Origin of the sequence: Octadecabacter sp. B2R22, from assembly GCF_018861045.1 — a bacterium.
GTDB lineage: Bacteria > Pseudomonadota > Alphaproteobacteria > Rhodobacterales > Rhodobacteraceae > Octadecabacter.
Genome location: NZ_JAHKQJ010000002.1, coordinates 111,960 through 169,630, shown reverse-complemented (window position 1 = coordinate 169,630; position 57,671 = coordinate 111,960). Strand labels below are relative to the sequence as shown.

The 57,671-nt window shown below is 55.9% G+C and carries 54 protein-coding genes (2 of these 54 cut by a window edge); 22 read left to right on the top strand and 32 right to left on the bottom strand.

Features of this window, described 5'->3' with window-relative positions; translation table 11 throughout:
- The 8 genes from KO486_RS00880 to KO486_RS00845 all read right to left on the bottom strand — a co-directional run.
- Nucleotides 1-142 carry the 5' portion of a K+/H+ antiporter subunit F gene (locus KO486_RS00880; protein ID WP_216035340.1) on the bottom strand. The gene continues 146 nt to the left of window position 1, outside the view, so the window shows 142 of its 288 coding nt (coding positions 1-142); the start codon lies at nucleotides 140-142; its stop codon lies off the left edge, out of view.
- On the bottom strand, nucleotides 139-642 hold the full coding sequence (locus KO486_RS00875; RefSeq protein WP_216035339.1) for a Na+/H+ antiporter subunit E: 504 nt from the start codon (nucleotides 640-642) through the stop codon (nucleotides 139-141). The genes KO486_RS00880 and KO486_RS00875 overlap by 4 nt, the downstream gene beginning before the upstream one ends.
- Nucleotide 643: 1 nt before the next feature.
- Nucleotides 644-2,191: a monovalent cation/H+ antiporter subunit D gene (locus KO486_RS00870; protein WP_216035338.1), complete on the bottom strand. Its 1,548-nt coding sequence runs from the start codon at nucleotides 2,189-2,191 to the stop codon at nucleotides 644-646.
- The gene (locus KO486_RS00865) at nucleotides 2,188-2,535 is read right to left on the bottom strand and encodes a Na+/H+ antiporter subunit C (protein WP_216035337.1); all 348 of its coding nucleotides are present in this window, start codon (nucleotides 2,533-2,535) and stop codon (nucleotides 2,188-2,190) included. The genes KO486_RS00870 and KO486_RS00865 overlap by 4 nt, the downstream gene beginning before the upstream one ends.
- Nucleotide 2,536: 1 nt before the next feature.
- On the bottom strand, nucleotides 2,537-5,419 hold the full coding sequence (locus tag KO486_RS00860; RefSeq protein WP_216035336.1) for a monovalent cation/H+ antiporter subunit A: 2,883 nt from the start codon (nucleotides 5,417-5,419) through the stop codon (nucleotides 2,537-2,539).
- Nucleotides 5,420-5,558: 139 nt separating this feature from the next.
- Nucleotides 5,559-6,200 carry a class II aldolase/adducin family protein gene (locus KO486_RS00855; protein ID WP_216035335.1) on the bottom strand — a complete coding sequence of 214 codons (642 nt, stop codon included), beginning with the start codon at nucleotides 6,198-6,200 and terminating at the stop codon, nucleotides 5,559-5,561.
- A gap of 3 nt (nucleotides 6,201-6,203) precedes the next feature.
- Entirely contained in the window at nucleotides 6,204-7,298 is a 1,095-nt protein-coding gene (mtnA, locus tag KO486_RS00850) for an S-methyl-5-thioribose-1-phosphate isomerase (protein WP_216035334.1), read from the bottom strand.
- Complete coding sequence (locus KO486_RS00845) at nucleotides 7,298-7,582, bottom strand: DUF1330 domain-containing protein (protein ID WP_216035333.1); 285 nt, start codon at nucleotides 7,580-7,582, stop codon at nucleotides 7,298-7,300. The genes mtnA and KO486_RS00845 overlap by 1 nt, the downstream gene beginning before the upstream one ends.
- A gap of 165 nt (nucleotides 7,583-7,747) precedes the next feature.
- On the opposite strand from KO486_RS00845, the gene KO486_RS00840 reads away from it, so the two are divergent.
- The gene (locus tag KO486_RS00840; protein WP_216035332.1) at nucleotides 7,748-9,088 is read left to right on the top strand and encodes an NAD(P)-dependent oxidoreductase; all 1,341 of its coding nucleotides are present in this window, start codon (nucleotides 7,748-7,750) and stop codon (nucleotides 9,086-9,088) included.
- Nucleotide 9,089: 1 nt separating this feature from the next.
- On the top strand, nucleotides 9,090-10,394 hold the full coding sequence (preA, locus tag KO486_RS00835; protein WP_216035331.1) for an NAD-dependent dihydropyrimidine dehydrogenase subunit PreA: 1,305 nt from the start codon (nucleotides 9,090-9,092) through the stop codon (nucleotides 10,392-10,394).
- Nucleotides 10,395-10,468: 74 nt separating this feature from the next.
- Here the strand turns inward: preA and KO486_RS00830 are convergent, their stop codons facing one another.
- Nucleotides 10,469-11,071, bottom strand: a complete 603-nt coding sequence (locus KO486_RS00830) for a TetR family transcriptional regulator C-terminal domain-containing protein (protein ID WP_216035330.1) — start codon at nucleotides 11,069-11,071, stop codon at nucleotides 10,469-10,471.
- Between the two features lie 166 nt (nucleotides 11,072-11,237).
- On the opposite strand from KO486_RS00830, the gene KO486_RS00825 reads away from it, so the two are divergent.
- From KO486_RS00825 to KO486_RS00795, 7 genes are all read left to right on the top strand, one after another.
- Entirely contained in the window at nucleotides 11,238-12,488 is a 1,251-nt protein-coding gene (locus KO486_RS00825; protein ID WP_216035329.1) for a Zn-dependent hydrolase, read from the top strand.
- Between the two features lie 235 nt (nucleotides 12,489-12,723).
- A complete protein-coding gene (hydA, locus tag KO486_RS00820; protein WP_216035328.1) occupies nucleotides 12,724-14,178 on the top strand; it encodes a dihydropyrimidinase in 1,455 nt (484 codons plus the stop codon).
- A gap of 9 nt (nucleotides 14,179-14,187) precedes the next feature.
- The gene (locus tag KO486_RS00815) at nucleotides 14,188-14,682 is read left to right on the top strand and encodes a DUF4760 domain-containing protein (RefSeq protein WP_216035327.1); all 495 of its coding nucleotides are present in this window, start codon (nucleotides 14,188-14,190) and stop codon (nucleotides 14,680-14,682) included.
- Nucleotides 14,679-15,455, top strand: a complete 777-nt coding sequence (locus KO486_RS00810; RefSeq protein ID WP_216035326.1) for an ABC transporter ATP-binding protein — start codon at nucleotides 14,679-14,681, stop codon at nucleotides 15,453-15,455. The genes KO486_RS00815 and KO486_RS00810 overlap by 4 nt, the downstream gene beginning before the upstream one ends.
- 3 nt (nucleotides 15,456-15,458) lie before the next feature.
- Nucleotides 15,459-16,388, top strand: a complete 930-nt coding sequence (locus tag KO486_RS00805) for an ABC transporter permease (protein ID WP_216035325.1) — start codon at nucleotides 15,459-15,461, stop codon at nucleotides 16,386-16,388.
- Nucleotides 16,388-17,227, top strand: coding sequence for an ABC transporter permease (locus tag KO486_RS00800; RefSeq protein ID WP_216035632.1), 840 nt, complete (start codon nucleotides 16,388-16,390; stop codon nucleotides 17,225-17,227). The genes KO486_RS00805 and KO486_RS00800 overlap by 1 nt, the downstream gene beginning before the upstream one ends.
- A gap of 45 nt (nucleotides 17,228-17,272) precedes the next feature.
- A complete protein-coding gene (locus KO486_RS00795) occupies nucleotides 17,273-18,256 on the top strand; it encodes an ABC transporter substrate-binding protein (protein WP_216035324.1) in 984 nt (327 codons plus the stop codon).
- A gap of 84 nt (nucleotides 18,257-18,340) precedes the next feature.
- On the opposite strand, the gene KO486_RS00790 is transcribed toward KO486_RS00795, so the two are convergent.
- The gene (locus tag KO486_RS00790; RefSeq protein ID WP_216035323.1) at nucleotides 18,341-19,075 is read right to left on the bottom strand and encodes a WYL domain-containing protein; all 735 of its coding nucleotides are present in this window, start codon (nucleotides 19,073-19,075) and stop codon (nucleotides 18,341-18,343) included.
- Nucleotides 19,076-19,159: 84 nt separating this feature from the next.
- Between KO486_RS00790 and KO486_RS00785 the strand changes: the two genes are divergently transcribed.
- Entirely contained in the window at nucleotides 19,160-19,510 is a 351-nt protein-coding gene (locus tag KO486_RS00785; protein ID WP_252734432.1) for a VOC family protein, read from the top strand.
- Between the two features lie 73 nt (nucleotides 19,511-19,583).
- Here KO486_RS00785 and KO486_RS00780 read toward each other — a convergent pair whose 3' ends face one another.
- The 4 genes from KO486_RS00780 to KO486_RS00765 form a co-directional block, all read right to left on the bottom strand.
- Nucleotides 19,584-20,864: an ABC transporter permease subunit gene (locus KO486_RS00780; protein ID WP_216035631.1), complete on the bottom strand. Its 1,281-nt coding sequence runs from the start codon at nucleotides 20,862-20,864 to the stop codon at nucleotides 19,584-19,586.
- A 266-nt stretch (nucleotides 20,865-21,130) separates the two neighbouring features.
- Nucleotides 21,131-21,937 carry an ABC transporter ATP-binding protein gene (locus tag KO486_RS00775; protein ID WP_216035321.1) on the bottom strand — a complete coding sequence of 269 codons (807 nt, stop codon included), beginning with the start codon at nucleotides 21,935-21,937 and terminating at the stop codon, nucleotides 21,131-21,133.
- A gap of 90 nt (nucleotides 21,938-22,027) precedes the next feature.
- Nucleotides 22,028-23,029 carry an ABC transporter substrate-binding protein gene (locus tag KO486_RS00770; protein ID WP_216035320.1) on the bottom strand — a complete coding sequence of 334 codons (1,002 nt, stop codon included), beginning with the start codon at nucleotides 23,027-23,029 and terminating at the stop codon, nucleotides 22,028-22,030.
- 291 nt (nucleotides 23,030-23,320) lie between these two features.
- Nucleotides 23,321-25,468, bottom strand: a complete 2,148-nt coding sequence (locus tag KO486_RS00765; protein ID WP_216035319.1) for a DEAD/DEAH box helicase — start codon at nucleotides 25,466-25,468, stop codon at nucleotides 23,321-23,323.
- 215 nt (nucleotides 25,469-25,683) lie between these two features.
- On the opposite strand from KO486_RS00765, the gene KO486_RS00760 reads away from it, so the two are divergent.
- From KO486_RS00760 to KO486_RS00750, 3 genes are read left to right on the top strand one after another with little or no spacing between them, the layout of a single operon-like run.
- A complete protein-coding gene (locus tag KO486_RS00760; RefSeq protein ID WP_216035318.1) occupies nucleotides 25,684-26,373 on the top strand; it encodes a hypothetical protein in 690 nt (229 codons plus the stop codon).
- Nucleotides 26,342-27,808 (top strand): DUF6504 family protein, encoded by a 1,467-nt coding sequence (locus KO486_RS00755; RefSeq protein ID WP_216035630.1) that lies wholly within the window; start codon nucleotides 26,342-26,344, stop codon nucleotides 27,806-27,808. The genes KO486_RS00760 and KO486_RS00755 overlap by 32 nt, the downstream gene beginning before the upstream one ends.
- 9 nt (nucleotides 27,809-27,817) lie before the next feature.
- Nucleotides 27,818-31,120 carry an error-prone DNA polymerase gene (locus tag KO486_RS00750; RefSeq protein ID WP_216035317.1) on the top strand — a complete coding sequence of 1,101 codons (3,303 nt, stop codon included), beginning with the start codon at nucleotides 27,818-27,820 and terminating at the stop codon, nucleotides 31,118-31,120.
- On the opposite strand, the gene KO486_RS00745 is transcribed toward KO486_RS00750, so the two are convergent.
- From KO486_RS00745 to KO486_RS00730, 4 genes are all read right to left on the bottom strand, one after another.
- The gene (locus tag KO486_RS00745; RefSeq protein ID WP_303435596.1) at nucleotides 31,117-32,238 is read right to left on the bottom strand and encodes an aminodeoxychorismate synthase component I; all 1,122 of its coding nucleotides are present in this window, start codon (nucleotides 32,236-32,238) and stop codon (nucleotides 31,117-31,119) included. The two genes, KO486_RS00750 and KO486_RS00745, sit on opposite strands and share 4 nt — an antisense overlap.
- Nucleotides 32,239-32,240: 2 nt before the next feature.
- Nucleotides 32,241-32,534, bottom strand: coding sequence for a Dabb family protein (locus KO486_RS00740; protein WP_216035315.1), 294 nt, complete (start codon nucleotides 32,532-32,534; stop codon nucleotides 32,241-32,243).
- Nucleotides 32,535-32,642: 108 nt separating this feature from the next.
- Nucleotides 32,643-33,410, bottom strand: a complete 768-nt coding sequence (locus KO486_RS00735; protein ID WP_216035314.1) for an SDR family oxidoreductase — start codon at nucleotides 33,408-33,410, stop codon at nucleotides 32,643-32,645.
- A gap of 156 nt (nucleotides 33,411-33,566) precedes the next feature.
- Nucleotides 33,567-34,223: a hypothetical protein gene (locus KO486_RS00730; RefSeq protein WP_216035313.1), complete on the bottom strand. Its 657-nt coding sequence runs from the start codon at nucleotides 34,221-34,223 to the stop codon at nucleotides 33,567-33,569.
- A 426-nt stretch (nucleotides 34,224-34,649) separates the two neighbouring features.
- On the opposite strand from KO486_RS00730, the gene KO486_RS00725 reads away from it, so the two are divergent.
- From KO486_RS00725 to KO486_RS00715, 3 genes are read left to right on the top strand one after another with little or no spacing between them, the layout of a single operon-like run.
- Complete coding sequence (locus KO486_RS00725) at nucleotides 34,650-35,819, top strand: zinc-binding dehydrogenase (RefSeq protein ID WP_216035312.1); 1,170 nt, start codon at nucleotides 34,650-34,652, stop codon at nucleotides 35,817-35,819.
- Between the two features lie 16 nt (nucleotides 35,820-35,835).
- Nucleotides 35,836-36,747, top strand: coding sequence for a dihydrodipicolinate synthase family protein (locus KO486_RS00720; RefSeq protein WP_216035311.1), 912 nt, complete (start codon nucleotides 35,836-35,838; stop codon nucleotides 36,745-36,747).
- Nucleotides 36,748-36,768: 21 nt separating this feature from the next.
- Nucleotides 36,769-37,224 (top strand): cupin domain-containing protein, encoded by a 456-nt coding sequence (locus tag KO486_RS00715; RefSeq protein ID WP_216035310.1) that lies wholly within the window; start codon nucleotides 36,769-36,771, stop codon nucleotides 37,222-37,224.
- Between the two features lie 25 nt (nucleotides 37,225-37,249).
- Here KO486_RS00715 and KO486_RS00710 read toward each other — a convergent pair whose 3' ends face one another.
- The 4 genes from KO486_RS00710 to KO486_RS00695 all read right to left on the bottom strand — a co-directional run bounded on the left by KO486_RS00710 (nucleotide 37,250) and on the right by KO486_RS00695 (nucleotide 40,573).
- On the bottom strand, nucleotides 37,250-38,101 hold the full coding sequence (locus KO486_RS00710) for an NAD(P)-dependent oxidoreductase (RefSeq protein ID WP_216035309.1): 852 nt from the start codon (nucleotides 38,099-38,101) through the stop codon (nucleotides 37,250-37,252).
- Entirely contained in the window at nucleotides 38,098-39,183 is a 1,086-nt protein-coding gene (locus KO486_RS00705; protein ID WP_216035308.1) for a Gfo/Idh/MocA family oxidoreductase, read from the bottom strand. Before KO486_RS00705 ends, KO486_RS00710 begins: the two co-directional genes overlap by 4 nt.
- Nucleotides 39,184-39,288: 105 nt before the next feature.
- Entirely contained in the window at nucleotides 39,289-39,975 is a 687-nt protein-coding gene (locus KO486_RS00700) for an FCD domain-containing protein (protein WP_216035307.1), read from the bottom strand.
- A 160-nt stretch (nucleotides 39,976-40,135) separates the two neighbouring features.
- Nucleotides 40,136-40,573, bottom strand: a complete 438-nt coding sequence (locus KO486_RS00695; RefSeq protein ID WP_216035306.1) for a cupin domain-containing protein — start codon at nucleotides 40,571-40,573, stop codon at nucleotides 40,136-40,138.
- A 32-nt stretch (nucleotides 40,574-40,605) separates the two neighbouring features.
- Between KO486_RS00695 and KO486_RS00690 the strand changes: the two genes are divergently transcribed.
- The gene (locus tag KO486_RS00690) at nucleotides 40,606-41,661 is read left to right on the top strand and encodes an Ldh family oxidoreductase (RefSeq protein WP_216035305.1); all 1,056 of its coding nucleotides are present in this window, start codon (nucleotides 40,606-40,608) and stop codon (nucleotides 41,659-41,661) included.
- A 72-nt stretch (nucleotides 41,662-41,733) separates the two neighbouring features.
- On the opposite strand, the gene KO486_RS00685 is transcribed toward KO486_RS00690, so the two are convergent.
- The 6 genes from KO486_RS00685 to KO486_RS00660 all read right to left on the bottom strand — a co-directional run bounded on the left by KO486_RS00685 (nucleotide 41,734) and on the right by KO486_RS00660 (nucleotide 47,344).
- Nucleotides 41,734-42,705: a tripartite tricarboxylate transporter substrate binding protein gene (locus KO486_RS00685; RefSeq protein WP_216035304.1), complete on the bottom strand. Its 972-nt coding sequence runs from the start codon at nucleotides 42,703-42,705 to the stop codon at nucleotides 41,734-41,736.
- Between the two features lie 61 nt (nucleotides 42,706-42,766).
- Entirely contained in the window at nucleotides 42,767-44,251 is a 1,485-nt protein-coding gene (locus tag KO486_RS00680; RefSeq protein WP_216035303.1) for a tripartite tricarboxylate transporter permease, read from the bottom strand.
- 36 nt (nucleotides 44,252-44,287) lie between these two features.
- Nucleotides 44,288-44,803 carry a tripartite tricarboxylate transporter TctB family protein gene (locus tag KO486_RS00675; RefSeq protein WP_216035302.1) on the bottom strand — a complete coding sequence of 172 codons (516 nt, stop codon included), beginning with the start codon at nucleotides 44,801-44,803 and terminating at the stop codon, nucleotides 44,288-44,290.
- A gap of 79 nt (nucleotides 44,804-44,882) precedes the next feature.
- Nucleotides 44,883-45,836 carry a TRAP transporter substrate-binding protein gene (locus KO486_RS00670; protein WP_252734430.1) on the bottom strand — a complete coding sequence of 318 codons (954 nt, stop codon included), beginning with the start codon at nucleotides 45,834-45,836 and terminating at the stop codon, nucleotides 44,883-44,885.
- Nucleotides 45,820-46,815, bottom strand: a complete 996-nt coding sequence (locus KO486_RS00665) for an AEC family transporter (protein WP_216035300.1) — start codon at nucleotides 46,813-46,815, stop codon at nucleotides 45,820-45,822. Before KO486_RS00665 ends, KO486_RS00670 begins: the two co-directional genes overlap by 17 nt.
- 58 nt (nucleotides 46,816-46,873) lie before the next feature.
- On the bottom strand, nucleotides 46,874-47,344 hold the full coding sequence (locus tag KO486_RS00660; RefSeq protein WP_216035299.1) for an OsmC family protein: 471 nt from the start codon (nucleotides 47,342-47,344) through the stop codon (nucleotides 46,874-46,876).
- Between the two features lie 357 nt (nucleotides 47,345-47,701).
- On the opposite strand from KO486_RS00660, the gene KO486_RS00655 reads away from it, so the two are divergent.
- A complete protein-coding gene (locus KO486_RS00655) occupies nucleotides 47,702-48,715 on the top strand; it encodes a Gfo/Idh/MocA family oxidoreductase (RefSeq protein ID WP_216035298.1) in 1,014 nt (337 codons plus the stop codon).
- Nucleotides 48,716-48,786: 71 nt separating this feature from the next.
- Here the strand turns inward: KO486_RS00655 and KO486_RS00650 are convergent, their stop codons facing one another.
- On the bottom strand, nucleotides 48,787-49,566 hold the full coding sequence (locus KO486_RS00650) for an alpha/beta fold hydrolase (RefSeq protein ID WP_216035297.1): 780 nt from the start codon (nucleotides 49,564-49,566) through the stop codon (nucleotides 48,787-48,789).
- Between the two features lie 241 nt (nucleotides 49,567-49,807).
- Nucleotides 49,808-50,725, bottom strand: a complete 918-nt coding sequence (locus KO486_RS00645) for a LysR family transcriptional regulator (protein ID WP_216035296.1) — start codon at nucleotides 50,723-50,725, stop codon at nucleotides 49,808-49,810.
- A gap of 180 nt (nucleotides 50,726-50,905) precedes the next feature.
- Between KO486_RS00645 and KO486_RS00640 the strand changes: the two genes are divergently transcribed.
- Nucleotides 50,906-51,679, top strand: coding sequence for a 3-keto-5-aminohexanoate cleavage protein (locus KO486_RS00640; protein WP_216035295.1), 774 nt, complete (start codon nucleotides 50,906-50,908; stop codon nucleotides 51,677-51,679).
- A gap of 83 nt (nucleotides 51,680-51,762) precedes the next feature.
- Here the strand turns inward: KO486_RS00640 and KO486_RS00635 are convergent, their stop codons facing one another.
- Entirely contained in the window at nucleotides 51,763-52,704 is a 942-nt protein-coding gene (locus tag KO486_RS00635) for a p-hydroxyphenylacetate 3-hydroxylase reductase component (protein WP_216035294.1), read from the bottom strand.
- 17 nt (nucleotides 52,705-52,721) lie between these two features.
- Nucleotides 52,722-53,828, bottom strand: a complete 1,107-nt coding sequence (locus KO486_RS00630) for an LLM class flavin-dependent oxidoreductase (protein ID WP_216035293.1) — start codon at nucleotides 53,826-53,828, stop codon at nucleotides 52,722-52,724.
- A gap of 335 nt (nucleotides 53,829-54,163) precedes the next feature.
- On the opposite strand from KO486_RS00630, the gene KO486_RS00625 reads away from it, so the two are divergent.
- The 3 genes in view from KO486_RS00625 to KO486_RS00615 are tightly spaced (each overlapping or abutting the next) and all read left to right on the top strand, a layout consistent with a single transcriptional unit that may run on beyond the window.
- A complete protein-coding gene (locus KO486_RS00625) occupies nucleotides 54,164-55,414 on the top strand; it encodes a sarcosine oxidase subunit beta family protein (RefSeq protein ID WP_216035292.1) in 1,251 nt (416 codons plus the stop codon).
- A complete protein-coding gene (locus KO486_RS00620; RefSeq protein ID WP_216035291.1) occupies nucleotides 55,414-55,701 on the top strand; it encodes a sarcosine oxidase subunit delta in 288 nt (95 codons plus the stop codon). Before KO486_RS00625 ends, KO486_RS00620 begins: the two co-directional genes overlap by 1 nt.
- Nucleotides 55,698-57,671, top strand: the 5' portion of a protein-coding gene (locus KO486_RS00615) for a sarcosine oxidase subunit alpha family protein (protein ID WP_216035290.1). Its footprint extends 960 nt past the window's final position; the window shows 1,974 of its 2,934 coding nt (coding positions 1-1,974); it begins with the start codon at nucleotides 55,698-55,700; the stop codon falls past the right edge of the window. Before KO486_RS00620 ends, KO486_RS00615 begins: the two co-directional genes overlap by 4 nt.

The following is a 57,671-nucleotide window of genomic DNA, read 5'->3' as shown; positions in this document are numbered from 1 at the left end:
CCACCATCGTATCAAGGGCAAGAATACGGTCCCCCGTATTTGGCCCAATCACCAAGCGAACAAGCGCAAGCAATTGCGAAAGAGCGACAGCCGCAAAGGCCAATGTCATCGCCCAGCTCAGAAATTCAGCAGCAGGCATCATACAAAAATCTCCTTTAGTCGGGCTTCGTAGCGTGACTTGATGTCATCGCGAACAGCATCAGGATCAGGCGCATCCAGAGCGTGCACCAGCAGATAGTGGCCGGTATTGGAAATGTCGGCAGAGACGGTCCCGGGGGTCAAAGTAATTGTCCCCGCTAAAACCGTAATCGCTTCGGGTTGGCGCAAGTCCAACGGGACAACGATCCAGGCAGGCCGAAGGTTACGGTTGCGCCGCGTCAGAACGATCCAAGCCACTTGGACGTTGGCCACCATGATGTCCCACAACACCAAAAGCACATACGGGATCATCCGCCCCATGTGGAAACGACGCGGTCGATCAGGCCACCAAGCAGCAAACCCCCGAGGGATGATAATGCCAAGGATCAGCCCAAACACAGCCATGCCGTAGCTGAAGTCGTTTTGCAGGATCAGCCAAACCACTGCCAAAAGCAAAGTCATCAGCGGGTGCGGAAACAACCAATTGAATACGGAGCGGATCATGTCAGTGGTCCTCCGACGCGTCAGGCGCGCTGAGCTTGCCCTCGGTCTCAAGTACGATCGAGATGTAGGGTTCGGGTTCGAACAGTTGAGCTGCGGTGGCTGTCATGAAGGACTGCGCATAGCCACCCAGTACTGAATGGGCCACGAGAAGCGCCAGCAATCCGCCAACAGCCGCATAGGCCAATGGGTTTGAAGATGTCGTCGGCTCGGCCTGCTCGTCCACAGCAACGCTTTTGGCTTTCCAGAACACAACACTGCCCGCGCGGGAAAATCCGACAATACCGATCAGACTGGAACAAAGGATAACAGCCCAGATGGTCACGTTCATTGTGTGGTCTCGCGCGGCATCAAGGATCAAGAGCTTACCCAAGAAACCAGACAGCGGCGGCAGACCTGTCATCGCAATCGCCGCCGCAAAGAACAGCGCAGAGGTCAGCGCAGCACCTGCAACAGGTGGGAGCGCGGTTAGGGTCAGGGATGCGCGGTTGGATTTCACGAGGTCGACAATCAGGAACAGGGCCGCGCCCGCCAGTGTCGAATGCACGATGTAATACAAGGCGGCGGCAATGCCTTCGGGAGTCGTCAAGGAGATAGCGACCATCACCATCCCCATGGACCCGATTACGGCAAAGGCAACCAGACGGTCCAGTTTTTTGGCGGCCAGAATGCCGATCATGCCCAACGCAACAGTAATAAGTGCTGCCGGAAGCAACCAAACATCATAAAGCCCTGCGGTCGTTTCTAAGTCCGGTGGGAAGATCAATGTGTAGACGCGGATCATCGCATAAGCGCCGACCTTGGTCATGATCGCGAACAGCGCAGCCACGGGGCCTGGTGCTTCTGCGTAGCTGGACGGCAGCCAGAAGTGCAGCGGCACAAGCGCCGCTTTGACGGCGAAAACCAACAACAGCAACACAGCCGCAACGCGAATACCGACCGTCGCGTCTGCGCCGATCATATCAGCCCGCACCGCAAGGTCCGCCATGTTGAGCGTGCCCGTCTCGGCATAGAGCGACCCGAGCGCGAACAAGAAAAGCGTCGACGCCAACAGGTTATAAAGAACGTATTGAACACCTGCGCGCAGGCGATCATTGCCACCTGCATGGATCATCAGGCCGTAAGACGCGATCAGCATCACCTCAAAGAACACAAACAGGTTAAACAAATCGCCCGTCAAAAAGGCCCCCATGATCCCCATCAGTTGGAACTGGAACAGCGCATGGAAATGCCAGCCGCGATCATCCCAACCGGACCCAATCGCATAAAGCAACACAAAGAGAGCCAAGACAGCCGTGAGCAGGACCATAAGGACCGACAGGCGATCCCCGACCAGCACAATGCCAAAGGGGGCAGCCCAATCACCCAGCTGATACAGCAGGATCGTGCCATCAGACACGGTCACAAACAGAGAGGCCGCGATGGCAATCAGCGCCACGACACCGGCCAGTGAAAACACCCGCTGGATGCCGATATGATAGCGTGCAGCCAGCACGATAAACGGCGCCAACATGGCCGGAAGAACAACAGGGGCAATGATCCAATGGGTCATGCTTCGCCCTCCTGATCTGTCTCGGGGGGGTCATCTACCCCATCATCGTTGGTTCCCAGATAAGCGCCCAAGGAAATCATCACAACAACAGCAGTCATCCCGAATGAAATCACGATGGCCGTCAGCACAAGAGCTTGCGGCACTGGATCGGCGTAGACGTCAACACCATCGCGCAAGATCGGCGCTGATCCGACAGTCAAACGACCAGACGCAAACAAAAAGACGTTCACGGCATAGGTTAGCAGTGAAATACCCATGATGACGGGGAAGGTCCGCAATCGCATGACCAAATACATGCCAGCGGCGGTCAGTATCCCCACAGCTGAGGCAACAAGGACTTCCATGTTACACGCCCTCCTGAGCTGAAGGTTCAAGATCGGTTACGATCGGCTTTGAGGGATCGACATCCATCGGCTCGTCGCTGTCTCTTACATGTGCCCGCCGCGCGAGGCGCGAGAAGCTTTCGAGCGACAACATCACTGCCCCCAGAACAGCAAGGAACACGCCAAGATCAAACAGCGCAGCCGTGGCCAATTCGAATTTTTCAAACGGCGGGATGCGGACGTAGGTGAAATCAGACGTCAAGAATGGCTTACCAAAGAACCATGCGCCGATACCCGTTAGGCCAGCCACTAGCACCCCTGCCCCGATTACACCGTGATACGGCCAGCGCACCCGATCCGAGGCCCAGCCAAACCCGCTTGCCATGTATTGCATTAACACGCCAATCGACACGATCAGACCCGCGATGAACCCACCGCCCGGTTCGTTGTGACCACGCAAGAAGATGTAGAAACCAACCAACAAAACAATTGGGAAGATAACCCGCGTCAGAATAACCATCATCATCGGGTGTTGCGTCCCCGACAACGGTTTGTCGGGTTTGCGGTTCAATAGACGTGCACGCACAGGGCCGTTCAACAACGCCTCTGTCAGGGCATAGATCAACAGCGCCGCAATCCCGAGAACGATAATTTCACCGAAGGTATCAAAGCCACGGAAATCAACCAAGATCACGTTGACCACATTGGTCCCGCCGCCGCCTTTATACGAATTGGCAAGGTGGAATTCGGAAATGGGTGAGGCAACAGCATCGCGCAGCAGATAGTGATAGGTCAGCGCCATCGTCGCGAGGCCAGCCGCCCCTGCAACAACGACATCACGAGCGCGACGCAGGAGCGAAGACTCGACCGGCGTATGGTTGGGCAAAAAGTTGAGCGCCAGCAAAAGCAAAATGATCGTAACCACCTCAACCGTGATCTGTGTCATCGCCAAATCAGGCGCGCTAAGCAGAATGAAAGCGATCGACACCATCAGCCCGACAATCCCGATCAGGATCAAAGCCAGAAGGCGGTTGTGGTGCATCGCAGCCAAGCCGACCGTTGCCGCCACAAGCATGATCCAGCCCGCGATTTCAGCCCAACCCACAGGCTGAACGTTGCGCGTAACATCGCCCAACACACCTGTCGTCCACGCGTGATAACCAGCTGCAACGACGGCGACGCCAAAGATCATCGCGTAGCGGGTAAAGGCGCCGTTGTGCAGCGGATGGATGATTGCCTTGGCGTACATCACGAAGGCCGCGATGATTTCATCAAAGATTGCTTTCGCTTCTGGGCGTGGCGTGGCTTCCCACAGGCGTGAAAGTGGCTTGAACATCGACAACACGATCAAGCCACCGACAACCGCGACGATCGACATATAAAGCGGCGTGACAAAACCGTGCCAGATTTTGATGTGCGCGTCTGGGACTTCTGCCGTGCTGCCCAAAACGGCAGCGGTCACGATTTTCACGAAGTCTTCGACCAAGAAAGGAGCCACACCAATAACCACAACCAGCACCACAAGGATCGCAGGTGGCAACCACAGGCCTGCACCGGGATCATGGGGTTTGGCCGGGTAGCTTTCGGGGTCACGTTTCTTACCGAGGAAAGTGTGGCCGATCAGGCGGAAACAATACGCCGCGGAAAACAGCGATCCAAAAGTTGCCAAAGCAGGCACAAGCCATTCGGGACCGAACAGGTAAGTGTGCTCCATCTCTTCGAGCATCATTTCCTTGGACAAGAAGCCGTTCAGGAACGGGATGCCCGCCATAGACAGGGCCGCAAGTGTCGCTATGATGAACGTGATCGGCATCAAGTGACGCAAGCCGCCAAGGATACGGATGTCACGGGTTTTGGTCTCGTGGTCGATGATGCCAGCGGACATGAACAGCGCGGCCTTAAACGTCGCGTGGTTCAGGATATGGAACATCGCGGCGAACGCACCGAACGCGGTGCCAGTGCCCAGCAACATCGTAATCAGGCCAAGGTGGGACACGGTTGAAAACGCAAGAAGCGCTTTCAGGTCGTGTTTGAACAGCGCAATAACGGCGCCAAGGATCATCGTGATTAGACCCACCGTGGTCACGATATAGAACCATTCGGGCGAACCAGACAGCACCGGCCAAGTCCGCGCCATCAGGAAAATACCCGCTTTGACCATCGTGGCGGAGTGCAGATAGGCCGACACAGGTGTCGGAGCGGCCATCGCGTGGGGCAGCCAAAAATGGAACGGGAATTGTGCCGACTTGGTGAAAGCCCCGATTAGAATCAACAGCAAAGCGGGCACATACATTGGATCCGCTTGGATCAAATCGCGGTTCTGTAGAATAACGCTTAGGTCATAGGACCCGACGATATTGCCCAAGATCAGCATACCACCGATCATTGCAAGGCCACCCATACCCGTCACTGTCAACGCCATGCGCGCGCCTTGGCGGCCTGCCTCTAGGTGTTTCCAATAGCCGATCAGCAAGAAAGACGACAGCGACGTAAGTTCCCAGAAGATCAACAAAAGCAGGATGTTATCGGACAACACAATGCCGACCATCGCGCCTTGGAACAGCAGTAAATAGGTGAAAAACTCACCCATATTGTCTTCACGGGCCAGATAGAACCGGGCGTAGGCGATGATCAAAAGGCCGATGCCGAGGATCAAAAGCGCAAAGAAGAACCCAAGCCCGTCCAACATCAGTGTGACATTCAGCCCGAGTTCGGGGAACCAATTGAACCCTGTCTGCACGAGTTCCCCAGCCAAAACGGCAGGGAGGTTTGTCAATAGTCCGACGAAAGCGGCCAGCGTCACAGTGAACGTCACTCCGCCCACGGCTTGACGGCCGGCTGAGTTCATCACACCCGGTAATAATGCACCAAGGAATGGCAAAGCGACGATTAGGAATAGAGACACGTGAGCTCCTGATCTGGGGACCGTAAAGTCTGACCTTTTTGGGTCAGTTTACGGCGATCCTCAAGCGAAACCGAAGAGTTTATCAACAATTCGGATCAGAAACGGTCAATTTTTTGTCAAACGATCCAACCAACCCGCCCTAGGCCTTCAGACCGTAGCCCGAGAATGCCTTCAGCGTGTCTTCGATTTCCTCTTCGGTAAGCAAGACGGGCGTGCCGTTCTGTTCGGAAAGCAAGAGCACTTGAGCAAGAGTTTCGAGTTCCTGCATCCGCCACAGCGCCTTATCCAACGTGGCACCAAGCGTCAATGCGCCGTGATTTGCCATCAGGCATCCGTCACGGGACTGAACGGCCTTCGCGACCATATTGGACAAATCAGCGGTGCCAAAACGCGCATAGGCTGTGCAAGGGACATCGGCCCCGCCAAAGGCCGCGATCATATAGTGAACGGGCGGAATGGCGCGCCGCTGGATGGCAACCGCCGTGGCGTGGGCTGGATGGGCGTGAACGACGGCGTTGGAATCTGGGCGGGAATTTAGGGCGGCTTGGTGGAATTGCCATTCGGTCGACGGGTTTTGATCCGGAGCTGGATCACCATCCAGAGGCAGCTTGCAGATCATATCTGGCGTCATGTCCGCATAAGGGACGGCGCTCGGGGTGATCAGCATTCCATCACCCACCCGCACAGAGATGTTGCCCGACGTGCCTTGATTCAGGCCGCTGCTTTGCATCCAAAGGCAGCCGTCGATGATAGATTGGCGAAGCGCGGTGCTGTCTTGCATGATCTATCCCGCGAGTTCTGGGAACATGGACGTCAGCCCGTCTTCCGACGCAGGCGCAATGCCGCGTTCGGTGATGAGCCCTGTAACAAGTCGCGCAGGCGTGACATCAAACGCAGGGTTCCCACCGGTGGTTCCATCTGGCGTGACTTGCACCTCACTGATTTCACCGGCGTCGTCGCGCCCCATGATGTGCGTGATCTCTCGCGATCCGCGATCCTCAATGGGGATGTCAGCCACACCATCGGACACAGTCCAGTCAATCGTTGGGGACGGCAAGGCGACGTAGAACGGAACCCCATTGTCATGAGCGGCCAGCGCCTTGAGGTAGGTTCCAATCTTGTTGCACACGTCCCCTGCCCGCGTGGTGCGGTCGGTTCCGGTAATCACAAGGTCCACCTGCCCGTGCTGCATCAAATGCCCACCTGCATTGTCCGTGATGTAGGTATGTGGGATGCCATGGCTGCCCAGTTCCCAAGATGTCAAAGCGCCCTGATTTCGCGGACGGGTTTCATCGACCCAGATATGCAGCGGGATGCCCGCGTCATTAGCGTGATACATTGGGCTTGTCGCAGTTCCCCAATCTACGGTGGCGATCCAGCCCGCATTGCAATGGGTGAGAATACGGACAGGTTCGCCTGCGGGTTTCTTGGCGGCGATGTCTTTGATCAGCTTTAGGCCGTTCAACCCGATGTTGCGGTTAATCTCGACGTCCTCATCCGCGATCTCATGTGCGAGCGACAAGGCAACGGCAGCGCGATCCACCTCTGGTAAAGGGGCAAGTGCGGCGCGGCATCGGTTTAGCGCCCAGCGCAAGTTGATCGCTGTGGGGCGCGTTGCGTGAAGCACGTCCCAAGCGTCGTCCATATGATCATCACTCGAGTCCAGCTTCATCGCCAGCGCCATGCCATAGGCCGCCGTCGCCCCAATCAACGGCGCGCCGCGCACGCGCATCTGCACGATTGCATCAACGAAGTCCTGCATCGTCGTGACCGACTGCACACGAAAGTCGTGGGGCAGCCAGCGTTGGTCGATGATTTGCAACTCACCCTTGTCCCCATCCCACCAAAGCGAGCGATAGGGCGTGCCGTTCACTTTCATCAGACACCCTCGACGATTTTGTAGTCGCGTTCGGATGCGGGCAGCCCGTAGGACAGGGCCTTTTGATATTCGGGACCGTGGTAAAACGTCTTAGCTGTTTCCATGTCGGCAAAACGGATGATGACACAGCGAGCGCGAGTCGTGCCCTCAAGCACCTCTACTTCACCACCGCGGGCCAGAAACTCACCACCGTATTTGGCGACCGCTGGCCCCGCAAGTTCGGCATATTTGGCGTATTGATCTGCATCTTTTACGTCCACTTGGACGATCGCGTAGGCGGGCATTGGCGGCTCCTGATGTTTTAATTGTGATGTCATCTTAGGCACTCGTGCCTTCGCGTCCATCAAAACCTCTGGATAAACAAAAGACTGCGCGTTTCAAAAATTTTACCGTTTGATAAAAAAATAAACTGTGCCATGCTCAACCTGTGATCGACGTACGGAGTTGCTATGAATTCGCCTTACACAACCGGAATTGCGGCATCGCGCCTTGGCGCTGATGAACTGGCCGAAAACTTCGGTGATCTGCACGCGCCCCTTGATGCGCATGAGGCCTCAGTGGCTGCAGATCGCTGTTACTTCTGCCATGATGCCCCCTGCATTACAGCCTGCCCGACGGATATCGATATCCCGATGTTCATTCGCCAGATTGCGACTGGAACACCCGAAGCAGCTGCTAAAACCATCTTTGACCAGAACATTCTGGGCGGCATGTGTGCCCGCGTTTGCCCTACCGAGGATCTGTGCGAGCAAGCCTGCGTTCGCGAATTGGCCGAAGGTAAACCCGTTGAGATTGGCCGTTTGCAACGTTTCGCAACAGACCGCGTGATGGAACAGGGCGTAATGCCGTTCACCCGTGCAGAATCGAGCGGCAAAAAGATCGCTGTTGTTGGCGCGGGTCCTGCTGGACTGTCCTGTGCGCACCGCCTTGCAATGTTGGGGCATGATGTCACCGTCTATGACGCAAACCCCAAAGCGGGCGGACTTAACGAATACGGTATCGCCGCCTATAAATCGACGGATGACTTTGCTGCGCGTGAAGTTGACTGGCTTATGTCCATCGGCGGGATCGAAATTAAGACAAACATGGCCTTGGGCGATGATCTGAAGATTGATGATCTGGTTGGGTGTTTTGCAGCTGTATTCTTGGCGATTGGCCTTGGCGGCGTGAACGCGCTTGGCCTTACGATCCAAAGCGAACAAGGCCACGTGGTAAGCGATGCTGTCGATTTCATCGAAGAGTTGCGCCAGACGAACGACCTGACGGATCTGCATATCGGTCGCAATGTCGTTGTGATCGGGGGCGGTATGACTGCTGTTGATGCTGCGGTGCAGGCCAAACTCCTTGGCGCCGAAAACGTAACGATCGCCTATCGACGCGGTCGCGACGGCATGAGCGCGAGTACGTATGAACAAGACCTCGCCACATCCAAAGGGGTGAAGCTGTTGTTCAACCTCCAGCCCAAAGCGATCCGTGGTGCCAGCGGTTCCACCGAAATTGAACTCGAATACACCAAGGTCGAGGACGGCAAACTAATAGGTACTGGCGAAATGAGGCGCCTTCCCGCTGACCAAGTGTTCCGCGCCATTGGCCAAACATTGGACACGGATGCAGGGCTGAAAGTTGAGGGCCGCAAGATTGCCGTGACAGGTGCAGGTCGAACAAGCCGCGCTGGTATCTGGGCGGGTGGCGACTGTGCTGCGGGGGGCGATGACCTTACGGTGACGGCGGTGGCCGAAGGGCGCGACGCAGCGATGGATATTCACAGCACTTTGATGGGGGATGCATAAAATGGCTGACCTGACGACAGATTTTCTTGGGATCAAATCCCCGAACCCGTTTTGGCTGGCCTCTGCGCCGCCAACGGACAAGGAATACAACGTGCGCCGCGCATTCGAGGCTGGATGGGGCGGAGTTGTATGGAAAACGCTGGGGGGCGAAGGCCCTCCTGTGGTCAACGTCAACGGGCCGCGCTACGGCGTGATTTACGGCGCAGATCGCCGTGTTCTCGGCATCAACAACATCGAATTGATCACCGATCGCGACCTGTACACCAACCTTGAAGAGATCAAGCGCGTGAAGGCGGATTACCCCGATCGCGCCATAATCGTATCGATCATGGTCCCGTGTGAAGAAGAGGCGTGGAAGGCCATTCTACCGCTGGTCGAGGACACAGGCGCCGACGGGATCGAGCTGAACTTTGGCTGCCCGCACGGTATGGCAGAACGCGGCATGGGCAGCGCCGTGGGCCAAGTGCCCGAATACATTGAAATGGTCACGCGCTGGTGCAAACAGTATTATTCCAAGCCCGTGATCGTGAAACTGACCCCCAACATCACAGACATTCGCCAGCCCGCTGCGGCGGCGATGCGCGGCGGCGCGGATGCGGTCAGCCTGATCAACACGATCAACTCGATCACGTCTGTGAACCTCGATACTATGTCACCTGAACCGAGCATTGATGGCAAAGGCACCCACGGCGGCTATTGCGGCCCTGCTGTAAAACCAATCGCGATGTCGATGGTATCCGAGATTGCACGCAATCCTGAAACCGCTGGCCTGCCGATTTCCGGCATTGGCGGTGTCACGACGTGGCGCGATGCGGCGGAATACATCACGCTGGGCTGCGGCAACGTGCAGGTTTGCACGGCGGCGATGACCTACGGCTTCAAGATCGTTCAAGAAATGATTTCTGGTCTGTCCCAATGGATGGATGAAAAGGGCCACACAAGCATTCAGGATTTCATGGGTGCGGCCGTGCCAAACACGACCGATTGGCAGTACCTGAACCTTAACTTTATCGCCAAGGCGCAGATCAATCAGGATGACTGTATTTCCTGTGGTCGCTGTTACGCCGCCTGCGAAGACACGTCCCACCAAGCGATTTCAATGTCCGAGGACCGCACATTTACCGTGATCGATGAGGAATGTGTGGCCTGTAATCTTTGCGTCGATGTTTGCCCTGTCGAGAACTGCATCACGATGGTTGAGTTGGAGCCCGGCACGATCGATCCGCGCACAGGTAAAGTCGTCGAAAAAGACTACGCCAACTGGACAACGCACCCAAACAACCCGTCAGCAACAGCGGCAGAATAAACCCGATTTCTCCCTGAGACTTGGCCGGCACATGAACGTGTCGGCCAGTTTTTTGTCTGGTTTTTTTTCTTGAGTTACGGTGTCAGCAACCCGTGCAACATCGCTTCCAAGTGCTTTTCAGCGCCATCAAACGGGTCCACGTCCCCGAGAATGGCCCGCACCTGAACATCGAAATCAGCGTAATGCTGGGTCAGCGCCCATATCGAAAAGATAAGGTGATAGGGGTCGACCGCTTTGATCCGACCTTCGGCCGCCCAACCGTTGATCACCACGGCGATTTCATCAACCAGTTCGCGCAACTCTCCACGCAACACATCCCCGATGCGCGGCGCGCCTTGGATGATCTCATTTGCAAACAAGCGGCTTTCACGCGGAAAATGCTGGGACATATCCAATTTACGTTTCGCATAAGCCATCAGTTCATCAACGGGATCCCCTTGCGGATCGAGTTCTCGAAGTGGCTCAAGCCAGTTTTCAAGAAGCTTGGCCAGAAGGGACGTGTAGATCGCCTCTTTGGAGCGGAAATAGTACAATAAATTGGGTTTTGAGAGGCCAGCCTCGTCTGCGACCTGATCCAGCGTAGAGCCGCGAAACCCGAACTGAGAAAAGACCAAAAGACCCGCATCTAGAATCGCTGCTTGGTTCTTTTTTTGAATACGCGTGTCAGGTTTGTTCATGGGGGCTGCTTTTCAGACGATAGGGCGCAAAAACTAATCAATACCAACCCTGTTTAGCGACTGTCGGCTTATAAAGTAAGCAAATTCCTTGACTAGGTAGGGCCCTCTGGTAGCCTGCCTTTGACCAGTTGGTCAAATTATTGCCAGCCAGTATTGGGAGATCAATATGCCAGCCGCAGGAGAAAATCTTCGCATTGATGGGGCGCGCCTTTGGGACAGCCTTATGGAGATGGCCAAAATCGGCCCAGGTGTGGCCGGTGGCAACAACCGCCAGACCTTAACGGATGAGGATAGCGAAGGTCGCCATCTTTTTCAAAATTGGTGTGAAGCCGCTGGCATGACAATGGGTGTCGATGAAATCGGCAACATGTTTGCGCGGCGCGAAGGCACAGACCCCGATGCCCTGCCCGTCTACGTCGGTTCGCATTTGGATACGCAACCCACGGGCGGTAAATATGACGGGGTTTTGGGCGTGCTGGGCGGACTCGAAATCATCCGCACGATGAATGACCTCGACATCAAGACAAAGCACCCGATTGTCGTGACAAACTGGACGAACGAAGAAGGCACACGATTTGCCCCTGCGATGCTGGCCTCTGGTGTATTTGCTGGAAAGCACGGCCTTGAATGGGCGCGCGACCGCGAAGACGCGCAGGGTAAGAAGTTTGGTGATGAACTGGAGCGCATTGGCTGGAAAGGCCCCGAAAAAGTCGGGGACCGCAAGATGCACGCGATGTTTGAATTGCACATCGAGCAAGGGCCGATTTTGGAGGCCGAGGGCAAGGACATCGGCGTCGTCACCCACGGCCAAGGGCTGCGGTGGATCGAATGCACCGTGACCGGTAAAGAAAGCCACACCGGTTCCACCCCGATGCATATGCGTAAAAACGCAGGGCGCGGTTTGGCGCTTGTGACGGAACTGGTTCATGAAATTGCGATGGCCAATCAGCCCAACGCTGTCGGCGCGATCGGCCATATCGACGTCTACCCGAACTCGCGCAACGTGATCCCCGGTAAGGTGGTGTTCACGGTCGATATGCGCACGCATCTGCTGGATAAGCTGAACGCGATGGTTGATGAATTCAACGCCCGTGCGCCAAAGCTGTGCGAAGATATCGGCGTGGAATTCTCATGCGAGATCGTCGGGCAATTCGACCCGCCCGCCTTTGATGAAAGCTGTGTTAAGGCCGTGCGCGATGCTGCGGAACGGCTCGGTTATTCCCACATGGATATCATTTCCGGCGCGGGTCACGATGCCTGCTGGATCAATGATTTGTATCCGACATCGATGATCATGTGCCCTTGCGTAGACGGTTTATCGCACCACGAAGCCGAAGAAATTTCACAGGAATGGGCCACTGCGGGCGCTGATGTGTTGATGCATGCGGTGCTGGAGACGGCGGAGATTGTGACATGATCGGACTCTGTCGTGCCAAATAGGCGGAACATCAAACTACGGGGCCTTCAGATAGCCGTCACTGTCGCTGCGATTGCGGTCGGGTGGCTTGCCGGCATGTATCTGTCGAGACAATCTGGCCCATATGCTCCATATGCCGGGCTAGTCTATTTAGCGCCGCCAATAATTTTTGCGGTCATCTTTGGGGCTCTCACATGGCGCATTTCACAAAAGATACAAACGAGGAATCCAGATCATGACTAAAGTCATCAAGAACGGCACCATCGTAACGCACGATCTAACCTATAAGGCTGATGTTCTGATCGAGAATGGCTCCATCGTTGAGATCGGGCCAAACCTAAAAGGCGACGAAGAACTGGACGCGACGGGGTGTTTTGTGATGCCCGGTGGGATCGACCCGCATGTGCATCTGGAAATGCCGTTCATGGGGACCTATTCGACGGATGATTTCGAGTCCGGCACGCGAGCGGGGCTGGCTGGCGGCACCACGATGGTTGTCGATTTTTGCCTGCCGAACCAAGGCGAAAGCCTGCTGGATGCGATCAAACGCTGGGACAATAAATCGACCCGCGCGAACTGTGACTACAGCTTTCACATGGCCGTAACGTGGTGGGGCGAACAAGTCTTTGAGGACATGAAAACCGTGATCGAGGATCGCGGCATCAACACGTTCAAGCACTTCCTCGCCTACAAGGGCGCGTTGATGGTGAACGATGATGAGCTGTTCAGCAGCTTCAACCGTCTGTCCGAATTGGGCGGCATCGCGATGGTTCACGCCGAGAACGGTGATGTGGTGGCGGAACTGTCCGCCAAACTGTTGGCCGAAGGCAACAACGGCCCCGAAGCCCACGCCTATTCGCGCCCCTCTCAGGTTGAGGGTGAAGCGACCAACCGTGCGATCATGATCGCCGATATGGCGGGTGTGCCTTTGTATGTTGTGCATACCTCTTGCGAGGAATCCCACGAAGCGATCCGCCGTGCGCGCCAGCAAGGCAAACGCGTTTGGGGTGAGCCGTTGATCCAGCACCTGACGTTGGACGAGAGCGAGTATTTTAACAAGGATTGGGACCACGCTGCACGGCGCGTCATGTCTCCGCCGTTCCGCAACAAGAAGCATCAGGATAGTCTGTGGGCGGGTCTTCAGTCAGGCTCACTTAGCGTTGTCGCAACCGACCACTGCGCCTTTACCACTGAGCAGAAACGGTCCGGTGTCGGCGATTTCACCAAGATCCCCAATGGCACAGGTGGGCTAGAAGATCGGATGCCGATGCTGTGGACCCACGGTGTGGAAACCGGACGGCTGACGCCGAACGAATTTGTTGCCGTGACGTCGACGAACATCGCAAAAATCCTGAATTGCTACCCCAAGAAAGGTGCCATTCTGGTGGGCGCGGACGCGGATATCGTTGTTTGGGACCCCGCCAAGGAGAAGACGATCACCGCAGGGTCACAGCAATCGGCTATTGATTACAACGTGTTTGAGGGCAAGCACGTCAAAGGCCTGCCGCGGTTCACGTTGACGCGTGGCCATGTCGCGATCCATGACGGAGAGGTGCGCACGCAAGAAGGCCACGGAAAGTTCGTCAAACGTGAGGGCAATGGCATGACCAATCAGGCGCTGAGCAAATGGAAAGACCTCTCGGCACCGCGCCCCGTGCAGCGTTCCGGCATTCCGGCGACGGGGGTCTAGAACCTGAACATGACTGACTTACTTTGGCTTGATATAGCTGCCGACGTTGCCACAATCCTCGCTGCTCTTGCAGTTATTGCCACCACATTTGCCGTTTGGCGCCAAATGCGGCTGCAAGCCGCAGGGCAAAATAAGGACGAGCGCCGTTTTCTTCGGGAGTCTATTTTCGTCGTTCATGACACCTTGCAGGGCGAACAATTCCGCAATGCACGGCAGAACTTTTTTGGCTCAGGTCAGTGCAAGCAAGACTACAATGCTTACGGGGATGATGACAAAGGCCGCGCGCGCTACATCCTTAGTGTTTACGGCTTACTCGCTCGTATGATTGATCATGATGCGATCGATGAAGCTGTGGCCAGCGGCTATTGGAAAACGGCGATGTTTCGCGATTGGGACCGACTGGAAAATTTCGTAAGCGGCGAGCGACTGCGTTCCAGCAATGGGACCTTGTTTTCAGCTACCGAACAGATGGTTGCGAGATGGAAAAAGGCAGACCAAGCATGAGCCCCGTAATTTCCGCCACCAACCTCGACCTGACGTTTGAGACGAACGACGGTCCTGTCCATGCCCTTAAGGATGTTAACCTCGAGATAAATAAGGGCGATTTCGTTTCTTTCATCGGGCCATCGGGGTGCGGTAAAACCACGTTCTTGCGCTGCATCGCCGGGCTGGAAACGCCTACGTCTGGTGAAATCTCCGTCAACGGCATGACGCCAGATGAAGCACGCCGCGCACGCGCTTATGGCTATGTGTTTCAGGCCGCAGGGCTTTATCCGTGGCGCACGATTGGCGGCAACATTCGCCTGCCGCTTGAGATTATGGGGTTTAGCAAATCCGATCAGGCGGACCGTGTGAGCCGCGTGCTCGAGTTGGTTGACCTCGCAGGCTTTGAGAAGAAATTCCCATGGCAGTTGTCGGGTGGGATGCAACAAAGGGCCAGTATCGCACGGGCCTTAGCATTTGATGCCGATATTTTGCTGATGGATGAACCATTTGGCGCTTTGGATGAGATCGTGCGCGACCATCTAAATGAACAGTTGTTGCAACTGTGGGCCCGTACCGAAAAGACGATTGGTTTCGTCACCCATTCGATCCCCGAGGCCGTGTATCTGTCCACTAAGATCGTCGTTATGTCGCCCCGTCCGGGTCGCATCAGCGATGTGATCGACAGCCCGCTGCCAAAGGAACGCCCGCTCGACATTCGTGACAGCCCTGAATTTATCGAGATCGCACACCGTGTGCGCGACGGGCTGCGTGCGGGGCATTCGGATGGCTAGATCATGAGTTTCAAAGGCATCTTTCCGGCGCTGACTGTGGTGGGGTTCATCCTCGCGGTTTGGACGCTTGCGGTGATCCCGATGAATGCGCATCTAACTGCGGATCAGGCCCAGCGCGATGACATGGTCATCACGCCCGAAGCCCCAAGAGAGAGGCAAGAGATCTCGGGGTTGGGCTTGGTGTTCAAGAATCCTGCGATCATCCCGCTCACCTATGTGCAACAACGCCCGCGCCTGCCGTCGCCCCATCAGGTCGCGTATGAGATGTATGACACCATTTTCACCAAGGCCCCCACGTCGCGGCGGTCATTGGTGTATCATGCTTGGGTCACGCTTTCGGCGACTCTGCTAGGGTTTGTGATTGGCACGACATTGGGTGTGCTGCTGGCGGTTGGCATTGTGTATAACCGCACGATGGACAAGTCGGTGATGCCTTGGGCAATCACATCACAGACTATTCCCATTCTCGCGCTGGCCCCGATGGTGATTGTCATGCTGGGCGCGATCGGCATCCAAGGGTTGCTGCCCAAGTCGATTATTTCTGCCTACCTCAGCTTCTTTCCAGTGGTTGTTGGCATGGTCAAAGGGTTGCGATCCCCAGACGGGATGCAATTGGATCTGCTGCGGACTTATAGTGCGAACGCAAACCAAGGGTTCTGGAAACTGCGCTTACCTGCGTCGATGCCGTACCTGTTTACGTCGCTCAAGATCGGGATTTCCGCAGCGCTGGTCGGCGCAATTGTGGGTGAACTACCGACAGGCGCGCGCGCTGGATTCGGGGCACGGATGCTTGTGGGGGATCAATACGGCCAACCGGTGGTGACTTGGGCGGCGCTGTTTGCGGCGGCGATCACCGCGGCCTTGCTGGTTGCGATCCTGAGCTTAATTGAACGGCGCACGCTTTCGCGCATGGGCATGGGGGCCGCAGCATGATGGCGTTTATAGTAGCAGGGGTGATCTGGGCAGTTGGTTGGTGGATCAATACCAAGCTGGCCAACGGGCCGCGATCTGACACGCGTGCCATAAGCCTGCTCATTCCTGTGATTTTCGGCGTCACTATCATTGCGATGTGGCAGGTTCTTGTGACGATGCTTGGCGTTAGCCCAATCATACTGCCCGCCCCGTCCGCGATTGCGCAGCGGTTTGCCGCATCGATTCCGTTGCTTTGGGCCGACTTTGAACAAACGATCCTGAAAGGCGCTATGACGGGATATGCCATCGGCATGATCGCGGCCTTTGCGGTCGCCCTTTTGGCGGATCGCAGCCCGTTCCTGACAAAGGGGATTTTGCCCGTCGGTGCGTTTATGGCGGCTTTGCCAATCGTTGGAACCGCACCGATCTTTGTCAAATGGCTCGGCAGTGACTGGCAATCAAAGGCGGCTGTCGTTGGCGTTATGGTGTTCTTTCCAATCTTGGTGAACACGGTCGCGGGCCTGAAGGATACCAGCGCGATGCAACGTGATCTGATGCGAACATACGGCGCGGGATATTGGCCAACGCTCTTCAAACTGCGCCTGCCTGCGGCCCTGCCCTTCATTTTCAACGGACTTAAGATCGCGACCACACTTGCCTTGATTGGCGCCATTGTTGCTGAATTTTTCGGCTCTCCGACGGTTGGGATGGGGTTTCGCATTTCAACATCCGTCGGCCAACTTGCGCTTGATATGGTCTGGGCCGAGATTGTTGTCGCTGCCCTTGCGGGCTCGGCGTTCTATGGAGCCATGGCATTATTCGAAAAACGGGTGACATTCTGGCACCCTTCACAACGATAGACTTCGGCGAACCGAAGCGGAATGAAACTGACTTAGGAGGTCAACATGAAGACGACATTCACAACCGCAGCATTGGCTGCATTGATCGGCACCAGTGCCATGGCGGACGACGACGTAACATTGCAGCTGCAATGGGTCACCCAAGCACAATTCGCTGGCTACTATGTGGCTCTCGACAAAGGGTTCTATGAAGAAGAAGGCCTGAACGTTACGATCCTTCCGGGCGGCCCTGACATTGCTCCGCCTCAGGTTCTTGCGGGTGGTGGCGCGGACATCATGCTGAACTGGATGCCATCCGCTTTGGCCGCTCGCGAACGGGGTCTGCCTGTCGTGAACATCGCGCAGCCATTTACATCGTCTGGCCTGATGCTGACATGCTGGAAAGACACCGGCATCGAGTCCGTTGAGGACTTCCGCGGCAAGACAATCGGCGTATGGTTCTTCGGCAATGAATACCCGTTCCTCAGCTGGATGAGCCAAGTTGGCATTCCGACAGATGGTGGCGAAGACGGCGTGACGGTTCTCAAGCAGGGCTTTAACGTTGATCCACTATTGCAGCGTCAGGCTGATTGTATTTCTACCATGACCTACAATGAATACGGTCAGGTTCTGGATGCAGGCGTTGATCCGGACGAGCTGATCACGTTCAAGTACGAAGATCAGGGCGTCGCGACGTTGGAAGACGGCATCTACGCGCTAGAAGACAATCTTGAGGATCCGGAATTCGTCGACAAAATGGTTCGCTTTGTGCGCGCCTCTATGGCTGGCTGGCGCTACGCCGAGGAGAACGTCGACGAGGCTGCTGCGATCATCATGGAAAATGATGAAACAGGCGCACAGTCCGAAGAGGCACAAGCCCGTATGATGGGCGAGATTGCCAAGCTGACCGCTGGTGGAACTGGCGCGTTGGACATCGAAGCCTATGAGCGCACAGTCGCAACACTGTTGGCTGGTGGGTCTGATCCAGTAATTTCAGCAGCACCCGAAGGTGCGTACACGACGGCGATCACGGACGCTGCATTCGAATAAGCTGAACGGTTCGACATGATTTGGCCCGCTTGCAGAAATGTAGGCGGGCTTTTTCGTGTTTGAACCAAGCATTAACTAGAACGATCAAACCCGAAGTTTGTTCCCGTCGATCGACGCCTTAAATGCGTCCTTTGACAACAAGTGAAACGTGTTGCCTGTTGCCGCTGCGGATAGGATGCGATCGCACCGGAACGTACGAGGTGCACCGCGCAGATGGTCAATCGCGACCACGTACCAAACCGGATAATTCAGCAACAGGTAATGGGGTTCGATTTCGCGTTCAGAGGTTTCTGTGTCTTCTCTTTGGTAGGTAATCACCAGTGTCCCCTGATCCATGAAGGCTTGGTGAACCGCCTGCACGACCCGCGCGGGCGGCGCGTTCATGCTCGTCTGTACGAAGGTGGATGCCGTGTCACCGATCAGGATACGCGATTTCATGCGTTCGACCTTGCCCCGCTTTTCCGGCGAGAATGACGCGATCAAATGACGTCTGACAGAACCGAGGTTGGCCAAGAACATCGGCGACTTCATCTGTTCTGCGACTTCGATACTGATAAGCAGATCAACCGCTTCAGGATAGCTGAGGTTCATGCGCCCCACACCCCATCTGCGATCAAGTCGAACGCCGCCGCCGCGGCCCCGGTCCGCGTCAATGGGCAAACCTTGTTCGCGCATCAGCTCAAGGTCGCGCGTTATCGTGCGCTCGCTCACTCCGTGCTGCATCGCAAGATCTTTGACCGTGCAATGTTCTTGTTGCTTGAGCTGAACCGCAAGCGAATCTAGCCGCTGCAACCTGCCATTTGAATTCGTGCGCACCATCAAACAAATACGCCGTAAAATGTCTTATTTGTCAAATAGACAGCCCAAACACTCCACTGGCATTTGAGAGATATGAAGATGAAGATGAACTATTTCGTAGTTGGCACGAACAATATGGATGCGACCATCACGTTCTATGATGCGTTGTTTGACACGCTTGGCATGAACAAGATGATCCCATCGGACCGCATGACCTACTGGCTTGGCGATGATTTTGCCTTTGCTGCCGCCCTTCCCTTTGACGAACAACCCGCAACGGTTGGCAACGGCACTATGGTTGGGTTCAGCCTCGGGTCCGCCGATGAAGTAAAACGCGTTTACGAGAAGGCGATTGCACTTGGTGGCACATCGGAAGGTGAACCCGGCCAACGGGGGCCTCGTTTTTCAGCTTACGTGCGGGACCTCGACAAGAATAAAATCTGCCTGTCCGATTAAGGGCGACTGATACGCAAAGAATAAGGGCCGAAGCGATGCTCCGGCCCTTATTGCAGTCCTTAAGAGAGCGAAGTTACGCTTTGCCCTTCCACGGAACAAGGCGGCGTTCAGCCATGCGCATCAGCATGTCGATGCCAAAGCCAACGATCCCGATGATAATTACGCCAAGCAGGATAATATCCGTGTTCTGAAACTTGGATGCCGTGGTGATCATCTTACCGATCCCCTCTTCTGCGGCGACCAGTTCAGCGGCAACAACCGTGCCCCAACACACACCCATCGCAACCCGCGCACCGGTGAAGATTTCCGGCAGAGAGTTCGGGATAATCACGTGGCGCAGGATTTGCCAGCGAGATGCCCCAAGCGAATAAGCAGCGTGAACCTTTGTAATGCGAACGCCCGAAACGCCAGACCGTGCAGCAATCGCCATGATCCACAGGGCCGCGAGGAACAGCAGGAAGATCTTGCCGACCTCACCGATGCCGAACCAGATGATCACCAATGGGATCAGGGCCAATGGCGGCACAGGGCGCATGAATTCAACAATCGGGTCAAACCAGCCACGGAACCAGTTAGACAGGCCCATGGCGTAGCCAAGCGGAATGCCGATCGCTGCGCCGAGCAAGAAGCCGACAATCACGCGGAACAGCGAGAACCCAAGGTGCACTGTCAGATAGACGTTTTGATAGCCGTATTTCGCGATCTCGATGAAACGGCTCCAGACGACTTCTGGTGCAGGCAAATAAAGCGGCTGCATCTGCCATCCGGGATCAGGGGACACGTTGATTGTACCTCGATCCGTGATCGCCACGCGTGCGAAATCTAACGTGAACGACGGGGCCGTGTCAGTCAGGTTTCCGTTGTCATCACGCGCATTCGGGTCGAATTGGAACTCTTGCCCGTTGATCGCAACAATCCGTGCGCCATCATCGCGACGGTTCACGTCGTCGTTGCGATCCCATGAGACAATCTCGCTGCTATAGATCGTGACACTGGCGCTGTCGTTCTTTGCGAACCCGTCGCCTGCGTCGACTTGGGTTTCTTCAGAAGCGGTGCCCGCTGCCAAGACATTCACGAAGACCTCGGCGTCATCGCGGTTCCCGTCGGCGTCTTCAACGGTGTAGGTAAAGCTCCCCTCACCTGTGAACGGACCAGGGAGGTGTAAGAATGACGGCAATAGCGACGATCCCGTAAACGTCCCCCAGATCACGAAGATCAGGATGATTGATATGATTGAGGCTGCCGTTTCAGAGCGCACCGCGCTTTCATCGCCAAATGTCACTGTCTTGAGTGACGTATAATCCCGTGTCGGCGTCAGGAACGATTTAATCGCCCGCCACACGAACATGAACATCACGATCAGGAGGATGTAGCCCGCTATATAAGGAATCGCACTGATCGACGACAGGACGACATTGACCGTTTCCGTCCACAGTTCAGACCCTAGCGTGCCGAACTGGTATGAAAACGTCTCCCAACCGGACGCAACGTGACAGCCATCAGCGGGAGTGAAGTTTTCGCCAACGACCTGCCCATCAGGAACAGGAGTGGCGCGCAAATCTGTGACCATCTCGCCGAGACGTTCGCGCGTACAGACGAGGTTTACAGTTCCAGCCATGATTATTCCTCCGCCTCTGTTCGACCCATGATTTCTTCTTCCATGTCCCAGATCATCGTCAAGATCTCTTCGCGGGTGGTGCCGTAGTCAGGGTGTTCTTTGACTTCGCGCAGATCTTGATCAACGCCCATTTCCGCAAACGGCAGGCGGTATTCTTTGTGGATGCGGCCGGGGCGTGGCGCCATGACCAGAACCCGTTCGCCCAAAAGCAAGGCTTCGTCGATCGAGTGGGTGATGAGGATGATGGTCTTGCCGGTCTCTTTCCAAAGTTTCAGAACCAGCCCCTGCATTTTTTCGCGGGTCAACGCGTCGAGCGCGCCGAGAGGTTCATCCATCAAGATGACGTCTGGATCGTTGGCAAGGCAGCGGGCCAAAGCCACACGCTGCTGCATCCCGCCGGACAACTCGTAAACCATCTTTTCTTTGAAATCTTGAAGGCCGACCACATCCAACAGGTGATCGACATTGCCCATGTAGTCGGCTTTCTTTTTGCCTGCCATACGCGGGCCAAAGCTGACGTTGTCGCGAACCGACATCCATTCAAACAGCGCACCTTGCTGGAACACCATGCCGCGTTCTTTGTTCGGGCCTTCAACGACGTGGTCATTGATCCTCGTTTCGCCCCCCGTGGGCGCAAGAAAGCCGGCTACAATGTTTAGCAGCGTTGTCTTGCCGCAGCCCGACGGGCCAAGCACGCTCATCAATTCGCCTTGCTTGATATCAAGCGTAACATCCTTGAGAGCCTGCACATGACTGCCGTTTGGCAGATCGAAACGCATAGAAATATTGTCGATGGCCAATCCGGACATTGGGGCCCCCGTCTATAAAAGTGGATAGGAAAAGATTGCAGTCACACCAAGGTTGAAAGGGGCCACACGGCGCAGCCCCTTTCGAAAGGTTTACATGTCGCTTGCAGCGGCAAGTGGCGCTGTGTTGATTGCGCCGTCATAGCTTTCCAGAGCGCCATCAATGGAGCCTGCATCTACGAAGACATTCGCAACGCCGGACAAGAATGCCGGAGCCGCAGCGCCGAGCCATGCTTCGCCAAGCTGCTCTTCGACGGATGGGAACACGAATGTCGCCATTGTCTGAGCGGTCGCTTCGACATCCATACCAGCGTCTTGCGCGATGATTGGCAGCATTTCGTCAGCCATGTCGCCCGCATTCCACATTGCGTTGGCTTCAGCTGTCACGGCGAGGAACTTGGAAACAGTTTCACCGTTCTCTGCGATCCAACCTGTTGGGCCGGATGTTACGTCAAACACCAGAATGCCGAGCTCGGTTTTTTCTGCGCCCGTCATCAATGTGTTGCCACTTTCGAGCGCGCGACGAAGGGACCCGCCCCAACCGCACATCATGTCAACAGACCCTTGTGCCAATGCAGCTGCGCCGTCCGGTGGAGCCATGTCGACAACTTCGAGGGATGCAACGTCAACGCCGAAGTGATCCATCTGACGCAGGAAGCCGTAGTGTGCAGCCGTACCGAGTGGAACAGCAACTTTGGAACCGGCCAGATCGCCAGCAGTGGAGCCGTCGATTTCAAGGTCAGAGCGTACAACGCAGTTGTCGTTATCCGCGTAAGATACGGCCACGTCGAGCATCTGGAGGTCTTGGCCAGCAGATGTAGCAACTACGAATGGTGGAACGCCTTGGGAGACAGACAACTGAACGTCGCCGGATGCCATAGCAGCAGACATCGCCGTACCAGTGTCAAAAGACACCCAGTTAATTTCCATACCCAGTGCTTCTTCGTAGGTGCCCTGAACTTTCGCGTATTGGAATGGCATTGGCCATTCGAGGAAGTAACCGACTGTGATGGCATGTCCGTCAGCCATTGCTGTCGTGCCGGACAATGCCGCCACCGCGCCAAGGATGATGGCGCCTGTTGTTTTCTTGATCATGGTGATCCCCTGTTGGTTATGTGTTGCTGTGCAACTTCTTGAAGGTCCCGTCGTGCAGGAACTTTGATTTAGCGCTCTCAGCCTAGAGATCGAATCGACAATTGGTCAAATCCTTTCTGAAAACTGGACTTACTTACCAAAGTTTTCTGGCGATACATTTAGCGCCCCTCCCTTAAGGGAGAGGCGCTGAAAAAGTCGCGTGCTGCATCAATTAGCAGTTTGCGCGGATTTTGCGCAAAGCAGATAGGCCGTCGAACCCGATGTCCGGATTCGGGCGTGTCTTAGGTCCGCTTAGCTGCGTCCAGACTTGCCGCCGGGGCCTTTGTTTTTGGTGGTCGGACGACCCGCGCCACCCTGTTTTCCGCCCGTCGATTTCGCCGCAGCGCGGGCGCGGTTCTTTTTGCTAGAGGCTTTGCCCGCTGGTGGCTTTGGCCCTTTCAGGCCAGCCCCCGGACGTCCGATCCGCTTGGATGGATCACTGGCATTCGCCTTACGTGGCTTGAATGCTTCTACCGCGCCGTCGTTTGCGGGTTTTGAATCGCCACTGTGTGGTTTCTTCTTGAAGGCTGGCTTGCCACCCTTTGCGTGGTCCGGCTTTGGTTTTTTGGCGCGTGGTTCTGGTGCGTCGTTCCAATCAACAGGTGTTGTTGTACCTTTTGATTTTGATGCCCCATCACGGGGGCCATCCCCGTGGCGCGGTTTGCGATCCTTTGAACCCGACTTGTCGTATTTCGGCTTGTCGCCCCAGCTTTTCTCTCCGCGTGGTTTGTCGCCCCAGTTCTTATCACCACGAGGTTTATCACCGCGCGGCTTATCAGAACGGCCTTTGTCAAAGCGTGGCTTATCAGGGCGTGGGCCGCGTGGTTCCAGTTTCGGAGCCGCTGCTAAACGCTCGATCACCATGCCCTTTTCAAGGGTCATGTCAGGCCCAACGGCCGCCAAGAAACCCTTAACGGCACTTTCGCGGATCTCAACGAATGACGCGTCTTTCTGAATGCGGATCGCACCGATGTCGTCACGGGACACATCGCCTGCCTTACAGACGACAGGCAAGATGACGCGCGGCTCTGCGCCGGCGTTGTTGCCACCCGCAATCGAGAACCAAACGCTCGGCCCAAAGGCCTGACGTGGTTTCGGCGCTTCGTTCGGTGCGGCCAGTTCTTCTGGTGCTGAGTGGCGTTCGCGATACATGCGCAGATAGGCGGTTGCGATCTGCTCAGCGGTGTAGGCTTCGGTCAGCTTGCCGATGATGCCGGTTTCGCTGTCGTCCAACGGGTCCGCGTCGCCCAATTGCTCGAGCATACGTTCTTCGTCTTTGGCGGTGACATCGTCGGCAGAGGGCGCGTCGGCCCATTCTGCTGTCAGCTTTGCCCAGCCCAAAAGACGATCTGCCTTGCGGCGCACGGATGGTGGCACGATCAGCGTCGAAATCCCTTTGCGCCCAGCGCGGCCCGTGCGGCCAGAGCGGTGCAGCAAGGTGTCGGACCCTGTTGGAAGTTCAGCATGGATCACCAATTCAAGGTTCGGCAAATCGATCCCGCGTGCCGCAACATCTGTCGCCACACAAACCCGCGCACGGCCATCACGCATGGCTTGCAGCGCGTTGGTGCGCTCGGATTGGGTCAGTTCGCCAGACAGGGCAACAACGCTAAACCCGCGATTGGACAGGCGTGTCGTCATGCGGTTGACGGTGGCACGGGTGTTACAGAACACGATGGCATTTGGCGCTTCGTAGTAGCGCAGAACGTTGATAATCGCGTTTTCAGTATCGCGCGGGCCGACGTTCAAGGCACGGTATTCGATGTCCGCGTGCTGGCTGGCCGTGTTTGTTGTGGCGATGCGCAGGGCGTCGGTCTGGTAGGACTTTGCAAGTTTCGCAATCGCCGCCGGAACGGTCGCAGAGAACAGCAATGTCTGGCGATCCTCTGGTGCGTTCTCGAGGATGAATTCAAGGTCATCACGGAACCCAAGGTCGAGCATTTCATCAGCTTCATCCAGCACGACGGCTTTCAGGCCTGACAGGTCAATTGACCCGCGCATGATGTGGTCACGCAAACGACCCGGTGTCGAGACAACGATGTGCGCACCGCGATCCAATGCACGGCGTTCATCGCGCATGTCCATACCGCCCACGGTGGACGCCATGACAACGCCAGCTTTTTCAAACAACCACGCGAGCTCACGTTTTACCTGCAGTGCCAATTCGCGCGTCGGCGCGATGATCAGGGCAAGCGGTGAACCTGCACGGGCGAATTTGTCGCCCTCACCCAATATCTGTGGCGCAATCGCCAATCCGAAACCCAGCGTTTTGCCAGATCCAGTTTGCGCAGACACCAACATGTCTTTGCCGTTTGTTTCGGGGTCGCTCACGGCCTCTTGCACTGCGGTCAGCGTATCGTATCCGCGTGCTTCTAGGGCATCTGCCAGGGTCTGTTTCAAAGGGCCGTTCCACGTCTGTTTGAGTATTCGGAATAAAAGAGTCGGAGCCCGATCGGCCCGACAAGCGCCGCACCTAACGCGATGCGCCTTTAATGTATAGGGTTTATTAGGTCCTCGTATGGGTAGGTGCCATGCAGCCACCGTGATCCTCGGTTTGACCTGTGATGCGACTCAATGTAGAACAAAGTGTGAACATTTGGGAAATGGTGTCGTGCATGCGATCTTTGCGTCTTCAGGAAAAACCGACAGGTCAAGCGGATCGGGTCACCCCCCACGTCGCGACCTTATCCGAGGTTTTTGCAACAAACGCGGTGGATGCTGCGGCTGTGGGCTACATGTTGGCACGCCTTCCACAAACGAGCGCGCCCATCCTTTGGGTGCAGGACCGTTTGACCCGCCGCGAAAGCGGGCGGCCTTATCTGGCGGGGATGGGCGCCCGTCACTCGATCATCATGGTCGACCTGTCCCGTGCCGCAGACGTGCTTTGGGCGATGGAGGACGGGTTACGTTGCCGCGCCCTTGGTGCCGTCATCGGCGAAGTCTGGGGCGATCCGCCTGTCCTGGACTTTACCGCGACCAAACGATTGGCCATGCGATCAGAGGCCGCCAAGGTGCCCTGCTGGTTGATCCGGCGGGCCGCTGCCGAAAACCTAAGTGCAGCACGGGACCGATGGCGCGTGTCGTCCCTGCCCTCTGCGCCCAACCCACACGACCCCCAAGCCTCGGGTGCACCGCGCTGGTCGCTGGATCTGTTCCGCTCGCGCCGATTGAAGCCGGGGAAATGGGTGGCCGAATATGAGCGGGGCAAAAACGGGGCGCCGGATCGTCTCTATCAACCTGCCGCAGTTCGCGATGGATCGGTGGCAGCGGGTGATGGACAGGCAGGGCAACGCGCCACCGGATGATGTGCCGCTTGTGCTGGCGCGTGAGGGGCACCATGGCCCCGTGATCCATGCCACCAATCGCAGCGCCCGCCTGATGGGTATCAACATAGGCGCGCGGGTCGTGGATATGCGCGCGATCTGCCCTGAATTGCAGGTGGAATACGCCGATCTTGCAGGGGATCGCGCCGCCCTTGATCGACTGGTGCTTTGGGTGCGTCGTTGGTGCCCGTGGTCTGTGCGCGATGGCGAAGACGGATTGATTTTGGACACGACGGGGTCGGACCACTTGATGGGTGGCGAAACGGCGATGCTGGTTGAGATGGAAACACAATTGTCGCGGCTTGGGCTTACGGCGCGGTTGGCTGTGGCGCCCACATGGGGCGCGGCATGGGCCTTGGCGCGGTTTGGTCCGGTGCGGTCGGTTTGCGGACCGGATGAGGCGACGTGGAAATTGGGCGCACTACCTGTCACCGCACTTCGACTAGAAGGGGAAACAGTTCTGCTGCTGCGTCGCCTTGGGCTAAAAACCATTGGCGCTGTGATGGATGTGCCGCGCCTATCCCTGACGCGGCGGTTCGTGAAAGCAGCCCTTGCATCGAACCCTTTGATGCGGCTGGATCAGGCACTGGGAAAAATCGCGGAACCCGTCGCCAGTGTGGACGCCAAACCGCGCATTCATGTGCAAACGCAATTGCCCGAACCGATCCTTGATCCAACATCCTATTTGCCTGCGCTGTGTGAGGAGCTTTGCGAACAATTGGCACAGACCGGCCAAGGATGCCGTAGTTTGCACTTGGTGGTCTATAAAACCGATGGTGATGTCAGCTGGGTTGATGTGGCGACGTCCGCAAGCAGCCGCGACCCGAACCACCTGCTGGGGTTGTTTCGCGACAAGGTCGAAAAAATCAATCCAGGTTTCGGGTTTGATTTGATCACGCTGGCGGCGGGCGGGGTTGAACCTTTGCAGCTGGTGCAAAACCACCTTGATGGCGGGTCAGATGATACCCTGCACCTAAGCCGCCTTGTGGATCGGTTAAGCGCCAAGTTCGGGCCCCGTGCCGTCAGCCGCCCCGTTTTGCGCGAAAGCCATATTCCCGAACGCAGCGAGGATCGGATCGCGGCCCTTGCGGGGATCGCGCACGCCGTGATCGAACGCCCAAAGGAACGCCCGATCCGCCTGTTTGATCACCCCGAAGAAGTGCGCGTCCTTTATGCTGTTCCAGAAGGTCCGCCTGCACAATTCATATGGCGCAGGCAAACTTACCGCGTGGCGCGTTATGCAGGGCCGGAACGGATTGCACCCGAATGGTGGAAAGACCGCCCAGGCACGCGGCTGCGCGACTACTTCAAGGTTGAGGATCAGACGGGGCGGCGCATTTGGCTCTATCGCGAAGGGCTGCATGAGGACGGGCGCGGCGGTGATCCGCGCTGGTTCGTGCACGGGTGTTTCGCATGAAGGTGCACCATGCCTGAGATCGACAATCATTTCCCCCGTCACACATTGGACGAAGGGGCGTTCACCCCCAATGCCCGCAGCGAGTTCGTTGAGCTGGGCGTCAGCACCTGCTTTTCGTTTCTACGCGGGGCGTCAGACGCTGCCGATTTGGCCGCGGCGGCATGGACGCTGGGATACGACGCCATTGGGTGTGCTGACCTAAACACCATGGCGGGAGTTGTGCGGTTGCATTCAGAAGCCTTGAAAGCCTGCATGCGGCCTGTGATTGGCTGTCGTTTGGCGCTGGTCACAGGGGAAGAATTTCTCGCCTATCCCCGCAATCGCGCGGCCTACGGACGGCTATGCGCGCTTCTCTCTAAGGGCAAAATGCATGGGGTGGATGGCGAATGGCAGGCCAAGGGCGTGTGTGACATCACCCTTGAGGACCTCGCGATCCACAGCGACGGGGTGCAATTGATTGCCCTGCCCCCCACGCAGTTGGACACGTTCATTGCCGATTTCGACCGTCTGAAACGAGCTTTGCCGACATTGAGACACATCGCGGCCAGCTATCTTTATCACGGGGATGACGTGGCGCGGATCAATCGACTGGATGCTTTGGCAAAAGCCCATGGGGTATCGATACTCGCGACGAATGACGTCCATTATCACGCGCCAGACCGACGCCCGTTGCAGGACGTGATGACGTGTATCCTGCACAAAACCACCATTCAGAAGGCAGGGTTCTTACTGCAAGCAAACGCAGAACGGCATTTGAAATCCGCGACCCAGATGAAAACCCTCTTTGAACGTTGGCCCCATGCCATTCGTGCCACCCGCGTCGTTGCGGATGCCTGCCAGTTTGACCTGCGTGAGCTGTCCTATGAATACCCGACCGAAACCGTACCCGAGGGCCGCACGCCGCAGGATTACTTGACCGAACTGACATGGAAAGGTGCCGATTGGCGCTACCCTAATGGCGTGCCTGAAAAGGTCACGGCGGCCTTGAACAAAGAACTGGCGATGATCGAAAAGCTCGACATCCCGCAGTACTTCCTGACCATCCACCAGATCGTGAATTTCGCACGATACGAAAGCAAACCCGCGATCCTGTGTCAGGGGCGCGGGTCGGCGGCCAATTCGGCGGTCTGTTATGTATTGGGGATCACCGCCGTGGACCCTGACCAAAACGATCTACTGTTTGAGAGATTTATTTCCGAAGAGCGCAAAGAACCACCCGACATCGACGTGGATTTCGAACATGAACGCCGCGAAGAAGTAATCCAGCACATCTATGCCAAATACGGCCGTGGGCGGGCCGCGTTGTGCGCCACGGTGATCCATTATCGCCCACGCATGGCGGTGCGCGAGGTCGGCAAGGTCATGGGGCTGTCCGAAGATGTCACCACGGCACTTTCCAAAACCATTTGGGGGTCTTGGGGGCGCGAAGTGGGCGCAAAAGAAGCGACTGAGGCGGGCCTTGATCTCAGTGATCCGCTCATGGCGCGCACGATCAAACTGGCCGATCAAATGATCGGAATGCCCCGTCATTTAGGCCAGCATGTCGGGGGCTTTATCCTGACCGAGAACCCGCTGATTGAAACAGTGCCGATTGGAAACGGTGCAATGCCTGATCGCAGTTTCATCGAATGGGACAAAGACGACATTGAAGAATTGCGCATCCTAAAGGTCGATATCCTAGCGCTGGGGATGCTGACCTGCATCCGCAAGGCGTTCGATTTGATTGACGCGCATTACGGCAAGACCTTCACACTGGCGAGCGTGCCGCAAGATGATGATGCCGTTTATGACATGCTGTGTAAGGGCGACAGTCTGGGGGTATTTCAGGTGGAAAGCCGCGCCCAGATGAACATGTTGCCCCGCCTGAAACCGCGTGAATTCTACGACCTCGTGATCCAAGTTGCTATTGTACGCCCCGGTCCTATTCAGGGCGATATGGTGCATCCCTACTTGCGCCGCCGCAGTGGGGTAGAACCCGAGGATTACCCAGCCCCTGCCCCGCCCCATGACCCAGATGAATTGCTCAAGGTTCTGGGCCGCACCAAAGGTGTGCCGATCTTTCAGGAACAGGCCATGAAGGTTGCGATGGTCGCCGCCGAGTTTTCCACCGCAGAGGCCAACCAACTGCGCAAGGCCATGGCGACATTCCGGTCACGCGGCACCATCGGCGAGCTTGAGGAAAAGATGGTCGGGCGGATGATCAAGCGAGGGTATGACCCCGAATTCGCCACCCGCTGTTTCAACCAGATCAAGGGGTTCGGGGACTACGGGTTTCCCGAAAGCCACGCGGCGAGTTTTGCGCATCTTGTTTATGTCTCCAGCTGGATCAAGTGCCACTATCCGGATGTGTTTTGTGCCGCTTTGCTCAACTCGCAACCCCTCGGGTTTTATGCCCCAGCCCAGATCGTAAGGGACTTACGCGAACACGACGGGATCGTGCGGGCGGCGGATGTGAACTACAGCGATTGGGACAATACGCTTGAACCAGTTGCGCGCGGGGTGTTCGCTGTACGGCTCGGGTTGCGGCAGGTGGACGGGGTGCGTCAGGACATGGCCCAGCGGGTCATGGATGCACGCCAGCAACCATTCACCGATTTGGAAGACCTGAAGTCTCGTGCAGGGCTGGGCGCGGCGGTGATGCGGCGATTGGCAGCGGCGGATGCGTTTCGATCTATGACTCTGGATCGCCGGCAAGCGCTGTGGGATGCGCGGGCACTACGGGATGCACCGGATTTGCCGTTGTTTTCCGAGCACAGGGATGAGGGCGAAGAACAGAGGTTTGAGCTGCCACAGATGCCGATCTGCGAACAGGTCGTGTCGGATTACCAGACGACGCGGCTGTCGTTAAAGGCCCACCCGATAGCATTCTTGCGCCAAAGCATGCGCAAGCAGGGCTACACAGATGCCAAATCGCTGCGCACAGCACGCAACGGGCAAAGCATCAAAATGGCAGGCATCGTCTTGATCCGCCAACGTCCGGGCAGCGCCAAAGGTGTGTGTTTCATCACGCTTGAGGATGAAACGGGTGTCGCCAACCTCGTCGTGTGGCCCAAGATGATGGAGGCTTATCGCAAGGTGATCATGGGGTCGCGGATTTTGTCTGTGCACGGCACCGTGCAGCGCAGCGAAGACGTCATCCACATCGTCGCGCACCATCTGGAAAATCGCAGCGATGTGTTGGACCGCCTTTCAGGAGAGGTGATGCCAACGCCCCTTGCACGAGCAGATGAAGTGAAACAGGCCCTGCCCCAAGGGCCACGCGGACACCCGCGCAACGCGCGTATCATCCCGAAGTCACGGGATTTTCATTAGGTCAGGTCAGCAAAGTGCGCCTTCAACAAAGCTTCTTCGTATTCCTCATCTGCGGTGCTGTCATAAACCACCCCGCCGCCGACGTTCAAACGCACAGAACCATCAGGCTGATACATCAGCGTGCGGATCGCGACGTTGAATTCCATTGTGCCGTCGGGCGCGATCCACCCAATGGAACCACAATAAGCCTCACGAGGGGTGTCTTCGAGTTCGCGAATGATCTGCATGGCCCGCACCTTCGGCGCGCCAGTGATGGACCCACAGGGAAACAATGCCATGAAAAGATCATAGAGCGAAACATCTTTGCGCAGTTGCGATGTGATGGTCGATGTCATCTGGTGCAACGTCGCGAAACGCTCAATCACGAATATATCGGGCACTTTAACACTGCCGACTTCGGACACGCGCGACATGTCGTTGCGCAGCAAATCCACGATCATCAGATTTTCGGCGCGGTTCTTAACCGACGCTTGCAAAGCATCGCGCAGCGCATTGTCGTCTTGCGTGCTCGCACCGCGTGGTGCCGTGCCTTTCATCGGTCGCGTCATCAACGCCCCGTCACGGGACAACGAAAAGAACAGTTCCGGAGAACGCGACAGCAGAACCGTTTCGTCAAAGGCCACCAACGCACCATGAGGCACGGGTTGGCGCTGCTGCAATGCGGCATAAAGAGCGTCCGGTGAACCGTTGGTCCGTGAACTCAACGGGAACGTCAGGTTGGCCTGATAGATGTCACCTGCACCAATGTAATCGTGCACCGCGCCAAACGCCTTGGCATATCGGGAGCGCCCCCAATGCGGGGCCGTTGGTGTCAGGTCCGCGCGGCTTTGATCCTGTTCGGGCAACGGCGCGGGGCCATCAAAGACGCCAAAGTGGATCAGCGGCAGGGCGCGGTCTTCGGGCAAAAGATCCCGTAACTTGGACGAGGTCAGGTAGCCAAATTCATAGGACAGATAGCCAGCCAGCCATTTCCCATCCGCCTGCGCCTGTGCCATCTCAGAAAATGCGGCATCAACGTCATCAGGCGTATCGGCCCTGATCATCTTGATAGGATCGCTGAACGCAGCCCCTGTTCCTGTTGGACCGCGATCAAACAGGATGCGATTGGGATTATCCACCTTCAAAAGTCAGCAGCGATCCGCATGTCGCGCAAGGGGCGCACGACCTCAATCGCCTTCTGATAAATCGGGTCGGCCTTATAGGCGGCCAATGCGGCGCTGTCTTTGAACTCGGCATAGACAACGACATCAATTTCGCCGGACAGCGCATCCGCGCGGCTGTTTTCAACCACTTCGAACAGGGACGAATGCGGAATGCCAGCCAGCATCGACAACCCGTCACGGATGCGGGTTACATCGGCTTGGTCCTTTGCACTGAACAGCACAACATGGCGAATGAATGATCTTTGGGTCACGGGATTGGCACCTACCAAATGGGACAACGAGAGCTATGCCACATGTGTCTCAGTCCTGTCGCGGTTTCAAGGGGGCAATAGCCAAGGTCAGACTCGGCCCGAGTTTCATCACCTCAGCACGTTGCCGCCGTCAATCCCGATGGTTTGAGCCGTCATATAGGACGACTGATCACTAGCGAGGAAAACTGCGGCGCGGGCAACATCAGAAGGATCACCCATATGCCCAAGAGGAACGGCCTCACCGACTTCGCGTTTCTTTTGACCGATCTCTTTACCTTCGAACTTGGCAAACAACGCATCAACATCTTTCCACATCGGCGTATCGATCACCCCCGGACTAATGGCATTTACACGCACCTTATGGGGCGCAAGCGCGAGTGCTGCCGATTGCGTATAGCTGATGACCGCGGCTTTGGTGGCGCAGTAATGGGCGACCAAGGCCTCACCGCGATGGCCTGCTTGGGACGCTAGGTTGATAATGGAACCGGTCTGACTGTTGGCGACCATAGACTTGGCGCTTGCTTGAAGGACGGCATAAAACGCACGCACGTTGAGGCCGAACAGGCGATCAAACTGTGCAAGATCAGCCTCTAGAACAGACCCCATGTCAAAGATGGCAGCGTTGTTGAACAACACGTCCGGCTTAATTTCGGAGATCCAATCCGTGCACTCCGAAAGGCCTGCTTCGTCCAACAGGTTGAATGGTCGATAGCTGGCGGGCCCGTCGAACGTATCAGCAATATCTGTTGCGTAGACCGTCGCCCCAAGAGCCGCAAAATGCAAAACAGCACTAAGGCCAATCCCGCCAGCGGCCCCTGTGACAAGGCACACTTTGCCTGTTAAATCCGTAGGTGCGGCGTTCAATTGAGACTGCATATTGTTCCCTCCCAGAAAGAGCATCTTTGAAAATGGCGTCACAATCCATACCGCCCCACACGAAGGTGGGACGGCCGGACTCGGGAGACAATGACGCGAATTTCAATGCCTTGTCGAGAGACCACGGCAAAGAGAGCGACTAAGGTAAGACGCCCGTTAAACGCCGCGTTCCGCAGCACCAACCGAAGCAAAGCTGCCTGCATAGGCTTCGATTTCTTCAATGGAGAGACCATCCACCGCGTTCCACTGCTTTTGATTGTACTCAACCGATTCAAGATCCGTCCAAAAGCTGTCGTTGAGGCGGTTGATCATGTTGAACAAGGCGCAGGCCATCGAAATTTCGACGATTTCCGTGTCGGTAAAGTTGGCCTTCATGTTTTCCCATGTCGCTTTGTCGCGCTGGGCGGTGTTCTGTGTCATCGCCTCGGACCATGCGATCGCCGCGCGATCACGGTCATTAAAGAGCGGGTTGGTCTTGTAACCATCGTCCATCATCGCTTCGAGTTCTTCTTCCGAAATCCCAAGCCCCTGACCGAAGACCGACGTGTGGGATGTGCAATATTCGCAAGCATTGACCATCGACGTCTTGATGCAGGCCAATCCTCTTAGGCGCGGATCGGTTGTCGCCCCCAAGTCAGGCTGGCGAACAGAGGCAACCAAACCGCCAAACCATCGGGCCAGATACGGGCTATGTGTCGCCAGAATACGCTGAAGGTTTGCGGTTCGACCAAGAAACCTGTCGGACGCCTCAAAAATCAATTTCGCGGTTCCGGTTGCTTCTTCGTGGCTCTTGCCAGTCAGTCTCTGTGTCATTGTCGATCTCCCAGTTTCATCGTTGTTTTGTGGTGTTCACCATCTGGTGCAACCACGTCGCGCGGTCCGTGCGCCCATCGTAATATTCGAAAGTGATGCGCGGCTGTCGCCAATGGTGACGTCGATTTAGGCATTGGCCGCTCAACCGTTGATCCAACCACCCTCTCAACCCGAGAGAACCGTAGCGAGGGCGGATCAATCCACGAAAACATACTTCCTAATGGCCTGCATCAGTTTCCCTGATGACCAGGATCACCCTATTGGTCAACCAATCTAACTGCCCTTTAGGCACGCAAAGCGCACACGCTCTACCGAAAACATCATTATTTTTATTGCAAAGTGCAATTTATTCCGTTGATAACGGGTGAAGAGATTCGGTTGACCATGTTCAAATTGGTCCACCATTAATCTAGCGAGGAAAACGCAATGAACACAGCGGCAACACACCAGCAAGAATTGAACGGCTTAGGGGATGACGTCCCATCGACGATGCGGGCTTGGGTCCTTGGCGACCCTGACGAGCTGAAACTAATCGAAAAGCCAACGCCCAAGCCGAACCGAGCTGAGGTTCTTGTGCGGATTGATGCGGTCGCCATCTGTGCAACCGATCTTGAAATCATCTCCTATGGAACGCCCGCGTTGATCGAAGGCGGATCGCCCTTCAACAAGAATTACACCCCAGGGCACGAGTACATGGGCACGGTGGCCGCATTGGGGCCGGGTGTTGATGAATTCGAAGTGGGCGACCGCGTGACCGTCGAGATTCACGCAGGTTGCGGGCAGTGCAAACGCTGCCGCATGGGCATGTATACCTCCTGCCACAACTACGGTCTGAACTATGGCGACCATGACAAAGGCCACCGCGCGAACGGGTTCACCACCGACGGTGGGTTTGCCGAATATGCGGTCAACAATATCAACACGATGATACGTGTCCCTGACGACATGTCTGATGAGGAAGCCACCCTTGTGGTGACCGCAGGCACGTCAATGTATGGCCTGACGGAACTGGGCGGGCTTGTGGCGGGCGAAAGCGTCGTTGTGATTGGGCCGGGGCCGATTGGCTTGCTGGCAGTCGCCGTCGCAAAGGCCCTTGGTGCATCTCCTGTGGTTCTTGTCGGCACGCGCGAAAGCCGTAATGCGATTGGCAGCAAGCTTGGTGCGGATCATGTCATCGATGCCCGAAACGAAGATGTCGTCGCCCGCGTCAAAGAATTGACCGGAAAAGGGGCCGACTATGTCGTTGATTGCGCCGGCACCGAGGCCACAGTTAACCAAGCCGTCGAAATGACAAACCGTGGTGGGCGCATCTGCCTTGCAGCGTTCCCGAAATCCGCAGTTTCGTTCAATCTGGGCGCATTGGCCGTCAATAATATCTACCTCTACGGCATCCGCGGCGAAGGCAAATCGGCCACCCATCGCGCAATGGCCTTCATGGCTGCGGGTCGCTTTGATGCCAGCCTTATTCACACCCACACCTTCCCGCTGGAAGACCTGCCAACGGCACTGAAATATGCGCGCGAACGGATTGATGACGCGATCAAGGTCGTGGTGTCCACCAAGCCGGGCGTCACTGGCGGTGCAAAATCAAAATGAACGCAAGGACCCCACAATGACCAAAGCTAGACGCGGCATTTATGCCGCCGCTGTTTCTCCGTTCCAACCGGATGGCAGCCTCAATCACGCAAAACTAGTCGACTACTGCACACACCTTTTGTCCGATGGCGGTTGCGACGGTGTCGCACCCACGGGCACCACCGGAGAAGGTACATCCGTTGGAATGGCCGACCGTCTGGCCCTGCCCGCCGCTTTTGCAAAAGCCAACATCGAAACCGATCGCGTTATCTTTGGCACTGGCGCGCCATCCCTTCTGGATGCCGTCGCTTTGACCCGTGCGGCCTGCGATGCAGGGTATACAAACGCCCTTGTGCTACCGCCCTATTACTACAAGTCTCCCTCTGACGAGGGGTTGTTCGCGTACTATGCCAAGCTGATTGAACTGGTCGGCCGCGACGATTTACGCGTCTACCTTTATCACTTCCCTCAAATGTCTCAGGTGCCATTGTCTGTTGATCTGGTCCTAAAGCTGCGTGCTGAATTCGGCCCGATCATTGCTGGGCTGAAAGACAGCAGCGGTGACTTCGAACAATCTCGCGCTTTCATCGACGCCACGGGCGGGATTGATCAGGACTTTGATGTATATCCTTCGTCCGAGGCTTTCTTATGGGACGGGCTTTCGATCGGCAGTGCTGGCATTATTTCGGGATCGACCAACATCTTTGCCAATAAGGTCCAAGACGCTCGTCAAGCGAGTGAAGGTCCGGCACGAGACACCAAGATGGACGCCGTTCGAAAGGCAAGGGCCGTGGCTGGGAAATATCCATTGATGGCCGCCATGAAAACCGCCGAGGCATGGCGCAGTGGGGATGACAGCTGGTTGCAGATGCAGCCGCCGCTGTTGCCGCTCACGGCGGATCAAAAGGCAAATCTGAAGGCCGACTTGGCTTCACTTTCTTCCAGCTAAGATCATAACAGGAGACCTGAAATGTCACAGACATCACATCACGGACCCGATCATGTGGTCATCAACCCAGACCCATTGGCCTTTTCCCATTGGCCTGACGGGCTCTATGAAGAAATGCAGCAGGATATTAATAACGGGTGCGTCGGGTCCCAACTGGTCTCCGAAACGGAAACCATGCGGGTGTGGCATCTGCGGATTGCCCCAGGAAAACGATGCAGGTTTCATCGCCATGTGAACCGATATTTTTGGACTGCTTTGGTCGCAGGAGAGGCGCGAGGGTATTTCTCCTCGGGCGAAATCCGCGATGTTGAACACTACCAAGGCGAGACAAAGCATTTCAACTATGGCGCGGGTGATCACATGGTGCATTCCGTTGAAAACATTGGCGATACCGAGCTAATCTTTGCTACCGTCGAATTTATCGACGGAGAGAACGCGCCCTTGGATGTGCCCGATAGCATTCGGTTAAAGGTCTAAAACGACCGCTCGCGACGGACTAAGGTTACGCAGGCGGGGTGCGTGCAATCGGCAAGAGGATAGCCGAATTGTCCAGATCGCCCTCTCCGTTGTCGAGCGCGTCTTGCATCATGGCTAAATAGGTCGCGGCAAACGGCAGCCCCTGCCCTGCGGCAGCGGCGCTTTGCTGGATCAACGCAAAGTCTTTGGCGGACTGGACGATGCGGCCTTGGGGCTCGAACGCGCGCTGGACCATTTGATCCCCTTTGGAATCCATCGCTCGTGAATGCGCGGCAGAAGCGCGGGCCAATGTCAGAAAATCCGCGCCCTTCAGGCCGATCGCTTCGGCGTAGGCAATGCCTTCTGCCATGGCCGCGCGATTGAGTCCAAGCACCAGATTGATTGCGAGCTTTGCGCGGTTACCGTTTCCGATGTCTCCGACGTGAATGAACTGTTGAGATACTGCGTTCAGAAGCGGTTCGAGTTGTGGCATGACCCCATCCCCGCCCGCCACCAAAAGTAAGACTTCGCCTTTGGCGAGCGCACCGCTGGTGCCCGAAATCGGCGATTCAACTAAGGTGATGCCCTTCGCTGCAGCGACGCCCGCCAAACCCTCCATGCGTTCAGGATCACAGGTGCTGAGCGAGACGAGGATACTGTCGCAAGACGGAGCCGCATCAATCAGATCTGCAAGCTGATCGGTGTCGAACACGCAAGAAAAGACAACATCCGAAGCCCAAACATCTTGTCCAGAGGACGCCACGCCCCCCATCTCCGTGAGTTTCGCGCGGCGTTCCTCGGACGGATCAAATCCACAAGGGGTATACCCCTGTTCAATGAGCCGCTGACCGAGGGCACTGCCAATCAGGCCGAGGCCAAATATGCCAACCGAAGTCAACTTGCCTCGCGCTTATTGGCGTCGATCATGTCCGCCAGAATCGCCATCGAGTGATTTGAAAGAGGAAGATCCACAGGATCGCCAATCTTGGCCGAAATATCAGCAGCCAGATAGCTTTCCATAACCATGCGCGCATGTTCAGCCGACACTACAGGTTCGTTGTCCAACAGAACGGATTCAAGGAAATGCAGCGTCTCCGGCCCCATCTGCCCTGCATACATGTGGTCAAGATGTTCACCCGGCATGGTCGACATCGGGAACTGGGTCGCCCCTTCGACGGTGTTAAGCCAGTTGTCCCGTGATGTGTCATCAAGGATCAACGACCCTTCGGTGCCTGTGATTTCGATCCAAGTCGCGCAGTAATTCGGGTAGCTAGGTGGCAAATTCCAGCCCCCGCCGACCACAACCAAAGTGCCATTGTCCATGTTCACGGTGTTCCACATGCAATCATAGGACCCGTTAAGCTTTTCCATAAAACCATAGGCCCCTTGCGAGTAGACCCTGACCGGTTTGGCATCCAGCAACCAATAGACGAAATCCAGATCATGGGTAGATTCCATAGCCGCTGGTGACAGCTTGACCCGCCCCGCAATTCGCGATCCAAGGCTGCGCGACAAATGACGGCTCACCATGACGTTCACGACCTTACCCAGCTTACCTTCAGCGATCGCTTTCTTGGCGTAGGCAATCTTCGGATTGAACCGTTGCGAATAGCCGATTGTGAATTTCACACCTTTTTCGCGGGCAATCGCGATCAAATCATCTGCCTCAGCCAATTCCATCGCAATCGGCTTTTCCAGCAAGACGTGCTTACCGGCTTTCAGGCAATCGCGGGCAATTGGGTAATGTGTCGGTTCGGGCGTTGTAGAGATATACACGACTTCGATTGCCGGATTGCGCACGATATCCTGATAGTCAGCCGTAGCAGATGCAGGGTTGGTCAGCTCTTTCATTTCTTGCAGGCGCTCTGGGCGCACTTCACAAATATGGAGCTTATCCACGAGAGCCGATTTTGCCAGAGATTCAGCGCGCATTCCACCGCACCAGCCTGTACCGATTACGGCCACTTCAACCTGTCGCATCTTAACTCCCATCATGTTTAAACTATTGATCAATCTAGGAATGCCCCCCTTTTGGAGCAAACAAGTTTTGCTGATGGTCGCTATGAGTTCTGCTGAAGTGTCTCGTTAAGAATTGGCCGAATGGGTCATCATTGCCCGCGTGGTTTCCAAATGCCCTCGCATTGCAGACCCCGCCGCAGCGGCATCGCGCGTTTCTAACGCCGTCACAATTGCATCGTGTTCGCCAAAGGAATGATAGCTTGGATCAGGGCCAAGGTCAGACGTATCGAGCCGTCTCCACACAACAATCAGACGCACCCCGTTGAGCATTTTGTGCAATGCTTCCAACAGGGTATTGCCCGATGCTGCGGCGATGAGTTCGTGGAAATCCCGATCGAGGTTTTCGTAGGCCTTCCAGTTTGTCGCCTCGCGCATAGAGGCAGATAACCTGCTTAATTCACGTAACTGCGAGGGCGTTGCGTGCAGCGCAGCGAGCTGTGCAATTTCAGGTTCGAGGAGCAGTCGCGCATTCATCGCGTCAAGCGGTCCCGTGCTTTCGGCCAACTCAGCAATCGCGCGATCAAGACCCGCGCCATTTCTGGTCTGGCGCACGGTTTTTGATAGGTAGGTTCCCCGCCCCACATGACGATCCAAAATGCCTTCTGCCTCAAGAACGAGGAGCGCTTTGCGCAGGTCGGCGCGGCTTACACCAAGTTCACTACAGAGTGCCCGCTCCGAGGGAAGGCGGCCTCCTTTTGCTAGCCCAGATCCCGAAACCCAGCTGCGCATTCTTGCGAGAGTCTTATCTTGCATTGGTTTACCAAAGTTTGCCCCGAATTTCGGCACAAACTTTCATGATATTCCCTTTTTTACTAGGGCTTATGTTGCTATACTTTCGGGATGGCAGCGGCCAAAGGCCAACCCGTATTGTGCTTGGTCAACCATCATTGGAAAACCAGCAAATGGGTTACTGTCAAACCTGATCACGAGGCGACATATGCGCAACCGTTTCGCCAGTCTCGACAAAGGTACGGGTTACCTCGCGGGCGCCGTAAATCCACAAGATTGTCAGCGGCCCAGTCCCGGTGTTTCGAAAGTAATGCGGAACATCTGCCGGCACAAAGCTCGTGTCCATCGGGCCAAGCTGAACAACGTCACCGCCGATCATTGCCTCCGCAGATCCCGACAGAATGGTGACTTGCTCGGCACAATTATGCGAGTGCAGCGGAGCTGCGCTTCCGGCGGGAAAGATCGTCGTCCCGGTCGTAAAAGGCGCGCCTTCACTGGCAGCCTTTCCGATCATCAATCGCGTTTCGACCAGATCCCCCCGCGCGAATGGGGTGATGTCATCGTATCGCACCACGACGCCAGCTGTCGTTTTAGTTCCCGTTTGAGTGATCTCTGCTGTCATCTTTTCCCTCATTTCCTAAACTCGGAGTCTTTATGCCCAATGCATCCAAAGTAACCTTTTCCGACCTGCGTAGCTTTATCGCGCGCTGCCTGATGTCTTGCGGCATGCCGCAATCTGACGCGGAAAAAGCCGCCCACCTGATGGCTCAGGCCGACGTGATGGGACAGGACGGACACGGCGTCTTTCGCCTTCCTATGTATATCAAAAGAATCCGTTCTGGCGGCATGAATATGACGCCCAACTTCAAAGTTTTATCAGATCGCCCCGCCACGGCATTGATCGACGGGGACAATGGCCTTGGGCACCTTGTCATGCAACACGCCACCGAGTTGGCGATGGAAAAAGCGCGGACAACTGGCGTGGCTTGGGTTGGAGCGCGGCATTCTAATCACGCGGGTCCAGCGTCGCTTTATGCGATGATGCCAGCGCGTGAGAATATGATCGGGCTATACTTGGCGGTGGGCAGCGCAAACCACATGCCACCATGGGGTGGGACAGACATGTTGCTGTCGACGAACCCAATTGCTGTTGCGCTTCCATCGCAGGATTTTCCGCCCATTGTTCTGGACATGGCCACCACGGTGGCGGCTTACGGAAAGGTTAAAACCGCAGCCCAAAGAGGCGAGCAAATGCCAGAAGGTTGGATGATCGATCGCGACGGCAATCCCTTGACGGATCCGACGCGTTCGTCTGAGGGGTTCTTGCTGCCGATTGGCGGGGCTAAAGGATATGGGCTGTCTCTTATTTTCGGAATACTTGCGGGGGTCTTGAACGGTGCGGCGTTCGGCAAAGATGTCGTTGATTTCAACGCCGATGCCACAAGCGTCACGAATACGGGACATGTCATTCTGGCATTGGACATCGCGGCCTTTGCCGACCCGACCGCGTTTCGCAAAAACATCGATGATGTCTGGCGGCAAATGAAATCATCCGACCATTTGCCTGGTGTCGACGAAATACGCCTTCCGGGGGAACGTCTGGACCGAACTACGCAGGAACGTTCGCAGAATGGGATACCGATCCCCGCCCCGCTGCGTGAAAAACTGTCCGAGCTGGCGGTGGAACTAAGCGTCGAGCCGTTGACCTAAAAGCAGAAAGCGCCGGACAATCTGTCCGGCGCAATCAACTCTAAGCGCAGCAAAGGCTGCAGCGAATTTTGGTTACTGGGATGTCAATTCCTGCACCAGCACTTCGTACGCACCGCTTTGTTCGGCACGCATCGCATCGTATTCATCCGTACCGATGATATCGATGTTCTCGCCAAGGCGACCCATCATGCGTGTAAATGTGGTGTCTTCGCCAAGCGCTGTGAACGCCTCGCCCAGCATTTCAAGAACGTCATCAGGCGTCCCAGCAGGAGCAAGAACAACACGGTGCATGAAGCCCACGTCGCCTTCAACGCCAACTTCGGCGAATGTTGGAACGTCGTCGTAGATACGCTCAGGACCGGCCGTTGCGAGGATGCGAACAGTGCCGGCATCCAGATGGCTAGCGAGTGAGGATGGGAAGCCCATCGTTACATCCGCATCACCACTCAGCAGCGCCTGCAAAGCTGGCCCGCCACCTTGGTATGGAACGAGGTTCCAAGACATATCGAGCGCCTGCATCATCTGCGCAGCCGGTACGAACAATGCGCCCCAGTTCCCAGAGTGTGCCATTTGAATGCCACCCGGATTCGCCTTGGAGGCTTCAACCAGATCTTCGAATGTCTGGTATGGGCTATCCGCACGAACTGTGACTGCGATTGGCGCATAGTTCACGCGCGCAACGGTCACGAAATCCTCAAGTGGATCGTAAGGCAGGTTTTCAACGTGCTGCTGCAGCTGATCAATGTAGTTGTGCGTAAACAGCAGCGTATAACCGTCAGCCGGAGCGTTCGCGACTTCTTGCGTGCCTTTCTGACCACCAGCACCTGGTGTCAAACGAACGATCATCGCCTGTTCAAGGTACGTTGGAATGATCGATGTGATGACGCGCGCGTTCAAGTCATGCGAGCCGCCAGCGCCGAGCGGAATAACCATCGTAATTGGCTTTTCCGGATACTCGGCCAGTGCAGGTGACATGCTTGCCACGACGGACGCGCCTGCCAGTGCCGCTACGGCTACTGATTTCTTTGCGAAGTTTCTCAACATTGAAGTTCTCCCTTTGGTTGAGTTTTGTGGAACGGCGCCTCCCTGCGCCGTTCCGGTGAGTTTAGGTATTGGCTGAACGACCGTAGAGACGTTTCCACAGTAGGTAACCAATGATTGGTGCGGCGATCAAAACCCCCAGTGCGCCGAACCGATCTGTCAGGAAGAAACCAAGAGGGTTCCCATTTGACATGGCGGCGGTCTGGCCGAAGGCGTATTCCATCGATGGCCCAAGAATGAAGCCCATTACCATCGGCATGACATCGAACTTGGCTGCCTTGGCGACGATCCCGAAAACCCCAAAAGCAACAAGGATAAGAAGGTCAGTTGGGTCGGAACGGAACACGTATGTGCCGGCAAAGGCGAACATGATCACCATCGGGATCAAGATGGATGTCTTGATGGTCACAATCTTGGAGAAAAACGGGATCGAAAGATAACCGATCACGAGGAACAACAAGTTCGCAATGACCATAGCAATGAGAATGGCGAACACGGTTGCGCCCTGCTCTTCGAACAACTGCGGTCCGGGCCGCAACCCCTGAGCAACAAACGCGCCCAAAAGAATAGCCGTTACGTTGTCCCCTGGGATGCCGAGCGTCAGGAGCGGTACCATTGTTGGTCCGTTCACGGCATTGTTGGCAGCCTCGGCTGCGGCAACGCCTTCGATTTCACCTTCACCAAAAGTTTCAGGGTGTTTGGATGCGTTCTTGGCAGCCGTGTAGCCCATCATCGCAGCTACGATCTGGCCAAGACCCGGTACGATGCCGATCCCTGTACCAATCACCGTAGAACGACAGATTGTCGGCAAACACCGGGTGAATTCTGCACGTGTCAGACGTTCACCGACGAGGGCCGCAAGCTTCCGGCTTTTCTCATTACGGATGATGACATTGGCAACTTCTGGCAAAGCAAAGACACCGATCAACATTGGCAACAACGGTATACCTGATTTCAGTTCAAACAAGCCGAACGTGAACCTTTCAACACCGCCAAGGGGGTCCGTTCCGATGAATGACAGCCATAGACCCAACATCATCATGATTAGGCTTTTGAGTGGATTAGCACCCGATGTGGCCGCGATGATGATCAAGCTCATGAGAAGAACTGCGAACAGTTCTGGTGGGCCGAATTGCATAACCAAGAAGGCAATTGGGAACATCATGAGGATGGTGAAAATATCACTCGCTGTGTCCCCGAAGACGGATGAGAACAGCGCGATATCAAGCGCTTTGCGTGACTTACCCTGTTGGGTCAGCTTGTAGCCATCACGAGAAGTTGCAACCGCAGCGCCGGTGCCCGGCATCGAGATCAGGATGGCGGGAACACTGCCCCCAAAGATACCACCTTTGTAGATACCCAACAGGAATGGAATGCCTACGATTGGTTCAAGGAAGAACGAAATCGGCAAGAGGATCGCCATTGCCATAAGGGTTGTGAAACCAGGCAATGATCCAACAAGCATGCCCGCGAACAGGCCAATACTCATTAGTGCCATGGTGTCGAAGCGCATCGCCATTGCGAAGCCTTCGGTAAATAAATCAAACATGGGTGCCTCTAGGTGTTTGCATTGTCATCTGCGCGACTACGACAGTAAGCGCGCGTAAAAGAGTTCGATCGTGTTCAGTTCTGGCAGGGCCACGGCCAGCAAACGCGTTGCCGCCAGATACAGCAGGACGGGGCCTGCCAAAGACACAAGTATGATTTGGATCGGCGAGCGTGACCCCATCTGCAACGAGATCAAAGTAAGGGCGATTGCCGTCGATATCAGGAAACCGAATGGTTCCATAGTGAACCCGTATAGAAGCATGATCCCAAAGAAGATCACCGCACGCAGCCACTCCATCCGATTCATACCCACGGCCGCCAAGGACGTGACGCGATTGCGTAGCATCAAGAGTGCCGCAACGCACATCACTGCCATGAGCCCCAAGACGATGCTTGGGAACAGGCTAGGTGTGATAGCCGTAAGGGAGCGGCCGAACAGTGCCTTTGGTTCTGCGACGAGGGAATTCATGAAGATCAGCGACAGGGTCGACGCGAGCAGTAACGCGTTGAGCGTCAGAATTTCCGGCGTGAAGAGAAGTCTTTTCCGTTCCATCAAGGTCTCCCTGTCGGTTTGAGGCTGACCCTTAGGTGGTTCATCAGCGTCGCATTGGTTGTTTTTTGGATATTGAAAATCATGCTATCACACTTTCTGCCGGGCACACGCTTGCGTTGAATTTAGCAAGCAGGTCCGGATCAATTTCAGCTTGAATTCTTGTTCTTTCAGATTGGGTTGCAGCCCGCCAAGATGCACGTTGATCGGCGGTCAGCTCAATGAACTCTGCACCCTGATCGTTCAACGTACGCTTACACGCCTCGTCCTCTTGAAGGGCAAGGGAACGTTGCACTTTGCTGGCTTCATCCACGGCTTGGGCAACGATGGCCTGAATGTCTTTCGGCCAAGATTGGAACACCTCGCGATTGAACAGGACCAGCGCAATTCCCATGAGATGACCGGTCAGTGTGATCGTCGGCAACGTCTTGTGTAGGCCGAAGTTCAAAGTGTTGGTCAGGGGGTTTTCTTGAGCGTCAACATCACCGTTTGCAACAGCGTCTGAAAGGTCTTTGGCGTCGATCACTTTGGGGTCAAACCCGAGAGACCGGAAAACGTTCTGGTGGTCATCGTTTGGAAGAGTGCGCAGCTTCAACCCTTGGCAGTTTTCAGGGCTGTGCAAAGGGCGATTGGCGGTCGACATGTGCCGTACGCCATTGTCCCAAATGCCAAGCATAACAAGGCCGGTATTCGCTTCGACCTCATGCCGGAACCACGTCTCTAGAACGTTATCTAACACGGCGAATGCCTCTGCACGGTCCAAAGACGCGAACGGAATGTCAAACAACCTGAGACCCGGTACATCCCCTGCGATATAGCTGGACGAGAGATAGCAACCGTCCAGATCATGGCGTTCAACCACGTCACGTAGATCGGCTGTCTTGATCCCTTGCTTCCCCACATTGGTTCGCACATCGACGGTAATTCTACCTTCAGAAAGGCGCACCAAGGCATCGCTCAGAAGGCGCAATGCACGCGTGTGCACAGAGTTTGGTCCCTGATAGCCCCCGAGCGTTATGTTAATAGGTGCGCGCATCAGGCCCTCGCACTTCGCTGGGCAACTGCGCCAATGATGCGCTGTGTGGTGTGATTGATGAGCTGGGCAACGATGCCTCGGCTTCCGAATTGAGTTCGGATATTTCCAAAGCGGCCCAAACGATCAGCGGCAAACAGGCAAACGTCAGAAGTGTCGAAACGACGACCGATCCCGCCACCTGTTTGGCGTCGTGTTGATAACGTTCCGCGAAGACGAACATCAGTATCGCGGTTGGCATGGTTGCCATCAGAAAAACAGTTCCCGCGACCATCCCACTTAGCCCCAACAGCCAAATAACCACCAACGCCGAGATCACCCCGAACCCGAGGCGTCCCACCGCAACAAGAAGCGCGGGTCGCAGATCTTCGACCTTTAGCGTGGCCAAGGATGCGCCCAAGAGTAGCAACATCGCTGGCACCATCATTCCGCCCAGCATTTCGGTTGTGGTTAAGATAATCTTCGGCACTTGAATATCGGCCCAAGTCACGACCAAGACGGCCAACACTGCGTAGATCAGCGGCTGTCGAAAAATCACTTTTAACCGAAGGGATCCGGCATAGATCGAGAGTCCCAAAGAATTCTGCAACAGCGCCACCACGAAAAAATACGCAACGCCAAGCGGCATGCCTTCTGGTCCGAAGGTTAGCACGACGAGCGGCAACCCCATGTTTCCAGAGTTGGGCATCATCAAAGGCGGGAGAAAGCTTCGCACAGGTCCGCGCAACAATAGTAGGGTCAAAAGCCCCAAAGCGCCGGCGATTGCGACGCAAAGAACCGCAGCGCCCGCCATCGTTTCGATCGTGTCGCCCGTCACGTGAAGCGACGTCAACGTATGAAAGATCAAGGACGGCGTCGCGATCAAGATGACCACAGTGCTCAGTGTGCGAGTCTCGATCCCAACCGACGAGCGCCCCAGGATATACCCGATTGCGGATATGCAAAGGATTGGACCTAAAATGTCGGCCAATTGCATGAACATTCGGATGCGTCCTTTCAGCGGTTAGGTGGGATGGGAACAGGGGCTGCACGTTAGATCCTCAAACAGCCACGCCGTTAAGCGTCCAATTTTCAGTAACCACTGTTCCGGATTCCTGAAGCATCTTTGAAACAGCGCAATAGTCGCGCAACACTTCGGTCACTTTGACAGCACCGTCGCGCGGACCATCAAAAGTCGCAACGATATTGAGCGTTACAGATGGGAACGGAACATCAATCGGGTTGATCAACCGCGTTCCGTGGCTGTCCATCGTGACGTTGATATCGATATCCATCGAAGTGAACTCCACTCCGTTCGCCACCGCAAGCTTATTGGAGATCACATGGGTGCAGCCCACAAGACCCATAAAGACATACTCGACAGGCATAGGTCCTTCATCGGTGCCGCCGCGCTGGATTGGCTCATCAATGATTACGCTTTTTCCGCGGGCATCAGCTACAGATTGCGTGCTGGAGTTCTGCTGGCCCGTGACCTTGAATTTCCAAATTGGTTTTTCTTTGACAGTTGACATGTGTCGTCCTTTTAGCGGTCTCTTGGTCGTTTTAGGGAAGGAATAGGCGCCTAACGGGCTGATCAATGATCGCTGTTCCGACGTTGAAAAGCCTCCCCTCCTCCCCAGGATTGCGGCTTAGTTCCAAAAACATGCCTCTAATGGGCCTTCAGGTGAAATGCTGTTTTTGCCTAGCATCAATCAAGAATCTTGATACGGCTTGGGCGGCAGGCACATCAATTTCCTTGACGGTCGGCATCAGATTACTTTGTTTGTCTTGATCTGCTTCGTCTTTCTAAAGTTCCGCAACGCCCCATCACCTTAGGGGTCTCGCGCGGCGCGACCGCGCGGGTTTTTAACACCACGAAGGAGCCATCTATGAGCACTGCAAAATTTACTGTCGCGATCGCGGGGTTCGGCTGGTGGGGCAAACACATTGCCACGCGTCTACAGGGCCACCCATGGCTGACCGTCGCCGGTGTGGTTGAACCCGTCACCGATAATCACGCGGGCATTACCGAGATGGGCCTGACCGCATGGTCAGATTTAGCCGATCCGCTGACGCTCGATGAGGTCGACGCTGTGATCTTGACGACGCCCAATCCGCTTCACGAAGCGCAGATCGCGCAGGTTTCAGCCGCTGGCAAACACGTTTTTTGTGAAAAGCCGCTCGGATTGACCGCCGATAGCGCCCGCCGATCCGTCAAAGCCTGCGAAGCCGCTGGCGTGCAGCTTGGCATCGGTCATGAGCGCCGCTTCGAACCGGCGATGCTGGCTCTACGAGACGCGCTTGATAAGCAAGAGCTTGGAACGGTCATGCATGCTGAGGCCGCGTTTAGCCATGATAAACTCATCGGGGTTCCAGCAAATGACTGGCGGACTCGCAAAGAGGTTTCTCCCGCTGCTGGCATGACGGCCATGGGTATTCACTTGAGCGACTTGATGATTTCGTTTTTTGGACCGGTCGAATCCCTTCACGCCTTTACGTCCGATCGCTCGCTCGGCTGGGAAACAGGCGATGTGGTGACTGTGCAGATGAAATTTGAGGCTGGAATGACTGCGACGTTCAGCGCCGTTTTGCATACGCCGCATTTCATTCGAATGCATGTGTTTGGCACCGAAAAATGGGTCGAAGTGCTGAATGACAGCCATCCCGACACGCCGGACGGCATCGTTCGTGTTTTGACGGCGCAAACTGGGCAGGGTGTCGATCAGGTTGATCACAACTGGGAAGACGCTGTGACGGCGAACCTGGAAGCCTTTGCACGGGCCGCTTTGGGCGAGGCCGACTATCCCTTCACCAACGACGAAATGGTTCACAATATTCAGGTGCTTGAGGCCATCGCGGTCTCGGCTGAAACTGGGAATTCGGTCAAGCTGTCCGATATCTAGGCCACTTAGACCACAGAATTATCGCTGCGCAGATCGGCCACCCCGTCTGCGCAGCGGTCGTGTTTTTGGGCTTAAGCGTCCAACCCTAAGAACCCAAAGATCGTCACGGCGAAATCATCAGGGTTATCAACGTTAATGATGTGTTTCGCACCGCCCACAACAGCGTATTCCGAATTCGGACAAGCGTCAGCCATATCCTTCATCACGGCGGGCGGTGCGGCCATGTCACCCTCACCAGCCACAAACAATGTCGGAACTGTCATCTCGCCGAGATGGCGAAGATAATCCAAATCCATGAGGGCTTGGGCGCAGCCACGATACCCGCCATCGGTTGTCTTAAGGAAGCTATCGCGAAGTGCGGCTTCTTGCTCGGGCTGTTTGGCGCGTGTTTCGTCGCTGAGCCACATTCCGACCGTACCGTTCCAAACGGCTTCTATTCCGCCATCGTCCAGCATCCCCAGACGATTATGCCAATTCTGAACGAACGGTTCGGGTGCATCCGCGCGAGCCGCACAACAAACGATCCTGTTGATCCGTTTCGGCGCCGCAAGACCAAGACCCAGCGCTGTCATGCCGCCCATGGACAGGCCAATGACATCAGCGGTTTCAACGCCATGTTCGTCTAAGACGGCAAGAACGTCTTCAATGAAATCGTCGAATGAATAGGGCCCAGCAGGGGTCGGGCTTTGACCGTGGCCGCGCGTGTCGCACCGAATGACGCGATAGTACGCCTCAAACATCGGCATCTGGTTGTTCCACATTTCTTTCGTTGCGCCAAAACTGTTGAGCAACAAAAGAGCCGGACCATCCGAGCGCCCTGAAATGGTTGAATGAAGTGTGGTTTTGGTCATGCGTTTTCGTGCTTTCTGGCGGTGCCACGCGGGAACGCGGGCGGGGTTTCAAACGGCAGCAACACAGTCACATGAAGCCGACACGACAAGATCCGACAGCGTATTGCCGCCCCATGGATGCAGGGCAACGGATCCTTGCCCCGTAAATTACGAGAAACGGCAAGGTCAATTGAAACAATATGTGGTCAAGCCGAGCATCAGAAAACCTGATATCAACGCGTCGCACCGACCCCTGCATGATTTAGGCGTAGGGGAAAACCTCGAGAGCGGAGTTCAGTTCTTCTTGCAAGATGTCTGCGAAAATCTGTGCGACGGCACTCAACGGTCGTTTGCGGGTTTCGATCCGCATGTAGTCCACAGTTAGCGGTGGATCGACAAGCATCGCAACCTTGCGTCGACTGCCATCAAGGTCTGGCAGGCACATGATACCCGGCAAGATCGTGACCCAATCGGAACTCGCAACAAGGTTCAGCGTCCCGTGCATCGTGTCCAATTCCAAAATGGACGACACTTCTACTTCGTTCAGGGCCATGTAATTCTCGATCAAGGTCCGGCGGGCATTTCCGGTTCCCGGGAGCACAAGACGGAGCGGCGACATATCCTTTAGCGTAACACCGTTCTTGGTCATCGGAATATCACGGTCCGCTGCACATACGAGGCATTCGCGATCTTGCCCCATAGATTTGGAAACCAGTGCTTCGTTGATCGCGAAAGACGCAGGCACGACAGCGAAATCCAGCCGCCCCTCGACGACCTCACCTGCAAGCGTGCTGGCATATCCTTCCGAAATCGACAGTCGGACTTCGGGGTATTCGCGATCAAACCTCAGGAGAGCTTCTGTCAGAACCGCTCGGGTAAAGGTCGGCATCAAGCCTACATGAACATGCCCTACAACCGATTTTGACAGCCCCTTCAGGCGGTCTTCGGCGCGACTGGCGGCGGCAAGAACTTTAACAGCTTCAAGATAAAACGCCCGTCCTTCTTCGGTCGGAGAAACCCCAGACGAGCTGCGATGGAACAACACAACGTTGTGCCGCTTTTCCATTTGGCTGACGTGCATCGACAAACCCGACTGTGTCGCGTTCACTTTCTCAGCTGCAGCTGAAAACGATCCCTGTTCATAGACAGCGACAAAATACTGGAGTTGTTGGAGTTTCATTTTGGGTATCCGTTTTCCTGATACGATTTATGCCGTATTATTCTTATTTGTGAAAGAGCTGTCGCGGCTAACTTCGCCAAGACACTTCACGAGAACCATACGAATGACGAGAATTAGCCACTTGAACGGATCATCCCGAAAGCTGAATGGTTCCGTTAGTTTGCAATCCGGAGAGACACAATGAGACCCCTTCCTAAAATTATGGTCGCCCCAAACGGAGCGCGGCGTGGCAAAGCCGATCATCCCGCTCTGCCCATCACCGACGACGAAGTCATTGAGGTGGCGATTGCGTCTCAGGCTGCGGGGGCGGATGGCATTCACATTCATATTCGCGATGAGGCAGGTCAGCATCTTATTGATGCAGAAAGATACCGCGCCCTTCTGGATCGCCTGAAGGTTGAGGTTCCTGAGATGTACCTTCAGGTCACGTCCGAGACCGCAGGAAAATACGAGGCGTCTGAGCAGCAAGACATGGTGCGGGCCTTGCAACCCGATTACGTCTCTGTTGGCCTTCGAGAAATGGTTCGACAGCCAGCGGACTGGCCCGCAGCGCGTGATTTTTATCATTGGGCCCGCGCGGCAGGTGTGGAAATTCAGCATATTCTTTATTCACCTGAAGACGTTCTTAACTTCGTCCACGCTGTCAGCAACGGGCGTATTCCGGGACAAGATCATCTGGTTTTGTTTGTGCAGGGCACCTACGCCAACGGCTCGCAAGACAGCGTTGATCTGGAGGAGTATCTTAGTCCCCTAGCGACGATGGACGGGTTCGATTTCGATTGGATGGTGTGTGCTTTTGGCGCGCAAGAAACCAACAGTCTTGTTCGGGCTGCGGAACTGGGCGGAAAGGCCCGTGTGGGGTTCGAAAACTCGCTTCAGAACGCGGACGGATCGCAGGCCAAAGACAACGCCGAACGCGTGCGTGAAGTCTCTGCTGCCATTCTCGGCTTGTAGTCAATGCGGCGGGATGCGGGGCTTATGCCCCGCTCTCGAGCCTACATAGGCCAATCATTTACACCAATCGCCCCTACTAACTCTTATTTCGCAATAAGCTGGTGGAGGACTTCCGTGAAGTTACCGATCTGATCATCGTCCAGACCTTTGAATGTCTCTTCAGCGTGGTTGTCCGCCAATGCCCAGCATTGACCCGCCTTGTCTTGCCCTGCTGCGGTCAGAGCATAATCATCGCCACTTTTCTCAACGAGGCCACGATCGCTTAGGTTCACGAGAGCGGCGTTCGCTTCTTCAGTCGGCGTATGAAGGTTCATCACCAGCTTTTCGACGGGTAAACCAGACACATCAGCGAGAACCAGAAGGATGCGCGCTTCGATCAAGCTAAGCCCCAAGGTCTCCAATTTTGGTTGATACCTCTGCTGATAGGCCCGCACTGCGCGCAGCATCAAGAAGAACGTGTGGTTGCCCATTCGATCGTTTGCTGGCGTCTCTACGGCATGGTCTTCTGCCTTCGCAAAGGTCTCAGGATGGTTGAATACGACGGCGTAGGACCCCTGATGGAAGCACAGGGGCGAGCGGCCAAAATCGTCAAAGGCCACAACCTTACCCACGAAAATCCAGTGATCTCCGCCATCAAGCTTATCATAGCTTTCACACTGGAAACGCCCCGCACAGTTTGGAAACACAGGAGCGCCGCCGATCCCTTCTTCCCATTCAATGCCGGCAAATTTGTCTTTCTGCTGGCGGGCGAAGTGGTTAGACATGTCCATCTGGTCAGACGCCAGAATGTTTACCGCAAAGTGGCTCGCATTCTCGAAAATCTCGCAGCTGCGGGTGTCTTTCATACTGCTCCACAAGATGAGCGGCGGATCCATCGACAGCGAATTAAAACTGCTCGCCGTGACGCCAACCTTTGTGCCATCCGGCGCGGTGGCCGTGATGATGGTTACTCCGGTCGCGAAGTTCCCAAGTGCTCTGCGAAAGGCCTTTGGGTCGATGTCGTTGTCAATCTTAGTGGTCGTCATGAGTGTCACCTCTTGGCTTAGGACCCGTAGCTAGGTTCCGATTTCGTCGCCTCTGTCAGCATCGGCATCACTTTCTCGCCCATCAGGATCATGGATTTCCGACCAAGATCGTAGTCAGTCCAATCGTGGCCAGCGTAGACCAGATGTTGGAACGGTCCTGTTTCTTCGCGCAGTGCTAGGATCTGATCCGTGACCGAGCTTGGGTCGCCGTGGATGACCAGTCGATCAAGGACGTAATCCAATGTGACATCATCGTCGGACATGTTCTGATCTTCTTTGAACAGATTCAAACGACCGCCCGACCGCAACTTTGTAAGCAGCTGGGAATAGTAAAGCACGTACGGGCTACCTGGATCGCGGGCATAAGCGCGCGCCGTTTCCATGTCGTCAGCGACACAAATGTTCTTGGCGACACGCCAATCGGAATAGTTGGGCACAATGCCTGCGTTCTCACAGCCTTCTACATATTTTGGCCAATGGGTCGCGGCCCATTTCGGCAACAGGAAGTTTGCAGAAATCGGCTGCCAGCCGCGTTCGGCCATGGCTGTCACGCCCTTGGAGAATGGAGCAACCGCGGTTCCGACGATTGGAGGATGCGGGTCTTGGAAGGGTTTGATGATCTCACCCTGACCGATTTCCGGCATCATGGTACGTTCGGTCGAGACCTCCCAGAATTCACCCTTGAGGTTATAAGGCGCCTCGCCGGCCCAAATATCCAGAACCATATTGATGCACTCGAGGAACATCGCGTTGCGGTCCTTGTCGAGTGTTCCAAAGATTTCTGCATCCGACATTAAACCACCCGGCGAGATCCCGAAGTTCAAACGACCCTCAAGCATATGGTCCAACATCGCGACTTCACCCGCGATACGGGCCGGATGCGAGTTCGGCATGTTCACTGTGCCCGTACCAAGGCGGATGTTTTTCGTCTCGTAGGCCAAGCTCGCCAAAAACGCGACGGTCGAGGTGATGATCTCGGCTTTGTCTGTAGTGTGCTCGCCGCAATACGCCTCGGCGAAGCCCAGCTTATCTGCAAGAATGAACGCCTCGCGGTCTTCTGCATAGCTTTGGGAATAGGGCTTACCCAATGGGTGGATCGGCATAGTGAAGAATGACAGCTTCATTGGGAGACTCCTTATATCTTGGTGCAGTGTGAAACATTGGAGCTATTCAAAAAACCTAAACTTTCTGATGCGGTCTATCTTGTTTCCTGATGCCCCTTTCGCACCCCATCGAGGGAAACCACGGTCGCCTTAAAAGTGCTGCCAAGGCATTTCCTATCGATCTGAGCGTCTATTACGCCAATCACTGTTTTTTTCCTGTTAATAATATTTTTTTCTTGTTGGGATTATTGCCATCCTGCGAAAAACCCGTTCAGGTGGTCTAAAGGGTCAAGGATTCGTTCGGCGTGCCCGTGATGGTCCCGCCGATTTTCACACTGATCTCCAAAGGAGTTCATATGCGATATTCAGGATTTCGCGTCATAAAGGAAGCGCTGAGCGGCCACAAAGGCTGGACACCGGCATGGCGCGATCCCGAACCAGCGGAACACTATGACATCGTCATTATCGGCGGTGGCGGGCACGGCTTGGCGACGGCACATTACCTTGCCAAAGAATTCGGGCAATCCCGCATTGCCGTGATTGAAAAGGGTTGGATCGGCGGCGGCAACGTTGGACGCAACACCACGATTGTGCGCTCTAACTACCTGCTGGACGGCAATGAGCCATTCTACGAGATGTCACTGAAGCTGTGGGAAGGCCTTGAACAAGACCTCAACTACAACGCAATGGTCAGCCAACGCGGCATCCTGAACCTGATCCATTCGGACGGACAACGGGATGCGTTCACACGGCGCGGCAATGCCATGATCCTAAATGGTGCAGACGCGGATATGCTCAGCACGGCTGACATCAAAAAGCGTTATCCGTTTTTGAACACAGACGATGCGCGGTTCCCGATCAAAGGGGGCTTGGCGCAGCATCGCGGCGGTACGGTGCGTCATGACGCTGTCGCATGGGGCTATGCGCGCAGTGCGGACAGTCGCGGCGTCGATATCATCCAGAATTGCGAGGTTACGGGCTTTCGCATCGAAAACGGAGTCTGCAAGGGCGTCGAAACATCGCGTGGGTTTATTGGCGCGGGTAAGGTCGGTTGCGCTGTGGCGGGCAACTCGTCGCGATTGATGAGCAAAGCCAACATGCGCCTCCCCATCGAAAGCCACGTCCTGCAGGCCTTTGTCTCCGAAGGGTTAAAACCTGTCTTGCCCGGCGTCATTACATTTGGCGCGGGGCACTTTTATTGCAGCCAATCCGACAAGGGTGGCCTTGTCTTTGGTGGCGACATCGACGGTTATAATTCCTACGCCCAGCGCGGCAACTTGCCCGTGGTCGAAGACGTCTGTGAGGGCGCGATGGCGATCTTCCCGATGCTAGGCCGTGCACGGCTTTTGCGAATGTGGGGCGGGATTATGGACATGTCGATGGATGGCTCGCCGATCATCGACAAGACCCATATTGACGGGCTCTTTTTCAATGGCGGTTGGTGTTACGGCGGCTTCAAGGCGACCCCAGCCAGCGGCATGTCTTTTGCGCATTTACTGGCCAAAGGCGAACCGCACCCCAACGCCACAGCCTACCGATTTGATCGGTTTGAAAAGGGCTTGATGATTGACGAAAAAGGGATGGGCAATCAGCCCAATTTGCACTGATGATTATTGATCACCCCCTGCTTGGCCCCCGCGACAGCGCCGAATTCACCTACATGGGTGACGCGCGCTTGATCGACCGCCCGAACCCAAACGACACGGATGCGGCTGCGACGTTCTTTGACTACGCATATCTGCGCGACAACCCTGCGGGCTGGCACCGAGAGTTGTGGTTCCATGAGGCGGGTGACCGATCTTGGCTGGTCGTGACACGCAACACGTTGACCCATGAGATTTCAAAAGTTGAACTTGCCCGTGATGTGGCCCGCGCACAGGGGCGTTCAAAATGACCCAGAAGAACCGGATCGAAGGCGGCCAGATTGACCGCGACGCAAATCTAAAATTCACCTTTGATGGCCAAACCTATCACGGGCACGCAGGCGACACGCTGGCCTCCGCTTTGTTGGCAAATGGTGTGCGACTCATGGGGCGTAGCTTTAAATATCACCGTCCACGCGGGCCATTAACTGCTGGGTCCGAAGAGCCCAACGCCTTGGTGCAGCTGCGCAGTGGTGCGCGCCAAGAACCCAACACCCGCGCCACGACGGCGGAACTGTTCGACGGTTTGACGGCGACAAGCCAAAACCGACTTGGGTCTTTGTCCTTTGATCTATTAGCGATCAATGACCGCGTATCGAACTTCCTAACGGCGGGGTTTTATTACAAGACCTTCATGTGGCCAAAGGCGTTTTGGGAAAAGGTGTACGAACCGATCATCCGCCGCGCGGCGGGGCTTGGGTCGCTTTCGTTTCAGGATGATCCCGATGCCTATGACAAGGGTTTCTTACATTGCGATCTCTTGATTATCGGTGCGGGGCCTGCGGGACTGATGGCCGCGCTAACGGCCGCACGCAGCGGTGCGGATGTGATCCTTGCGGATGAAGATTTTCGCATGGGCGGGCGTCTGAACAGTGAAACGTTTGGAATTGGTGACGATGCCGGCGCAGATTGGGCAGCCCAAACAGTCGCGGAACTGACCGCGATGCCCAACGTGCGGCTTATGGCACGCACCACTATTATCGGCGCGTTTGATCACGGCACCTACGGCGCGGTCGAACGGGTGAGCGACCATATCGCCACCCCGATGGACGGTAAACCACGCCAAATCCTCTGGCGGATCTATACGCAGAAAACCGTGTTGGCGGCGGGTGCCATCGAGCGCCCGATTGCATTCAACAACAATGATCGCCCCGGCATCATGACAGCCAGCGCCCTGCGCAGCTACGCCAACCGTTTTGGTGTGGCTGTGGGCCATCGCACTGGGATCTTCACCAACAACGATGACGGTCACCGTACAGCCGCCGACCTGTACGCCAAGGGCGTGAAAGTCACCGTTATTGACCCGCGCCCAGATGCACCGCGCTCAATGGATTACGAAGTTCTGGCTGGTGCGCAAGTAACTGACACCATGGGGCGGCTTGGGCTGACGTTTGTGCAGGTGCGCCTTTCGGATGGGACGGATCGGACTATCGAATGCAAAGCCTTGGGCGTATCGGGTGGTTGGAACCCCAACGTACATATGACGTGCCACCAACAAGGACGTCCGGCGTGGAACGACGCCCTCGCCGCGTTTGTTCCTGATGCCTTGCCTGTGGGAATGATCGTCGCGGGTGCCGCGAAGGGTGATCTATCCACCGCAGGCGCCTTGGTGGGCGGTGCTACAGCAGCACGCGCCGCATTGGACCTTAAGGGGCGCATGCCCAAGTTGCCGCAGGCCGAGGATGCCCCAGTCACCGTCACCCCGTTCTGGTATGTTGAAGGCGCAAGCCGCGCATGGCTTGATCAGCAAAACGACGTAACCGTGAAGGACGTAAAACTCAGCCACCAAGAGGGGTTCAAATCTGTTGAACACCTCAAACGCTACACAACGCTTGGCATGGCAACCGACCAAGGGAAAACCGCTAACATGGGCGGGCTTGCGATCATGGCGGAACTTGCGGGCAAAACCATCCCCGAGGTCGGCACAACCATGTTCCGCCCCCCGTATACCCCCGTCGCGATCGGGGCCTTGGGCGGACGGCACCGTGGGCAGGACTTCCACCCCAAACGCCTGACACCAACCCACGCATGGGCCGAAGAACAAGGCGCGGTTTTTGTTGAAGTTGGCAATTGGATGCGCGCCCAATGGTTCCCGCACGCGGGCGAAACCACATGGCGCGAAAGTGTCGACCGAGAAGTTCTGGCAACGCGCGGATCTGTCGGTGTTTGCGATGTGACAACCCTTGGCAAGGTCGACGTGCAAGGCGCGGATGCGGCGGCG

Coding starts and splice junctions, on each gene's coding strand:
- KO486_RS00840 (WP_216035332.1), top strand. CDS start 7,748: ATGAATTCGCCTTACACAACCGGAATTGCGGCATCGCGCCTTGGCGCT.
- KO486_RS00630 (WP_216035293.1), bottom strand. CDS start 53,828: ATGAAGCTGTCATTCTTCACTATGCCGATCCACCCATTGGGTAAGCCC.
- KO486_RS00720 (WP_216035311.1), top strand. CDS start 35,836: ATGACCAAAGCTAGACGCGGCATTTATGCCGCCGCTGTTTCTCCGTTC.
- KO486_RS00770 (WP_216035320.1), bottom strand. CDS start 23,029: ATGATCAAGAAAACAACAGGCGCCATCATCCTTGGCGCGGTGGCGGCA.
- KO486_RS00690 (WP_216035305.1), top strand. CDS start 40,606: ATGCCCAATGCATCCAAAGTAACCTTTTCCGACCTGCGTAGCTTTATC.
- KO486_RS00715 (WP_216035310.1), top strand. CDS start 36,769: ATGTCACAGACATCACATCACGGACCCGATCATGTGGTCATCAACCCA.
- KO486_RS00650 (WP_216035297.1), bottom strand. CDS start 49,566: ATGACCAAAACCACACTTCATTCAACCATTTCAGGGCGCTCGGATGGT.
- KO486_RS00730 (WP_216035313.1), bottom strand. CDS start 34,223: ATGACACAGAGACTGACTGGCAAGAGCCACGAAGAAGCAACCGGAACC.
- KO486_RS00795 (WP_216035324.1), top strand. CDS start 17,273: ATGAAGACGACATTCACAACCGCAGCATTGGCTGCATTGATCGGCACC.
- KO486_RS00685 (WP_216035304.1), bottom strand. CDS start 42,705: ATGTTGAGAAACTTCGCAAAGAAATCAGTAGCCGTAGCGGCACTGGCA.
- KO486_RS00620 (WP_216035291.1), top strand. CDS start 55,414: ATGATTATTGATCACCCCCTGCTTGGCCCCCGCGACAGCGCCGAATTC.
- KO486_RS00845 (WP_216035333.1), bottom strand. CDS start 7,582: ATGCCCGCCTACGCGATCGTCCAAGTGGACGTAAAAGATGCAGATCAA.
- KO486_RS00705 (WP_216035308.1), bottom strand. CDS start 39,183: ATGCGACAGGTTGAAGTGGCCGTAATCGGTACAGGCTGGTGCGGTGGA.
- KO486_RS00830 (WP_216035330.1), bottom strand. CDS start 11,071: ATGAACAAACCTGACACGCGTATTCAAAAAAAGAACCAAGCAGCGATT.
- KO486_RS00635 (WP_216035294.1), bottom strand. CDS start 52,704: ATGACGACCACTAAGATTGACAACGACATCGACCCAAAGGCCTTTCGC.
- KO486_RS00760 (WP_216035318.1), top strand. CDS start 25,684: ATGCGATCTTTGCGTCTTCAGGAAAAACCGACAGGTCAAGCGGATCGG.
- KO486_RS00875 (WP_216035339.1), bottom strand. CDS start 642: ATGATCCGCTCCGTATTCAATTGGTTGTTTCCGCACCCGCTGATGACT.
- preA (WP_216035331.1), top strand. CDS start 9,090: ATGGCTGACCTGACGACAGATTTTCTTGGGATCAAATCCCCGAACCCG.
- KO486_RS00785 (WP_252734432.1), top strand. CDS start 19,160: ATGAACTATTTCGTAGTTGGCACGAACAATATGGATGCGACCATCACG.
- KO486_RS00640 (WP_216035295.1), top strand. CDS start 50,906: ATGAGACCCCTTCCTAAAATTATGGTCGCCCCAAACGGAGCGCGGCGT.
- mtnA (WP_216035334.1), bottom strand. CDS start 7,298: ATGAAAGTGAACGGCACGCCCTATCGCTCGCTTTGGTGGGATGGGGAC.
- KO486_RS00755 (WP_216035630.1), top strand. CDS start 26,342: ATGGACAGGCAGGGCAACGCGCCACCGGATGATGTGCCGCTTGTGCTG.
- KO486_RS00645 (WP_216035296.1), bottom strand. CDS start 50,725: ATGAAACTCCAACAACTCCAGTATTTTGTCGCTGTCTATGAACAGGGA.
- KO486_RS00735 (WP_216035314.1), bottom strand. CDS start 33,410: ATGCAGTCTCAATTGAACGCCGCACCTACGGATTTAACAGGCAAAGTG.
- KO486_RS00810 (WP_216035326.1), top strand. CDS start 14,679: ATGAGCCCCGTAATTTCCGCCACCAACCTCGACCTGACGTTTGAGACG.
- KO486_RS00750 (WP_216035317.1), top strand. CDS start 27,818: ATGCCTGAGATCGACAATCATTTCCCCCGTCACACATTGGACGAAGGG.
- KO486_RS00800 (WP_216035632.1), top strand. CDS start 16,388: ATGGCGTTTATAGTAGCAGGGGTGATCTGGGCAGTTGGTTGGTGGATC.
- KO486_RS00675 (WP_216035302.1), bottom strand. CDS start 44,803: ATGGAACGGAAAAGACTTCTCTTCACGCCGGAAATTCTGACGCTCAAC.
- KO486_RS00790 (WP_216035323.1), bottom strand. CDS start 19,075: ATGGTGCGCACGAATTCAAATGGCAGGTTGCAGCGGCTAGATTCGCTT.
- KO486_RS00700 (WP_216035307.1), bottom strand. CDS start 39,975: ATGCAAGATAAGACTCTCGCAAGAATGCGCAGCTGGGTTTCGGGATCT.
- KO486_RS00665 (WP_216035300.1), bottom strand. CDS start 46,815: ATGTTCATGCAATTGGCCGACATTTTAGGTCCAATCCTTTGCATATCC.
- KO486_RS00670 (WP_252734430.1), bottom strand. CDS start 45,836: ATGCGCGCACCTATTAACATAACGCTCGGGGGCTATCAGGGACCAAAC.
- KO486_RS00695 (WP_216035306.1), bottom strand. CDS start 40,573: ATGACAGCAGAGATCACTCAAACGGGAACTAAAACGACAGCTGGCGTC.
- KO486_RS00825 (WP_216035329.1), top strand. CDS start 11,238: ATGCCAGCCGCAGGAGAAAATCTTCGCATTGATGGGGCGCGCCTTTGG.
- KO486_RS00775 (WP_216035321.1), bottom strand. CDS start 21,937: ATGTCCGGATTGGCCATCGACAATATTTCTATGCGTTTCGATCTGCCA.
- KO486_RS00870 (WP_216035338.1), bottom strand. CDS start 2,191: ATGACCCATTGGATCATTGCCCCTGTTGTTCTTCCGGCCATGTTGGCG.
- KO486_RS00815 (WP_216035327.1), top strand. CDS start 14,188: ATGACTGACTTACTTTGGCTTGATATAGCTGCCGACGTTGCCACAATC.
- KO486_RS00855 (WP_216035335.1), bottom strand. CDS start 6,200: ATGCAAGACAGCACCGCGCTTCGCCAATCTATCATCGACGGCTGCCTT.
- KO486_RS00680 (WP_216035303.1), bottom strand. CDS start 44,251: ATGTTTGATTTATTTACCGAAGGCTTCGCAATGGCGATGCGCTTCGAC.
- KO486_RS00655 (WP_216035298.1), top strand. CDS start 47,702: ATGAGCACTGCAAAATTTACTGTCGCGATCGCGGGGTTCGGCTGGTGG.
- hydA (WP_216035328.1), top strand. CDS start 12,724: ATGACTAAAGTCATCAAGAACGGCACCATCGTAACGCACGATCTAACC.
- KO486_RS00725 (WP_216035312.1), top strand. CDS start 34,650: ATGAACACAGCGGCAACACACCAGCAAGAATTGAACGGCTTAGGGGAT.
- KO486_RS00625 (WP_216035292.1), top strand. CDS start 54,164: ATGCGATATTCAGGATTTCGCGTCATAAAGGAAGCGCTGAGCGGCCAC.
- KO486_RS00780 (WP_216035631.1), bottom strand. CDS start 20,864: ATGTTCATGTTCGTGTGGCGGGCGATTAAATCGTTCCTGACGCCGACA.
- KO486_RS00865 (WP_216035337.1), bottom strand. CDS start 2,535: ATGGAAGTCCTTGTTGCCTCAGCTGTGGGGATACTGACCGCCGCTGGC.
- KO486_RS00660 (WP_216035299.1), bottom strand. CDS start 47,344: ATGTCAACTGTCAAAGAAAAACCAATTTGGAAATTCAAGGTCACGGGC.
- KO486_RS00805 (WP_216035325.1), top strand. CDS start 15,459: ATGAGTTTCAAAGGCATCTTTCCGGCGCTGACTGTGGTGGGGTTCATC.